At 66.6% G+C, this 57,671-nt stretch carries 47 protein-coding genes (2 of these 47 only partly in view); 30 read left to right on the top strand and 17 right to left on the bottom strand.

The genetic code is table 11. The annotated features are described in order from the left end of the window. Positions 1 to 2,182: the 3' portion of an FdhF/YdeP family oxidoreductase gene (locus tag AB4Z00_RS02865; RefSeq protein ID WP_134093949.1), read on the top strand. It extends 65 nt beyond the left edge of the window; 2,182 of the gene's 2,247 nt are visible here — the last part of the coding sequence; the start codon falls outside the window, past its left edge; it ends in the stop codon at positions 2,180 to 2,182. Between the two features lie 20 nt (positions 2,183 to 2,202). Here AB4Z00_RS02865 and AB4Z00_RS02860 read toward each other — a convergent pair whose 3' ends face one another. Both AB4Z00_RS02860 and AB4Z00_RS02855 read right to left on the bottom strand, forming a co-directional pair. After that, positions 2,203 to 3,192, bottom strand: a complete 990-nt coding sequence (locus AB4Z00_RS02860) for an autotransporter domain-containing protein (protein WP_442044894.1) — start codon at positions 3,190 to 3,192, stop codon at positions 2,203 to 2,205. Continuing rightward, complete coding sequence (locus AB4Z00_RS02855) at positions 3,192 to 5,348, bottom strand: ATP-binding protein (protein ID WP_442044893.1); 2,157 nt, start codon at positions 5,346 to 5,348, stop codon at positions 3,192 to 3,194. The genes AB4Z00_RS02860 and AB4Z00_RS02855 overlap by 1 nt, the downstream gene beginning before the upstream one ends. Before the next feature lie 731 nt (positions 5,349 to 6,079). Between AB4Z00_RS02855 and AB4Z00_RS02850 the strand changes: the two genes are divergently transcribed. The 3 genes from AB4Z00_RS02850 to AB4Z00_RS02840 all read left to right on the top strand — a co-directional run bounded on the left by AB4Z00_RS02850 (position 6,080) and on the right by AB4Z00_RS02840 (position 11,338). Beyond that, positions 6,080 to 6,874: a response regulator gene (locus tag AB4Z00_RS02850; protein ID WP_134094165.1), complete on the top strand. Its 795-nt coding sequence runs from the start codon at positions 6,080 to 6,082 to the stop codon at positions 6,872 to 6,874. Between the two features lie 154 nt (positions 6,875 to 7,028). Then, positions 7,029 to 8,003, top strand: coding sequence for an intradiol ring-cleavage dioxygenase (locus tag AB4Z00_RS02845; protein WP_314464096.1), 975 nt, complete (start codon positions 7,029 to 7,031; stop codon positions 8,001 to 8,003). 158 nt (positions 8,004 to 8,161) lie between these two features. Further along, positions 8,162 to 11,338, top strand: a complete 3,177-nt coding sequence (locus AB4Z00_RS02840) for an autotransporter domain-containing protein (protein ID WP_442044892.1) — start codon at positions 8,162 to 8,164, stop codon at positions 11,336 to 11,338. A 133-nt stretch (positions 11,339 to 11,471) separates the two neighbouring features. Here AB4Z00_RS02840 and galE read toward each other — a convergent pair whose 3' ends face one another. After that, positions 11,472 to 12,476 (bottom strand): UDP-glucose 4-epimerase GalE, encoded by a 1,005-nt coding sequence (galE, locus tag AB4Z00_RS02835; RefSeq protein WP_132268365.1) that lies wholly within the window; start codon positions 12,474 to 12,476, stop codon positions 11,472 to 11,474. 633 nt (positions 12,477 to 13,109) lie between these two features. Between galE and AB4Z00_RS02830 the strand changes: the two genes are divergently transcribed. The 9 genes from AB4Z00_RS02830 to AB4Z00_RS02790 all read left to right on the top strand — a co-directional run bounded on the left by AB4Z00_RS02830 (position 13,110) and on the right by AB4Z00_RS02790 (position 22,822). Then, positions 13,110 to 13,742 carry a polysaccharide biosynthesis/export family protein gene (locus AB4Z00_RS02830; protein WP_132268367.1) on the top strand — a complete coding sequence of 211 codons (633 nt, stop codon included), beginning with the start codon at positions 13,110 to 13,112 and terminating at the stop codon, positions 13,740 to 13,742. A 351-nt stretch (positions 13,743 to 14,093) separates the two neighbouring features. After that, on the top strand, positions 14,094 to 15,170 hold the full coding sequence (locus AB4Z00_RS02825; RefSeq protein ID WP_442044891.1) for a glycosyltransferase family 4 protein: 1,077 nt from the start codon (positions 14,094 to 14,096) through the stop codon (positions 15,168 to 15,170). After that, a complete protein-coding gene (locus AB4Z00_RS02820) occupies positions 15,167 to 16,582 on the top strand; it encodes a hypothetical protein (RefSeq protein WP_442044890.1) in 1,416 nt (471 codons plus the stop codon). The genes AB4Z00_RS02825 and AB4Z00_RS02820 overlap by 4 nt, the downstream gene beginning before the upstream one ends. A 47-nt stretch (positions 16,583 to 16,629) precedes the next feature. Next, the gene (locus tag AB4Z00_RS02815; protein ID WP_166675215.1) at positions 16,630 to 17,877 is read left to right on the top strand and encodes a glycosyltransferase family 4 protein; all 1,248 of its coding nucleotides are present in this window, start codon (positions 16,630 to 16,632) and stop codon (positions 17,875 to 17,877) included. 7 nt (positions 17,878 to 17,884) lie between these two features. Then, the gene (locus AB4Z00_RS02810) at positions 17,885 to 18,460 is read left to right on the top strand and encodes a serine O-acetyltransferase (RefSeq protein ID WP_442044889.1); all 576 of its coding nucleotides are present in this window, start codon (positions 17,885 to 17,887) and stop codon (positions 18,458 to 18,460) included. Then, complete coding sequence (locus AB4Z00_RS02805) at positions 18,457 to 18,927, top strand: serine O-acetyltransferase (RefSeq protein ID WP_442044888.1); 471 nt, start codon at positions 18,457 to 18,459, stop codon at positions 18,925 to 18,927. The genes AB4Z00_RS02810 and AB4Z00_RS02805 overlap by 4 nt, the downstream gene beginning before the upstream one ends. An 11-nt stretch (positions 18,928 to 18,938) precedes the next feature. After that, positions 18,939 to 20,378 (top strand): lipopolysaccharide biosynthesis protein, encoded by a 1,440-nt coding sequence (locus AB4Z00_RS02800; protein WP_442044887.1) that lies wholly within the window; start codon positions 18,939 to 18,941, stop codon positions 20,376 to 20,378. Then, positions 20,375 to 21,766 (top strand): O-antigen ligase family protein, encoded by a 1,392-nt coding sequence (locus AB4Z00_RS02795; RefSeq protein WP_442044886.1) that lies wholly within the window; start codon positions 20,375 to 20,377, stop codon positions 21,764 to 21,766. The genes AB4Z00_RS02800 and AB4Z00_RS02795 overlap by 4 nt, the downstream gene beginning before the upstream one ends. Positions 21,767 to 21,784: 18 nt before the next feature. Continuing rightward, entirely contained in the window at positions 21,785 to 22,822 is a 1,038-nt protein-coding gene (locus AB4Z00_RS02790; RefSeq protein ID WP_442044885.1) for an acyltransferase family protein, read from the top strand. A gap of 94 nt (positions 22,823 to 22,916) precedes the next feature. Here AB4Z00_RS02790 and AB4Z00_RS02785 read toward each other — a convergent pair whose 3' ends face one another. Beyond that, positions 22,917 to 23,960, bottom strand: coding sequence for an SDR family NAD(P)-dependent oxidoreductase (locus tag AB4Z00_RS02785; RefSeq protein ID WP_132268384.1), 1,044 nt, complete (start codon positions 23,958 to 23,960; stop codon positions 22,917 to 22,919). Positions 23,961 to 24,702: 742 nt separating this feature from the next. Between AB4Z00_RS02785 and AB4Z00_RS02780 the strand changes: the two genes are divergently transcribed. From AB4Z00_RS02780 to AB4Z00_RS02750, 7 genes are all read left to right on the top strand, one after another. Further along, a complete protein-coding gene (locus AB4Z00_RS02780; protein WP_442044884.1) occupies positions 24,703 to 25,869 on the top strand; it encodes a nucleotide sugar dehydrogenase in 1,167 nt (388 codons plus the stop codon). A gap of 60 nt (positions 25,870 to 25,929) precedes the next feature. Continuing rightward, positions 25,930 to 27,117, top strand: a complete 1,188-nt coding sequence (locus tag AB4Z00_RS02775) for a glycosyltransferase (RefSeq protein ID WP_314464086.1) — start codon at positions 25,930 to 25,932, stop codon at positions 27,115 to 27,117. Between the two features lie 713 nt (positions 27,118 to 27,830). Continuing rightward, positions 27,831 to 29,294 carry an O-antigen ligase family protein gene (locus AB4Z00_RS02770; protein WP_442044883.1) on the top strand — a complete coding sequence of 488 codons (1,464 nt, stop codon included), beginning with the start codon at positions 27,831 to 27,833 and terminating at the stop codon, positions 29,292 to 29,294. A 64-nt stretch (positions 29,295 to 29,358) separates the two neighbouring features. Next, positions 29,359 to 31,587, top strand: a complete 2,229-nt coding sequence (locus AB4Z00_RS02765; protein ID WP_166675218.1) for a GumC family protein — start codon at positions 29,359 to 29,361, stop codon at positions 31,585 to 31,587. A 6-nt stretch (positions 31,588 to 31,593) separates the two neighbouring features. Then, complete coding sequence (locus AB4Z00_RS02760) at positions 31,594 to 32,766, top strand: hypothetical protein (RefSeq protein WP_442044882.1); 1,173 nt, start codon at positions 31,594 to 31,596, stop codon at positions 32,764 to 32,766. 193 nt (positions 32,767 to 32,959) lie between these two features. After that, positions 32,960 to 34,330 (top strand): UDP-glucose dehydrogenase family protein, encoded by a 1,371-nt coding sequence (locus AB4Z00_RS02755; protein WP_442044881.1) that lies wholly within the window; start codon positions 32,960 to 32,962, stop codon positions 34,328 to 34,330. A 224-nt stretch (positions 34,331 to 34,554) separates the two neighbouring features. Further along, entirely contained in the window at positions 34,555 to 35,400 is an 846-nt protein-coding gene (locus AB4Z00_RS02750) for a hypothetical protein (RefSeq protein WP_442044880.1), read from the top strand. Between the two features lie 91 nt (positions 35,401 to 35,491). Here the strand turns inward: AB4Z00_RS02750 and AB4Z00_RS02745 are convergent, their stop codons facing one another. The 4 genes from AB4Z00_RS02745 to otsB all read right to left on the bottom strand — a co-directional run bounded on the left by AB4Z00_RS02745 (position 35,492) and on the right by otsB (position 40,189). Continuing rightward, positions 35,492 to 35,752, bottom strand: a complete 261-nt coding sequence (locus AB4Z00_RS02745) for a hypothetical protein (RefSeq protein WP_314464080.1) — start codon at positions 35,750 to 35,752, stop codon at positions 35,492 to 35,494. A gap of 209 nt (positions 35,753 to 35,961) precedes the next feature. Further along, positions 35,962 to 37,380 (bottom strand): alpha,alpha-trehalose-phosphate synthase (UDP-forming), encoded by a 1,419-nt coding sequence (gene otsA / locus AB4Z00_RS02740; protein WP_132268399.1) that lies wholly within the window; start codon positions 37,378 to 37,380, stop codon positions 35,962 to 35,964. A gap of 101 nt (positions 37,381 to 37,481) precedes the next feature. Next, positions 37,482 to 39,296 carry a glycoside hydrolase family 15 protein gene (locus AB4Z00_RS02735; RefSeq protein WP_442044879.1) on the bottom strand — a complete coding sequence of 605 codons (1,815 nt, stop codon included), beginning with the start codon at positions 39,294 to 39,296 and terminating at the stop codon, positions 37,482 to 37,484. Next, on the bottom strand, positions 39,293 to 40,189 hold the full coding sequence (gene otsB / locus AB4Z00_RS02730; protein WP_442044878.1) for a trehalose-phosphatase: 897 nt from the start codon (positions 40,187 to 40,189) through the stop codon (positions 39,293 to 39,295). Before otsB ends, AB4Z00_RS02735 begins: the two co-directional genes overlap by 4 nt. Positions 40,190 to 40,485: 296 nt before the next feature. Between otsB and AB4Z00_RS02725 the strand changes: the two genes are divergently transcribed. The 6 genes from AB4Z00_RS02725 to AB4Z00_RS02700 all read left to right on the top strand — a co-directional run bounded on the left by AB4Z00_RS02725 (position 40,486) and on the right by AB4Z00_RS02700 (position 44,242). Continuing rightward, positions 40,486 to 41,238: an HAD-IIB family hydrolase gene (locus AB4Z00_RS02725; RefSeq protein WP_132268405.1), complete on the top strand. Its 753-nt coding sequence runs from the start codon at positions 40,486 to 40,488 to the stop codon at positions 41,236 to 41,238. Between the two features lie 28 nt (positions 41,239 to 41,266). Beyond that, a complete protein-coding gene (locus tag AB4Z00_RS02720; protein ID WP_442044877.1) occupies positions 41,267 to 41,824 on the top strand; it encodes a hypothetical protein in 558 nt (185 codons plus the stop codon). 124 nt (positions 41,825 to 41,948) lie between these two features. Next, positions 41,949 to 42,407, top strand: coding sequence for a Dps family protein (locus tag AB4Z00_RS02715; RefSeq protein WP_132268409.1), 459 nt, complete (start codon positions 41,949 to 41,951; stop codon positions 42,405 to 42,407). A 197-nt stretch (positions 42,408 to 42,604) separates the two neighbouring features. Next, positions 42,605 to 43,225, top strand: a complete 621-nt coding sequence (locus AB4Z00_RS02710) for a 6-phosphogluconolactonase (protein ID WP_442044876.1) — start codon at positions 42,605 to 42,607, stop codon at positions 43,223 to 43,225. Between the two features lie 83 nt (positions 43,226 to 43,308). Then, positions 43,309 to 43,704 carry an NUDIX domain-containing protein gene (locus tag AB4Z00_RS02705; protein WP_442044875.1) on the top strand — a complete coding sequence of 132 codons (396 nt, stop codon included), beginning with the start codon at positions 43,309 to 43,311 and terminating at the stop codon, positions 43,702 to 43,704. Beyond that, the gene (locus AB4Z00_RS02700; protein WP_442044874.1) at positions 43,694 to 44,242 is read left to right on the top strand and encodes a GNAT family N-acetyltransferase; all 549 of its coding nucleotides are present in this window, start codon (positions 43,694 to 43,696) and stop codon (positions 44,240 to 44,242) included. The genes AB4Z00_RS02705 and AB4Z00_RS02700 overlap by 11 nt, the downstream gene beginning before the upstream one ends. A 57-nt stretch (positions 44,243 to 44,299) precedes the next feature. Here the strand turns inward: AB4Z00_RS02700 and dinB are convergent, their stop codons facing one another. Continuing rightward, a complete protein-coding gene (dinB, locus tag AB4Z00_RS02695) occupies positions 44,300 to 45,421 on the bottom strand; it encodes a DNA polymerase IV (protein ID WP_314464071.1) in 1,122 nt (373 codons plus the stop codon). Between the two features lie 136 nt (positions 45,422 to 45,557). Here dinB and AB4Z00_RS02690 point away from each other — a divergent pair, with 136 nt between their 5' ends. Continuing rightward, the gene (locus tag AB4Z00_RS02690) at positions 45,558 to 46,817 is read left to right on the top strand and encodes a multidrug effflux MFS transporter (RefSeq protein WP_132268415.1); all 1,260 of its coding nucleotides are present in this window, start codon (positions 45,558 to 45,560) and stop codon (positions 46,815 to 46,817) included. A gap of 126 nt (positions 46,818 to 46,943) precedes the next feature. Here the strand turns inward: AB4Z00_RS02690 and AB4Z00_RS02685 are convergent, their stop codons facing one another. The 6 genes from AB4Z00_RS02685 to crtY form a co-directional block, all read right to left on the bottom strand. Then, positions 46,944 to 47,093 carry a lmo0937 family membrane protein gene (locus AB4Z00_RS02685; protein ID WP_132268417.1) on the bottom strand — a complete coding sequence of 50 codons (150 nt, stop codon included), beginning with the start codon at positions 47,091 to 47,093 and terminating at the stop codon, positions 46,944 to 46,946. Positions 47,094 to 47,517: 424 nt separating this feature from the next. Then, entirely contained in the window at positions 47,518 to 48,501 is a 984-nt protein-coding gene (locus AB4Z00_RS02680; RefSeq protein ID WP_132268759.1) for a phytoene/squalene synthase family protein, read from the bottom strand. 51 nt (positions 48,502 to 48,552) lie between these two features. Next, positions 48,553 to 49,149, bottom strand: coding sequence for a TIGR00730 family Rossman fold protein (locus AB4Z00_RS02675; protein WP_132268419.1), 597 nt, complete (start codon positions 49,147 to 49,149; stop codon positions 48,553 to 48,555). 3 nt (positions 49,150 to 49,152) lie between these two features. Then, a complete protein-coding gene (locus tag AB4Z00_RS02670) occupies positions 49,153 to 49,602 on the bottom strand; it encodes a hypothetical protein (RefSeq protein ID WP_132268421.1) in 450 nt (149 codons plus the stop codon). Beyond that, the gene (locus AB4Z00_RS02665) at positions 49,599 to 51,077 is read right to left on the bottom strand and encodes a phytoene desaturase (protein WP_134093969.1); all 1,479 of its coding nucleotides are present in this window, start codon (positions 51,075 to 51,077) and stop codon (positions 49,599 to 49,601) included. The genes AB4Z00_RS02670 and AB4Z00_RS02665 overlap by 4 nt, the downstream gene beginning before the upstream one ends. Then, positions 51,074 to 52,279, bottom strand: coding sequence for a lycopene beta-cyclase CrtY (crtY, locus tag AB4Z00_RS02660; RefSeq protein WP_442044871.1), 1,206 nt, complete (start codon positions 52,277 to 52,279; stop codon positions 51,074 to 51,076). The genes AB4Z00_RS02665 and crtY overlap by 4 nt, the downstream gene beginning before the upstream one ends. Positions 52,280 to 52,353: 74 nt before the next feature. Between crtY and AB4Z00_RS02655 the strand changes: the two genes are divergently transcribed. Continuing rightward, positions 52,354 to 52,908, top strand: coding sequence for a GNAT family N-acetyltransferase (locus AB4Z00_RS02655; RefSeq protein ID WP_132268427.1), 555 nt, complete (start codon positions 52,354 to 52,356; stop codon positions 52,906 to 52,908). A 118-nt stretch (positions 52,909 to 53,026) separates the two neighbouring features. Continuing rightward, positions 53,027 to 53,881 (top strand): MipA/OmpV family protein, encoded by an 855-nt coding sequence (locus tag AB4Z00_RS02650; protein WP_431567950.1) that lies wholly within the window; start codon positions 53,027 to 53,029, stop codon positions 53,879 to 53,881. Positions 53,882 to 53,898: 17 nt separating this feature from the next. Here the strand turns inward: AB4Z00_RS02650 and AB4Z00_RS02645 are convergent, their stop codons facing one another. Next, on the bottom strand, positions 53,899 to 54,492 hold the full coding sequence (locus AB4Z00_RS02645) for a uracil-DNA glycosylase family protein (RefSeq protein ID WP_442044869.1): 594 nt from the start codon (positions 54,490 to 54,492) through the stop codon (positions 53,899 to 53,901). 186 nt (positions 54,493 to 54,678) lie between these two features. Between AB4Z00_RS02645 and AB4Z00_RS02640 the strand changes: the two genes are divergently transcribed. Next, complete coding sequence (locus tag AB4Z00_RS02640; protein ID WP_442044867.1) at positions 54,679 to 56,043, top strand: FAD/NAD(P)-binding protein; 1,365 nt, start codon at positions 54,679 to 54,681, stop codon at positions 56,041 to 56,043. A gap of 199 nt (positions 56,044 to 56,242) precedes the next feature. On the opposite strand, the gene AB4Z00_RS02635 is transcribed toward AB4Z00_RS02640, so the two are convergent. Next, positions 56,243 to 57,671 carry the 3' portion of a TonB-dependent receptor gene (locus tag AB4Z00_RS02635; protein ID WP_134093974.1) on the bottom strand. The gene runs 857 nt beyond the window's last position, so only the last 1,429 of its 2,286 coding nucleotides appear in the window; the start codon falls outside the window, past its right edge; the stop codon is at positions 56,243 to 56,245.

The raw sequence follows: 57,671 nt of genomic DNA, 5'->3' as shown, positions 1-57,671 counted from the left end.
CGGCTGGGGTGCGCTGGGTGCGGTGGCGCGGACGGTGCGCGAGCAGATGAAGGCGAGCCCGGACACGCGCGCGCTGCTGCAGATGAACCAGCCGGACGGTTTCGATTGCCCCGGCTGCGCCTGGCCCGACCCGAAGCATACCTCCTCCTTCGAATTCTGCGAGAACGGCGCCAAGGCGGTGACCTGGGAAGCGACCGTCAAGCGCGTCGATCCCGATTTCTTCGCGCAGCACAGCGTCAGCGAGCTGTGGACCTGGAGCGACCACCGGCTGGAGGACGCCGGGCGCCTTACCGAACCGCTGCGCTATGACCCCGACACCGATCATTTCGTGCCGATCAGCTGGGACGAGGCCTTCGCGCGTGCCGGCGCGGTGCTGCGCGAACTGGACGATCCTCATGCCTGCGAGTTCTATTGCTCGGGCCGCGCCTCGAACGAGGCGGCGTTCCTCTACCAGCTTTTCGCGCGCGAGTTCGGGACCAACAATTTCCCCGACTGCTCCAACATGTGCCATGAAGCGACGAGCGTGGGGCTGCCCAAGTCGATCGGCATCGGCAAGGGCACGGTGACGCTGGAAGACTTCGACCATGCCGATGCGATCTTCTGCATCGGTCACAATCCCGGCACCAACCACCCGCGCATGCTCTCGACCCTGGCCGCCGCTTCCAAGCGGGGCGTGCCGATCGTGGTCGCCAACCCCATGCGCGAACGCGGCCTGGAGCGCTTCAAGTCGCCCCAGCATCCCACCGAGATGCTCTCCACTCACGCCACGCCGCTGGCCTCGGCCTATCATCAGGTGCGGATCGGCGGCGACATGGCGATGCTCAAGGGCATGATGAAGCTGGTGATCGCGGCCGATGCGCTCGATCACGCCTTCATCGCCGAGCACACCGAAGGTATCGAGGCGCTCAAGGCCGACCTCGACGCGACCTCGTGGGACTGGATCGAGACCGAGTCCGGCCTGACCCGCGATGCCATCGAAACGATGGCCAAAGTCTATATCGATGCCGAGCGGGTGATCGTCTGCTACGGCATGGGCATCACTCAGCACCGCCACGGCACCCAGAACGTGCAGTCCATCGCCAACCTGCTGCTGCTGCGCGGCAACTTCGGCAAGGAAGGCGCGGGGATCTGCCCGCTGCGGGGCCACAGCAACGTGCAGGGCGACCGCACAGTCGGCATCACCGAGATCCCGACCGAGGACATGCTGGAACGGCTCGACGCCGCTTACGGCATCGCCTCTCCCCGCGCGCATGGGCACAATGCCGTGGAAGCGCTGGAGGCCATGCGCGAGGGCCGCTCCCGGGCGCTGATCGGGCTGGGCGGCAACCTGGCGGTGGCCATGCCGGACCCCGAAGCCTGCTTCGCCGCCGTGCGGGGGCTGGATCTTTCGGTCAACGTGCTCACCAAGTTCAACCGCACCTGCCTGCTCACGGCGGGCGAGACGCTGGTGCTCCCCTGCCTCGGCCGTACCGAGCTGGACGAGCAGGAAGCCGGCGCGCAGTTCGTCACGGTCGAGGACAGCATGTCCATGGTCCATGCCTCACGCGGGAAGCTGAAGGCGCCGGGGCCGCATGTCCGCTCCGAGCCGGCGATCGTCGCGGGCCTGGCCAAGGCCGCCATGCCGCACACGCGGGTGGACTGGGACGGTCTGGTCGCCGACTACGACCGCATTCGCGAAGGGATCGAGCAGGTCTATCCCGATTTCCACGCCTTCAACCGGCGCGTTCGCGAGCCGGGCGGTTTCCGCCTGACGATCCCGCCCAGCGACCGGATCTGGAAGACGCCCAGCGGCAAGGCGCAGTTCATCGCCCACCCCTCCGCGCGCGAAGACGGCGCAAGGTCGATGCTGCTCACCACCATCCGCAGCCACGACCAGTACAACACCACGATCTACAGCCTCGACGATCGCTATCGCGGCGTGACGGGGCGCCGTGACGTGATCTTCGCCAACGAAGTCGATCTGGACATGCTGGGGCTGGCCCATGGCGACATCGTCGATGTCACCACGCCGGCCGGACGCGCGCTCAAGGGCTTCACGGTGGTCAAGCACGCCATCGCGCGCGGCTCGCTGGCGGCCTATTACCCCGAGGCGAATTGCCTGGTGCCGCTGGACGACTACGATCCGGTAAGCGGCACGCCGGCCTACAAGTCGATCCCGGTGGAGATCGTCCGCGCCGCCTGAAAGCCGCTAACCGGGGCGGATCAGAAGGACTGGCGCAGCGAGATGCCGCCGGCGGTGGTGTTCCCCGCCAGCGCGTCGAAGCTGCGCGAGGCATAGAGGTCCAGGTGGAGGCGGTCGGTCAGCTTCATGTTGGCGCTGACGCCCACCTCCCACCACCCGTCCGCGGTGTGCTGCGAATCGAGCAGGCCGGAGCGGGGGACGTTCTCAAGCCCTTCGAACTGGCCGCGCGTCACTTCGGACACGGCATTGCTGGTCCAGTTCCGCGAGACGGAAGCGCCGATGTAATGGTCCGCGTTCTTGCCGAAGGCATGGTCGATGCGCACGGTGCTGCCGAGCGTCCAGGTCGGTTCGCGGGTTTCGAGATCGACGAGATCGGCGAATTCCGGCGCGGGGCGCAGCAGGCGGCCTTCGGCATAGGAGCCGACGACCGTGGGGGTCACGAACCAGCGCGGCGAGAGGGGGAAGATGCGCCCGAAATCGCCGCCCAGCGCGTAGTAGCCGCTGCTTTTCGCGCCGGTGCTCTCGCGGCTGCCGCGCTCGGTGGTGATCCGGCCGTAGTCCTGCCGGCCGTAGCTGGCCCAGCCATCGACCACCCAGTTGTCGAAGTTGCCGCCGGCGCCGAGAGTGGCAACGTAATAGTCAGAGGGCAGCGCCGTATAGGCCTGGATCAGCGTGCCGTGATAGCGCATCAGCCCGCCCCGCACATAGCCCCGGCCGACCTGCCGGGTCAGCGAAAGCGATTGCCAGGACCCGTCCGGGCCATCGTCGCGGTTGCTGACCCCGGCAGAGGCGGTGACCGTCCAGGGCGCGGGGCGGAGCGGGGTCTGATCGGCATTTGCCGGATCTTCGGCACTCGAGCTGGTAGCGGCCGGAGCAGCCTCGGTCGAAAGGGTTGCGCCTTCCGGCGTGGCGCTCGCTTCGGGTAGCGGCGCCGTATCTTGCGCCAGTGCCGGTGACGACAGGGCGGCCGCGCCTGCCAGCAGCAGGCAGGCCGGCAAGGAATGCAGCATCAGGCGGCCTTTCGCAGGGTCGGATCGAAGGCCGCGGCCGGCACGGTCACGCGGGCGGCGAAGCCGTCGCCGCCGTGCACGAAATGGACATCGCCGCCATGGGCGCGGGCGATCGAGCGGCACACCGCCAGGCCCAGGCCGGTGCCGTTCTGGCCCGACTTGCGGGCGGTTTCCGAGCGGTAGAACGGCTCGAAGGCGCGGTCGAACTCGTCCTCGGGGATACCCGGCCCGGCATCGACGATCTCCGCCACGGCCTCGCCGTCGAGGAGGCTGACGCGGACCTTGGCGCTGTCTCCGTACTTGATGGCGTTTTCCAGCAGGTTGCCGAGCAAGCGGCGAATGCCCACCGGGTCGACTTCGACGGGAATATGGAGATTGTGCTCGATCGTCACCTTGCCGCCCACCAATTGCGCATCGGCGACGCTGCCGGCGATGAGATCGGCAAAATCGACGCGCTTGCGCGGGCCGGGGGTGGAGGCATCGCGAATGAAGGCGATGACCTGGCTGATCATCGCTTCCATCTCGGTCACTTCCTTGAGCAGCCCCTCGCGCTGGTCGTCCGGCACGTCCTCGATGCGGAAGCGCAGGCGGGTGAGCGGGGTGCGCAAGTCGTGGCTGATGGCGCCGACCATCGCCGTGCGGTCGTCCACGAAGGCGCGCAGCCGATAGCGCATCTGGTTGAAGGCATTGGCCGCGCGGCCGATCTCGGCCGGGCCGGAGAGCGGCAGGATCGTGGCCGAAGGATCGCGGCCGAGTTGCTCGGCGGCCTGCGCGAAGTCCTTGAGCGGCACGACGATGCGGCGCGCGAACAGCCAGGCCAGCGGGCTGATGATCGCCAGGGACAGCGCGAACCACAGCATCACGCGCTTCTGCCAGGCATTCGGGAAGGGCTCGGCGCGGGGGGCGACGGCCAGCCACTGGCCGTCCGGCTGACGGGTGGCAGCTACGAAGTCACCCTCGATGAATGGGGGCGAAGTGAGGGCGAAGAAGCTGCCTTCCGCGTGGCGGAACGGGATCGGCTGCGGCGCCCCCGGCACTGCGGGCAGGGGCGTGGCAGTCTCGGCGGCGGACGTTGCCAGCGGCRTGGGCACGGCGGAGGCGCTGGCCGTGGGCGAAGCCAGCGTGACCGGCGGCAGCGGGATCGAGACCGCGACCGGGCGGCTGGCCAGCGTGGGACTGGCGATCGGATCGGGTGTGGCGATAGGCAGGGTGGCCCGCGGGATGTCGTTCATGCTCGGCATGACCGGGGCCGGAAGCCCCCCGCCGATCGCGCCATTGCCCATGGGGCCGGCCATGGGTCCGGTCATGCCGCCCGGCCGCGCGCCGGGGGAGACGAACTGGCCGGGATGACCGTCCTGGTTCGCTACGCCCCCCGAGGGATTTCCGGGCGCCGCGGTCTGGCCGCCCGTGCCGGCGCCGGGCGCGGCATTGCCGGGGGTCTGGCCGCCGGATGGTGCACCGGGCTGGCCTCCGCCCGGGCGCTGGCCGCCCGGCGCGGCGCTGGGAACCTTGCCACCGGGCATGGCGCCGCCCGGAACGTGGCCGCCCGGCCTCGCGCCGCCGCCCGGCATCGCGGGGCGGGGCATGGACGGAACGTGGGGCATCGATCCGCCCGGAGGCATGCCGCCGGGGAAGTGCCCGCCGGGCATGCCGCTGGGACCGGGAGCGCCGCCCGGCGGGGGGCCACCGGGGATCGACTGGGCATCGGCCGATCCCACCAGCAGCCCGGAAACCCTGGCGCCGGGGCTGATCGCCGCGCCCTTGCTTTCCACCATCGCCAGCGGGGACCGGGCATTGCTCGGCACCGCGACGCCGCCGACAGGAAGCTGGGTGTAGAAGGCCAGGACCACGTCCTTGCGGTGCCGCCCGAGTCGCTGGGCCAGGGCATCGCGCGAGGATTCCGACACCAGCCAGCCCTGTCCGCTCACGTCGGGCGGGCCGACCATGGGCTTGCGCTCCAGCCGATCGGACAGATCGCCGGTGGTCAGCGCGCTGGCGACTTCGTCGATGTTCCACCGGGCCGTCGGGCTGGGAGGCAGGATCACAGTGAGGCCGAGCGTCACCAGCTGCGCACCGATCAGCGCGCAGACGAGGATGACGATCATCTGCATCGCCAGGGGCAGTCCGAGTCGGTTGGTCAGGCGGGGCGGGGTCATGGCTGCGCCATTGCCACGAATCGCCCGCTATTTCGAGCCGTGGTATTGCGAGCGGCGGCGTCAGCGCCGAACCTGCGGATTGTCGCCAAGGCCGGGGCGAAGGATGGGCCGGAGGATGTGGGGCTTGCCGGCGGATATTGCGGCGCGGGCTCGGAAGAGAGGGACACCGCTCTTCCGAACCCGCTCCGCGCCCCCATCATGCAGCGGGACGCTGCCTGGCGGGGACGGTCACCTCGTGGCCTGTCCGGCGATCGTGCCGGAGGGCAATCTCTCTGTTGGCCAGCCCGCCTGGAGCCGCTGGCACGAAGCGCCGGGTACCACCGATTTGTGTCACTATCGGGTAGGGTTTCCGGCCATCCTCGGAGCGATATAATTCCGGGGCCGTCGCAGGACAGGGCGGGTGCGACTACGTGACCTGTCGCTGCGACGGACCCGGCGCCGTCCGGCGCCTTGGCGGTGGCTAACCGGACGGCGGTTCCGGCCGTTCCGGAGGAATGCAGCATCGCCGCGAAGGCAACGGGGGATGTCGCCGAAGACGCGCTGCAGTCCATCCAGGACGGAACCTGACGAACTCGAATGTTCATGTCGCTGGATTTTGCGGTTCGAGTTTGCCTGCGGATTTCACGCAGATTGCAATGGCGTTACCGGGCTGTCGCAAGCTGTATCGCCGCTGAAATCCGCGTGGAACACGGGGTTCCTATCGGCGCACAATGATCCTAGAACGTGCCCCGATGGACCTCGAAACCCGCATCCTCATCGTCGACGACGATGACGGCATCCGCTCGCTCATCAGCGAGTTCCTGGGAAAACACGGTTACGCCACCGAGACGGCCGCCGACCCCAGCGCCATGCGCGAGCATCTGGCGCGGGAGCACTTCGATCTCATCGTGCTGGACGTGATGATGCCGCGCGAGGACGGGCTGACGGCGCTGCGCGGGCTTGGCCCCGATGCGCCGCCGGTCATCATGCTTTCCGCCGTGGGCAGCGATGTCGACCGCATCGTCGGGCTGGAAATGGGTGCCGACGACTACCTGGCGAAGCCCTGCAATCCCCGCGAGCTGCTGGCCCGCATCCGCACCGTGCTGCGCCGGCGCGCCGGCGCTGGCGGCAGTGCCGCGGTGGACCGCGTCGTCTCGGCCGCGACTGCCCGTTCCGGCGCCCCGGAACCGCGACCGGTCAACGACATCCATTCGGGCGAATGTCTCTATTTCTCCGGCTGGCGCATGGACGTGGGCCTGCGCCTGCTGTTCGACCCGGCCAATCGCCTGATCTCGCTTTCGGATGGCGAATTCCGGTTGCTCCGCGCCTTTGCCGAGCATCCGCGCCGCGTGCTCACCCGCGACCAGCTTCTCGACTGGTCGCGCGGGGAGGATAGCGATCACTACGACCGCGCCATCGACGTTCAGCTTTCGCGCCTGCGCCGCAAGCTGGCGGAAGGCGAGGGCGGCGGCGACATCATCCGCACCGTGCGCAACGAGGGCTATCTTTTCGTGCCCTCCGTGTCCGGAGACATTTCACCTGCATGACAGCCCGGCCGCTGCGGCAGGGCGTTTCGCCATGGAGGTGAAATGCACCTGAAATCCGATCGCAAACGCCGGCTTTCAATCCTCGTCGTGACCTGATCCGCGACGCCGGTCTCCCGGCCCCGTCGCGCGACTTGCGACACGCGGGGAGATTGCAATGGAAGACTACCATCAAGACCACCATTCGGGCGGGGACCTGGACTGCGACCAGGGGCATCACGGCGGCCTGCTTCACGACCTGAAGACGATCGGTGAGAATATCATGGGTCGGCGCCGCGCGCTGGCCATCCTGGCCAGTGCGGGGGGCTTCACTGCCGTTACCGCCTGCGGGGGTGACGACGGTTCCACGTCGACCAGCAGCGGATCGACCGCCACGACGAGTTCCACCAGCACGTCGAGCACGAGTTCGACCAGCACATCGTCGACCAGCACCTCTTCCACCAGCTCCGGCGGCACCTCCTCCAGCAGCTGCATCGCCGATCCCACCGAGACCAACGGGCCTTACCCCGCGGACGGCACCAACAGCGCGAGCGGTTCGACCTCCAACGTGCTGACCGTCAGCGGCGTGGTGCGTTCGGACATCCGCTCCAGCTTCATCAATTCCACGACCACGGCAGACGGGGTCAAGCTGGAGCTGACCTTGCAACTGGTGGACGTGAACAACGGCTGCGCCGCCATCGAGGGCGCGGCGATCTACGTCTGGCACTGCGATGCTGCGGGCAAGTACTCGCTCTATTCGAGCGGGGTCACCACGGAGAGCTACTTGCGCGGCGTGCAGGTGACCGATGCCGAGGGCAAGGTGACTTTCACGACGATCTACCCGGCCTGCTATTCCGGGCGCTGGCCGCATATCCACTTCGAGATCTTCACGGGCGGCCTGACTTCGGCCAGCACGGGCCGCACGGCCAGCCTGATCTCGCAGCTGGCCATGCCGGCGGCCACCAACACCGCGGTCTTCACCGGCGACACGCGCTACACCGCCAGCATCGCCAACTACAACGCGATCTCGATCTCCTCGGACAATGTGTTCGGCGACAACAGTTCGGCACAGATCGCCCAGATGACCCCCACGCTGAGTGGCAGCGCCACGGCCGGATATACCGGCACCGCGCTCATCGGCATCGCCACCTGACCGGCGCTCCATCGTAATCGCCGCCCCGAAAGGGGCGGCTCATCGAGACTCCTCGCCGCCTGGCGAGCGACAACCTGCCTGAGGGCGATGGCGATGCGGCGCAGGATCGTTCCTGCGCCGCGCCGGCAGCCTTACGCTCACGAAGAGATCCGAACATCATGACCTCGCTGCACACGTCTTCCAGCATCGGCGCGCTCGTTCTCGCACTTTGCGCCGCGCCTTCGCTCGCCGCCACGACCGTTTCCACCTCCACCACCAAGGCACTCGTCACCTCCAGCGCGGGTGACGTGACCGTGACCGAGGACGGCACCATCACCCTGCCCAGCGGCAGCGCGATCACGGTGGACAGCAACAATGCCGTCGATCTCGAAGGCGCTCTGGTTATCGACGATGCCGACGGCGCCAGCGGCATCACCGTCAATGCCGGCACTACCGCGACGATCACCGTGGGCGAGGATGCCACCCTCACCGTCACCGAGGACTTCGTGCCGGCGGACACCGATTCGAACGGCATTGCCGACGGCTCGATCGCTTCGGCCAGCAACCGCTATGGCATCCACGTCCTGTCCGGCGTCACCACCAGCGGATCGATCCTCAACGAAGGCACGATCAAGGTGGAGGGCCTGAACTCCGGCGGCATCGTCGTCGATTCGGACTATGTCGGCAGCGTGACCAATACCGGCACCATCAACGTGATCGGCGACAACTCGGTCGGCATCTCCACCAGGAGCGTGGACGGGGACGTGACGGTGGAAGGCACTGTCTACGCCACCGGCGCGGGCGCCCAGGCCCTGGTGGTGGACGGCGACGTCAGCGGCACCGTGACCATCCAGGGCACCGTCTCGCAGCGCGCCTCCTACACGGACGACGACAGCGACACGATCGTGCTTTCGCGTGCCGCCCTCCGCTCGGGCGCGGCGGCGGTGGAGATCACCGGCAATGTCGCTGGCGGCATCTACGTGGCGGCGCCCCCGGTCGACAACGACAGTTCGAACGACGACGAGGACGGCGACGGTGTCGACGATGACGATGAAGGCACCGGAGCGGTCATCGCCTACGGCAACGGCCCGGCGATCCAGGTCGGCGGCACCAGCGACATCACCGTGGGCGGCGTGTCGAGCAATTCCGGCACGTACTCGATCGCCATCGACGGCTCGGTCAGCGCCAACGCCTATTACAGCAATACCGATGCCTATGGCCTGGTGATCGGCGGGCAGGGCGGCAATGTCACCCTGACCGACGGGATCGGGGTGACCGGCTCGCTGAACGCCACGACTTACGATTCGGCCGCGACGGCGCTGCTCATCAATGCCGGAAGCACAGTGACCAGCCTCTATAACAGCGGCTCGATCACGGCCTCCATCACTTCGCAGGGCGAGGGCTCCACAACGGCGATCCGGGATCTCTCGGGCACCCTGACCACGATCGACAACACCGGCTTCATCGCGGCCAGCGGATCGAGCACCGACACCCGCACCGCGATCGACCTCTCCGCCAACACCACCGGCGTCACGATCAACCAGTACCTCAACGCCGCCGATATCGAGACCAGCGCCGACTACCTGGACGACAACGATACGGACACCGATCCCACCATCTACACCGCGATCACCGGCAATATCCTGCTGGGATCGGGCGATGACACCATCAATGCCTCGTCGGGCACGATCACCGGCAACACCACTTTCGGCGATGGCGACGATACGCTGAACCTGTCCGGCAACACGGTCTACACCGGCGACGTCTATTTCGGCAGCGGCACCGGCACGGCCACCATGGCCGGAACCTCCAGCTTCGTCGGCACGATGGACTTCGACGGTGAGAGCGGCACCCTCACTTTGTCCGACAGCGCGGTCTATTCGGGCAACTTCAGCAATGCCGACAACCTGACGGTCACCGTGGGCAGCGGGGCAAAGCTGACCGCCAGCGATTCGGACACCATCGGCTTCGGCAGCCTGATCGTGAAATCGGGCGGCTCGCTTGGTGTCTATATCGACACTTCGGAAGGCAGCAGTTCGCTTTACACCGTGGCCAATGCCACGCTGGAGGACGGGGCCAAGATCACGGCGACAGTCACCGATCTTGGCGATGCGGAAGGGACCTACACGGTGCTCACCGCCAGCAGCCTCGACGTGCAGGGCACGCTCAATTCGACCGACACCGACCTGCCCTTCATCTACAACGGCGATGTCACGACCGACGCGAACAGCATCTATCTCACCATCGCGCGCAAGACGACCGACGAACTGGGCCTCACCCGCAGCGAGGCTTCGGCCTGGGATGCGATCTACGCCACTGCCCAGAACGACGACAGCCTGACCTCCAGCTTGCTCCAGGTCGAGGATTCGGCCACGCTCCAGAGCCAGGTCGCCGGGCTTCTGCCGGACCATTCGGGCGGTGTCTTCGATGCCGTGACTCACGGCGACCGCATGGCTTCGCGCCACCTTTCGGACGAAACCTCGCTCTTCACGATCTCCGACGTCGGCGGCTGGTTCGAACCCGTCTTCTGGCGCGCCGCCAAGGATGCCGGTTCGACAGCGGGTTACAAGGCGAGCGGCTGGGGCCTCTCCGCCGGTGCCGAGCGCCGGACGAACCTGGGCTACTTCGGCGTTTCCTATGCCTGGCTCCACGGCACGGTGAAGGATAATGGCGGCACGGGCGATCTCGGCGTGGGCCAGCACGACTTCGGCCTGTTCTGGCGCACCGGGAAGGGGCCGTTCATGGCCTGGGCACGCATCGGGGCCTCGAAGATCTCGGTCGATTCCACCCGCACCTTCACCGGCACCATCGACGATACCGACTTCACGTATTCCGCCGATAGCAAGTGGAACGGCTGGCTGATCTCAGGCCTGGCCGGTGCGTCCTATCGCTTCCAGATGTCGCGCCGCTTCAACCTCAAGCCCAAGCTGGAGCTGGAGCAGTTCTGGCTAAAGGAAAACGGCTACAGCGAAACGGCCGACAGCGATGCGGTGGCGCTGACCGTGGCAGACCGCACCAGCAAGATGACCACGGTGACGCCGACAGTGACGGCGTCCTATTCGCTCGGGACCATTTCGCCCGACTGGCGCCCGCTGACGTTCCAGTTCGAAGGCGGTCGCCGCGAAGTGGTGTCGGGCAAGCTCGGCAGCACCACGGCCTATTTCAACGGCGGAGACACATACGACGCCGGGGAGGCCTTCACCATCACGCCCGAAAGCCTGAAGGGTGCCTGGGTCAGTGAAGTCTCGATGCTGGCCGGTGGCTACGACTTCACCTGGAAGCTGTCCGCCCGCGCCGAACGGACCCAGGACGCCACCGATCTCTCCGCCCGCGCTTCATTGAGCGTAGCGTTCTAACGCGTAGCGACCCGCTAAAGGCCGGTGCGTAGCGTTCTAACGTGCAGCGACGCGCTTAAGGCCGGGGGTCGTGGATCCTCGGCCGCACGTCGCCCCGGACTTGCTCCGGGACGACGCCGTTCTGCCGGCGGCTCTACGCTCCGCGCAGCTCGGTCAGGCGGCGCTCCCAGGCGAGCGCATGTTCGACGATCGTGCCCAGGTCGGCATATTTCGGCTGCCAGGGCAGGGTGGCCTTGATCCGACGGTTGTCCGAGATCAGCGAATCGGGATCGCCCGCGCGCCGTCCCTGCATGCGGCGGTCTATCGTGCGGTTGGTGACGCGGTCGACCGCGTCGAGCACTTCCAGCACCGAGAAGCCCTGGCCGTAACCGCAGTTCATCGTCAGCGATTCTCCCGGCGCCGCGATCAGCTGTTCGAGCGCGAGGACGTGCGCATTGGCGAGGTCGGAGACGTGGATGTAGTCGCGCACGCCGGTGCCGTCCGGCGTGTCGAAATCCGTGCCGAACACGGCGACATGCTCGCGCTTGCCCAGGGCCGCTTCCACCGCAACCTTGATGAGATGGGTGGCACCCGCCGTCGACTGTCCGGTGCGGGCCTGCGGATCGGCACCGGCGACATTGAAATAGCGCAGCGCGCAGTAATTGAAGTCATGCGCGCGGGAGACGTCGGCCAGCATGGTCTCCGTCATCAGCTTCGACATGCCGTAAGGGTTGATCGGCAGCTTCGGGCTGTCCTCGGTGACCGGGGAGACTTCCGGGATGCCGTAAGTGGCGGCCGTGGAGCTGAAGATGAAGTGCGGCACGCCCGCTTTCACCGCCGCGTCGATCAGGGCGCGGCTCTTGGCGGTGTTGTTGTGGTAGTACTTCAGCGGGTTCTCGACCGATTCCGGCACGATGATCGAGCCGGCGAAATGCATCACCGCCTGGATGCCCTCTTCGCGGAAGATCCGGGCGAGCAGTGCGGCATCTTCGATATCGCCTTCGTAGAGCGGGACGCCTTCCGGCAGGGCGAAGCGAAAGCCCGTGGTGAGGTTGTCGATCACGACCACCGGCCAACCGGCGTCCTTGAGGGCGAGAACGGCGTGGCTGCCGATATAGCCGGCGCCGCCGGTGACAAGAACGGGGATCTTGGAGGTCATGGTCTCGCTCTGATGGACGGCAGGAAGTGGGATGGAGAAATCGATTGGAACGGGTTGCTACGGCGGCTTTGTTGAACGGCCCATTCGCGCTGCGCAAGTGGGCATGAAAGCAGCGCGCGCGAACCGGGTTCAAGGACGACCCCAGGATTATGCGCTGCGCTGCGGTGCGTCAAAGCCAACTGCGTCCAAAGCCGCACCATCCTTGCACCTCCGGTAACCAATCCGGAGCAGTCTGCAGGTCCCGGCGAATACTGTACCTGAACTGAACACGCCCTATAAAGTGCAGTTCAGGGCGATTCCGATATCTGTCATGCCGATTGCTATCCATTGCATAGTTATCCGGGATTCGCTGCCGGATCGGTTCGAACGCAGGTCTGCCGCCCGTTTGATTTCGCACTTGCGGAAGAGATTTGCGACGTGCCGTTTTAGGAGTGGGCTTTGCCGTTTTCGAGCGCCGTCCAGGCACTTGCACCCCAATGCGCTCCTGATTACCCGAATAGGCACCCGGTCACCCCATCGGGGGCATTGACTTAAGCCTTATGGAGAAAACCGTAAGTGCGCTGCACAAAGACGCTTCTTGTTGGGCTCGCTGTCCTATTTTCAGGTACCATCCTGACAGGATGTACCTCCACCATGACGTCGAACCCGGATGTTCCGGTCGGCGAAGCTGCCTATCAGACGATTCCCGCCACGGTTCCGGCGCCCACTGTCTATGCGATCTCGCCGAAGGACGTCCTTCAGGTGAGGGTCTTCGGAGAGCCCGATCTCTCCGTGGAGAAGGCGCGCGTGGACGAGGCGGGCTTCATCCAGCTTCCCCTGGCCGGGCAGATCAAGGCCGCCGGCCGCAGCGCGCCCGAAGTGTCGAGCGACGTGACGGCCGTGCTTGGGCGCAAGTATCTGAAAAACCCGCAAGTCGCCATCTCGGTGGATGAAGCCGCGCCGCGCTTCGTATCGGTGGAAGGCGAAGTGAAGGTTCCCGGCGTCTATGAACTGACCAGCAATACCACCCTCCTGGGCGCGCTGGCGCGGGCGCAGAGCCCGCTGGTCACCGCCAAGCTGGACCAGGTGGTGATCTTCCGCACGATCAATGGACAGCGCATGGCCGCGCGCTTCGACCTGAAGGACATTCGCGGCGGCGTCAGCCCCGATCCGATCGTCATGGACGGCGATGTGGTGGTGGTTGGTTTCTCGAAAATTAAGGGGCTTTGGCAGGACTTCCTGAGAACCGCGCCAATATTCAATGCCTTCGCAGTCTTCGCCCGCTGACCGTTCCGGCAGCGGGCCGTGGCGGCCAAGGACAGTGACTTCGAGCGCAGGGCCGGTCCAACGGCCCTCGCAGAGCCTTTCGAATGCGATTCTCCTGCCATCCTCGCAGCGACCATTGCGCCGGTGCGAGCCAGACAGGCCGGGCCGCGGCTGCGGCTGCGGCTTGTCGGGCTGGAAGGTCGCTCCGACCTGAATTCAGTGCCTCCGGTACTGCGAACACAACGCCCAGTGAAAAGATAAGCTATGTTGAATCCTGAAAGCGGCGGGACCGATCCTATGAACTATCGCGTGGCCTTCTTGTCCCCTGTCTCCTTTTTTAAAGGAGGAGCGGAGCGATCGCTGTTCGACCTGATGGCAAACCCGCATGTCGACCCGCTGCTGGTGGTGCCTGCCGAAGGGCCGGTGTCCGAGCAGGCGGCGAGCCGGGGCATCCCCGTGGAAGTCGTCGATTTCGGCCAGGTCGCCGCGATCCGCCGCCCGGTGCGCCCCTCCAGCGTGGGCGCGGCCTTCGGGGACTGGTTCGGCGCCGCGCGCAAGCTCATGGCCGTGACGAAGCGCCACGGTGCCGACATCGTCCATAGCAACGGACTGAAGGCCCACTGCATTGCCGGCCTGGCGCGCAAGCTGGGCGGAGAAGCCTGCGTGTTCCACGTTCGCGACATCGCCGTGCGCGGTTCGGAGCGCCTGATCTGGAAGGGCCTCGCCCGCAGTTCCGACCATACCGTGCTCGTCAGCCGCGCCTGCTGGCCGGGCGAGATGCTGCCGGGCAATGTCTCGGTGGTGTTCAACGGCGTGAAGCAGGACGGGGCAGCCCAACCGCTACAGGCCGTCCAGGCTCCGTCCGCCGCCGCGCTGCAGGCGCCGCGCGCCCATGCTCCGCTGGTCGTGGGCATCTGCGGGCGCATCCATCCCTTCAAGGGGCACCACGTCGCCATCGACTGGATGGGCGCCGCCCGCCGCCGCGGGATCGACATCACCCTGCTGGTGCGCGGTGAAGCGGAAGCGGAAGATCGTCCCTACCTCGAAAGCCTGAAGCGCCAGGCCGAAGCCCTGGGCCTCGCCGATTCGGTTCGCTTCGAAGGCCGCTTCGAGGGGCTGGCGGCGATCTACAACGGCCTCGATGCCGTGCTCGTGCCTTCCGAGACGCCCGATCCGCTGCCGCGTTCGGTGATGGAGGCGATGTCGATGGGGCTGCCCGTGGTCGGCTACCCGGCCGGCGGCATCGTCGAAATGATCGACCACCGCGAGAACGGCTGGCTGGCCGGCGATGCGGAAGCCTTCTGCGCGGCCATGGAGGAGATCTCCAGCCTCGGTCCCATGCTCGTCGAATTGCAGAAATCCGCCGCGCGCACGGTGGCGGAACGGTTCGGCATGGAGCGCATGCACCGGCAGGTGAACCAGGTCTATTCGACGGTGCTCGGCCGGTGATCCGCTGGGGCCAGGGCCCGAACCGGCCCGGAGAAGGGCTGGGGCGCGCGCTTGGTGCGGGACGCCGCCGTGCGCGGCGCGCCCGCCTGCGCACCGGTCTGTTCGGCGCCGCGCTCTTGCTCTGCCCGGGGGCGCTGCTGGCAGCGGCTTTGTTGCTGCAGCCCGGCACCGTCCGGTCCGACCGGCACGTCTCCGCGCCCGTGGCGCAAGTGGTGGGCATTGCCGGCAACGACCTGACCCCCGCCGATCTCGACCACGTTTCCGGGCTGGGGCTCCATTTCGTGCGCAGCGATTTCAGCTGGGCGCGTACCGAGCGCAAGCCGGGCGTCTACGACTTCGGCCCCTACCTGGAGTTTGCGCGCGAAGTTCATGCGCGCGGCATGCGCCCGCTGTTCATCCTGGACTACGGCAACCCGGTCCATACGCCGTTCACCAGGATCCAGTGGCGTGGCCGCGACGAGCGGCGCACCTCGCCGCCGGTCGCGCCGGACCAGATCGCGGCCTACAGCAAGTGGGCCGCCGCCGCCGCCAAGGCCTTCGCGGCCTACGACCCGATCTGGGAAGTCTGGAACGAGCCCGATCACCCGCGCTTCTGGCCGCCCAAGCCCGATGCCGCCGCTTATGGCCGCATGGCACTGGCGGCCTGCCAGGCCATCCATTCGGCGGGCCGGGCCGAAGTCTACGGTCCGGCCGCCTCCAAGTGGGTGGACGGTCCGTTCCTGACGGCGCTGGCAGGGTCCAGGGCCATCACCTGTTTCGACCGGATCAGCGTCCATCCCTATCAGATGACCGGCGATGCCGCGCGCGATGGCGCATTGTGGGACGGACTGTGGCACCGCATCGCGGCGGGGGGGCAGGTGAAGACGCCCCGGATCGCCAATTCCGAATGGGGCCGCCCCGTCGTGGGCCGCGTCGACGATCAGGCCCAGGCGCGCTACCTGGTCCGCACGCTGGTTTCGGCGCTGGCGGCGGGCGTTGCGCCCAACATCTGGTATTCCTGGAAGGACGCCGGCACCGATCCGGCCAACGACCAGCATCATTTCGGCCTGCTCCTGCCCGACGGTTCGCCCAAGCCGGCGTTCCTGGCGCTGCAGACCATGCTCCGGCAGGTCGGTGCCTTGCGCTATGCCTGCCCGGTCCAGCGTGCCGGCGTGGAAGGTGCGATCTTCGCGGCCGACCCGCAAGCCGGCGGCAGCAGCGTGAAGGCGCTGGTCTGGGCCAAGACCGGCGTGGCGCTGCTGGAGCCCGGCAAGATCGCGCCGACCGGCTGGAAGGTCTCCGGCCTGGCCGACATGACCGGAAAGCCCCTCGAAGGCGGCGAACAGAAGCTTGGCAATGCGCCCGTCTACTTGCGGCTCGTGCCGGAAAAGACCGGCGCGCAACCCACCCTGAACTGCCCCGAACGCACATGAGCGCGAGCGATATGAACATGACTGGCCGCAACGGAGACAGTACGTCCATGACGTCCCGACGAATTCTCTTCATCATCCGCTCCTACCGGCCCGACCAGGTCGGCGGCGGCGCCAAGTCCGTGCAGACCCTGGCCGAGGGCCTGGTCGAGCGGGGGCACGACGTGCACATCCTGCGCCTGGCCCCGCGCGGGGAGGAAGCCGCCACCTTGCGCGCCGGCATGGAGGCCGGAGTGACCGGGCCGGGCAAGCCGACGCTGCACGTCCTGCCGATCCGCAACATCTACTGGCCTTACGACAAGCGCCGCCGCTCCCCGGCGATGAAAGCGGTGTGGCACGCGCTGGACCTCTGGAACTTCCGCGCCGCGCGGGACGTGCGCCAGATGCTGGACATCATCCGCCCCGACGTGGTCAACACCAGCATCATCGACGGCTTCTCCACCGCGATCCTGCGCGAGGCCAAGCGCAGCGGTGCGCGGCTGATCCACACCATGCGCGACTACTATCTGATCTGCAGCCGCTCGGGCATGTACCGCGCGGGCGAGAACTGCACGTCGCTCTGTTCGGGCTGCAAGGTGGTGCGGGGGGTCAACCGCCGCCAGACCCGCAATGTCGACATGTTCCTGTCCAACAGCGCCTTCGTGGCGGATACCCACCGCCGCCACGGCGCGTTCGGGGAAGACAAGCCCTGTGCGGTGCAGTGGAACGTCAACGACCGCCCGCTGGTGCCCGAGGCGAAGCGGCTGGCCGACGGCGCGCCGATGGTCTTCGGCTATATCGGCCGGCTCGCTCCCACCAAGGGCGTGGAGAAGCTGATCGAGGCCGTGCGCCGCCTGCCGCAGGGCGGCCGGCCGTGGTCGCTGGTGATCGCCGGTGACGGGGAGCCCGAATATGTGGCCGGGCTGAAGGCCCAGGCTGCGGGCGATCCGCGCGTGCAGTTCCTCGGCTGGCAGGCCGCGGAAGACTTCTATGGCGCGGTCGACGTGGTGGTCTGCCCCTCGGTCTACAACGAGCCGCTGCCCCGCGTGATCTACGAGGCTTACGGCTTCGCGCTGCCGGTCGTCGCCTCGCGCGTGGGCGGCAATCCGGAAGTCGTCACTCCCGCCGAGACCGGCGAGCTTTACGACGGCGAGGATGCCGGCGAGCTGGCCGAGAAGATCCAGCATTTCCGCACGCTCTCCGCCGACAGCTATGCCCGCTACAGTGCCGGCGCGCTCGACATGGGCGCGGTGTTCACATCGGGTGCGGTGATCGATCGCTACGAGAGCCATCTGGACCGGCTGTTCGATGCGGCCTGAGCGCGAAATGGCTGTGACCGACGGCACTTTCGCCCCGGCCGACCTCCACGCCGCCCCTGGCACTCTGCCGGCGCGCGGCCTGCCGGTGGGATGGTTCAGCCCGAGCAGCGGCATCCTGCGCGCCTGGCAGCGCATGAGCGGGCTCTGGGCCTCGGGACCGGCGGGGCGGGTGCTTGCGCGGGTGATCCGGGGGCACATCCGCCGCGCCTATGGCTGCTACATCGCGCCGACCACTCATGTCGGCGAGGCCGTCTACCTGCCGCATCCGGTGGGCGTGGTGATCGGTGACAATGCCGTGATCGGAGACGGGGTGACGATCTACCAGCACGTCACCATCGGCCAGGACGGCGCCGCCGGGCGCTGCCCGCGCATCGGCGCCGGGGCCACGATCTTCGCGGGCGCGACGGTGATCGGCGGCATCGAGATCGGCGCGGGCGCAGTGATCGGCGCCAATGCCGTGGTCAAGACATCGGTTCCTGCGGGGCACATCGCCGTCGGCGTACCGGCGCGGATCCTGCCGCCGCGTCCGTTTGGCCATGAAGCCCTGCAAACGGAGGCTTTGCGCACGGAGGCCCGGCGATGAGCGGGGCACGGGCCATGGAAGGCGCGGGCCTCGTCTCGCTCTGGCGGCGCATGTGCCGGCTCTACCCGCGCGGACGCATAGGGCGCGCCATGGCGACGGTGATCCGGCGCTACATCCACTGGCGCTATGCCTGCCACATCTCCCCGCTTTCGCGCCCGGCGGGGTGGATCAACCTGCCGCATCCGGTGGGCATCGTGGTGGGCCACGATGTCGAGATCGGCGAGAACGCCACGATCTACCAGCACGTCACCATCGGTCAGTCGGGCCGGGAGGAAGGCTATCCGGTCGTGGGACCGGGTGCGGTGATCTATGCCGGCGCGGTCGTCGTCGGCCCGGTCCGCATCGGCCGCGAGGCGCGGATCGGCGCGAATTCCGTGGTCCTCCAGGACGTGCCGGACGGCGCCACTTCGGTCGGTGCCCCGGCCCGGATCGTCACTCAGAAGCGCAAGGACCTCCTGGCCGTATGAAGCTCGGGCGCATGAAACTCTCCAAGGGCGCGATCACCACCGCGGCGCTGGGCATATCGAGCGGGCTCAACTTCCTCTCGCTGATCGTCTGGACTCACCTGCTCAGCCCGGCCGAGTTCGGCACTTATGCGCTCGTCTCGGCGACGGTGCTGTTCCTCAACGCCACGATCTTCGAGTGGCTGCGCCTTACCGCCTCGCGCCTGCTTTACGACCCCGCGGCCGAGCATCAGCTCAACCCGGACATCGCCAATGCGCTCGCCACCGTCGGGCTGGGCCTGATCCTGCTGCTGCTTCCGGTGGCGCTGTCGCTGCGCGGCTTCCAGGTCCACTTCATGGGTGTCGCGCCCGACTGGTGGCCGGCGATGTGGCTCTGGCTCTTTTCCGAGATGCTCTTTGCGATCAGCACCGTCGGCGCGCGCCTTCGCCTGCTGAGCTGGCGCTTCTTCGCGATGATGACGCTGCGCTCCTCGCTCTCCCTGGCGGTGGGTGCGGTGCTGGTCTGGTTCTTCGACATGGGCGCGCTGGGCGTGGCCATCGGCATTCTCGGCGCCCAGATCGGCTGCGCGGTGCTTGCCAACGTCACTGACGCGGCCTGGCGCAATTTGCGGCCGCTGCAGGCGCGGGCGGCGGACCTGAAGGAAATCCTGCGCTACGGCGCGCCGCTGATCGTCAGTTCGGGACTTGGCTATGCCAGTGCCGTGGCGGATCGCTACATCGTCTCCTCCACGCTGGGGAAGGCGGCGGTCGGCCAGTATTCGGTCTCCGTGGACCTCATGCAGAAGACCGTGATCTTCCTGATGCTGGCGGTCAATCTCTCGGCCTATCCGGCCATCGTCCGCGCGTTCGAGAACGAGGGACGCGAGGCGGGCGAGAAGATCCTGGCGGAGAACTTCATCGTCTACCTCATGATCGGCGCCCCGGCTGCGGCCGTGCTGGCGGCGCTTTCGCCGGGGGTGGCGCATCTTTTCGTCGGTCCCTCGTTCCGCGACACCGTGGCCATGTTGCTGCCTTATGTGGCGATCGCCGCCATCCTCAAGGCGCTGACCACGTTCCACCTCTCGGTGGCACTGCAACTGGTGAAGAAGACGCGGCTGCTGATCATCTCGCCGGCGGTCAACCTGGCATTGCTGGTTCCCAGCGGCATCATAGGGGTGAAGCTGGCGGGCCTCACCGGCATGGCGATCGGCATAGCGGTCTCGCAGATCGGCAGTTTCGCGCTGTTCTACGCGGTGGTGAGCCGCCATGTTCGCACACCGCTGCTGACGCGCGCCTCCGCCTTCGTGGTCGTGCTCTCGCTGGCGCTCGGCGCTGTACTGGTGCCGCTGCGCGGCTTCAGCGAGCCGGTCGCCTGCCTGGCCCTGCTCGGCGCGGCGGGTGCCTTCTATTGCCTGGTGGTCTGGCGCGGGCACGGCTGGATCATGCGCAACAGCCTGGGCTGGAGCGCGGCATGAGTGCCGGCGCGCTCCCTTACGGCCCGCGCCCCGCAAGGAAGCGGAGCCAGAACTTCGCCGCCCTGCTGACCACGCTGACCGGCGCGGCGGTGCTGCTCATCATGGCGCGCGAAGTCTTCGGCGGCGCGGCGCGCTATTATTTCGACCGCTTCGGCCTGGGGCCGCTCTGGTTCATTCCCGACCTTGCCGTGATCGCGGTGGTGCTGGCACGCCTGCTGCTGGCCGCCGTGACGCTGCGGCTGCCGACGCCGCTGATCTGCCTTTTCGCGGCGACGGCGGTGCAGATGGCGGTCGGCATCGTGGTCTACCAGAATGCCGTGGCCGTGTTCTCCGGCTTCAAACTGCTCTGCCCGCTGATCGCGGTGCTCATGCTGCCCCCCACGTATCTCAACGCCAAAGTCTGGCGATGGGCCTGCCTGGCGCTGTTGGTGGTGGGGATTGCCGGCGTGGCGATAGACACCCGCGCGACGATGCCCTGGACCGGCTACTCGGTCTCGCAATTCGGTGTCGAGCGCGAGGCCGGGCGCGAATGGTGGATCCACGGGCAGGAGCGCATCGCTGGCTTGGGTGCGGCGAGCAGTGCCTCGGCCAGCATCCTGCTGCTGCTGGCGCTGATCGTGCTGCGGCAGGCCCGCACCTGGCATGTGCGCCTGCTGATCTACGTGGCGACGCTCTGGGCGCTCAACGTCACGACCTCGCGCACCAACCTGATCGCGCTGGCCGTGGCCATGGTGATCGACTTCTGGCCCTGGCGCTGGTTCCAGGGGCTTGGACCGGGCCGCATGGCGCTGGGCGCCCTGCTTTCGGTGTGCTTCTTCCTGCCGGCTCTGGCCGGGCTCTGGTTCCTGGCCATCGACGGCGTGGGAGAGATCTCGGTGGGCATGAGCAGCATGGTCGTGCGCGTTCACGTCACCTGGCCGGGGATCTGGGACATGATCGTCGATGGCGGCCCGGCGACGGCCCTGCTGGGGCACGGTTTCGGATCGGTGGGGCCATCGGCGTTCTACACGGGCGTCTATGTCTCGCCGTTCAGCGCGGTGGACAACCTGTTCCTCTACATCTTCTACCAGTTCGGCCTGTTCGGCGTGCTGATGGGCGTGGAACTGATCCGCCGCCTGGTACGGGTGCCGCGGCCGGACCGGCACATCGGCTTCGTGATCGCCATACTCTCCGCCACGATCAACTGCCAGGGTGCGGCGCCGCTCGTGCTGATCGGCCTTGCCGCTTCGCTCGGCGCCTATCCGGCGCTGGCGAGCGGCGCGCGCGGGCGGATGCAGAAAGCGATCCGTGCGCTGCCCCGCCCCGCTCCCAATCCTTACCGCAACCCCCGACGAGACCCCGAAAACCGCCACTGGGCGCGGGGCCCCTGGACGCCGGGAACGTCATGACCATGCACCGAGGACCCCATGCGCATTAAGGGCCTGGACGCCGCACGCGGCGTCGCCATCCTCTTCGTCGTGTTCGGCCATGTCTGGCGCGGACTGGACGGGCAGGGCCTGGTCGATCCACACGTGTTCCAGACCATCGACCGCGCCGTCTACTTGTTCCACATGCCGGTGTTCTTCCTGATTTCCGGCATGCTGTTCAAGGCGCCGGAGAAGCTGGGCGGCGGCGCGCTGCGGAACGGGCTGTCGCGGATCTCGATCAACCTGCTCTGGCCGATGTGCCTCTGGGCCTGGGTGGAAGGCTGCGTCCATCTCGTCACCGGAGCGGGCAACAAGGGGCGCATCTCGCCCTTCGAAGTGCTGACTTATCCGTTCCCGCCCAAGAGCGTGTTCTGGTTCCTGCTCGCGCTGTTCCTGTTCCAGGCGGTGGCCATGGTGCTGCGGGGAAGGGCCGCGGCGGCCGCGATCGCGGCGGCCTGCCTGGCCGCCGTCGTGGTGCTGCAGCCGCAGGGCCTGACCGGGCAGATCCTCCAGCACGCCCCCTTCTTCTTCGTGGGCCTGCTGGCGGGCACGCGCTGGCTGGAGAGGGGCCTGCCGCTCGTCCCCTGCCTCGCAGCCTTCCTCGCGGCCGAGGCGGCGGCCTTCATGCTCGCCGTCTCGCCCTTCGACACGGTGCCCGCCTATCTGTGCGGCGGCGCGGCCTGCGTCGCTTTCCTCGGCCTCTGCCTGAACGGCGGGGCGCTGCTGGACAAGCTGGGCGCCCGGAAGCTCGGCGAGCGCACCATGCCGATCTACCTCACGCACATCATCTTCGCTGCCGGCATGCGCGTGGTGCTGACGCGGCTGGGGCTCGGCAATGTCGCCGTGGTCGTGCTGGTATCGACGGCGGCGGGCGTGCTGCTGCCGCTGGTCCTGTTCGACCTGTCGCGCCGCTGCGGCCTTGCCGGCGTGCTGGGCTTCGAGCCGCTGCGAAAACGCCGGGGCCGGGAAGAACCTTTCGTCCAAGCGTCTGCCCGGCCCGAGTTCGCCGATGGCCCTTCCGTTGGAAGCGGGGCCTGACAGCGGACGAGCAGGTCCGCTCCGGCAAAGGCGGCCATGAAAAAAGGGGCCGCGTCAGTGACGCAGCCCCCCGTTTCCTGCAAGGATCGGCCGCTCAGACCTGGTAATAGTCCCGGTACCAATCCACGAACTTCGCCACGCCTTCGGTAACCGAAGTGGTGGGGCGGTAGCCCGTCAGTTCCTGCAGCAGCGAGGCGTCGGCCCAGGTTGCGGGCACGTCGCCCGGCTGCATCGGCATCATGTTGATCTCGGCCTTCACGCCCGTCGCCGTTTCGATGGCGCGCACGAAGTCCATGAGCTGCACCGAATCCGAATTGCCGATGTTCACGGCACGCCAGGGCGCGACCGGCGAAAGACTGTCGTGCCCGGCGATGTCCTCGGCGCTTTCCGGGCGTACCGGCGCGCTGTCGATCAGGAGGCGGATGCCCTGGACGAGATCTTCGACATACGTGAAGTCCCGCTTCATATCGCCATGGTTGTAGACGTCGATCGGCTTGCCGGCGAGGATGTTTTTGGTGAACTTGAACAGCGCCATGTCCGGGCGGCCCCACGGCCCGTAGACCGTGAAGAAGCGGAACATCGTGATCGGCAGATCGTAGAGATGCGCATAGGAATGCGCCATCGCTTCATTGGCCTTCTTCGTCGCCGCGTAGAACGACATCTGCGTATCGACCTTGTGAGTCTCCGCATAAGGCATCTCGGTATTGGCGCCGTAGACCGAGGAGGTCGATGCCATCAGCATGTGCTGCGGCGGATAGGCCCGCGCGGCTTCCAGCATCTCGAACACGCCGATCAGGTTCGCCTCCACATAGGCGCGCGGATTGTCGATCGAATAGCGCACGCCCGCCTGGGCCGCGAGATTGACCACGATCTCGGGCCGTTCATCGGCGAAGATCTGCATCAGCCGCTCGGGGTCTTCGAGCTTGCCCTTGATGAAGTGGAAATGCTCGGACTGGCTGAGCATCGCCACCCGCCGCTCCTTCAGCGCGACTTCGTAATAATCGTTCAGGCTGTCCAGGCCGATAACCCGGAAACCGTCATCCAGCAGTCTGCGGCAAAGGTAGTACCCAATAAAACCCGCGGCACCCGTAATCAAAGCCGTACGGGGGGCAGCCTTGCCGACGACGTCATCAGTCATGCTAAAGTCCAGATTTTGTGGAGATGTCCGTACTTTCTGAAGGCCCGAGACGCACTTGGCAAGTCGCCCGAAAGGGCAGGCGTCCGACTGAGGGAACGGGTGGCCGACAGTTTTACGAGCGGTTGTTCTTAGTCGAGCGGATTTGGGCAACGAGGCGCGTTCAGCGATGCCATCCTACAAATTCGATTGCAGGAGGTGGGCGCGGAACGACAATCGATTTTGCAGCGCGGCAAAGCGCGCATTCGGTGCGTCATTCAGAAGCCGAGGTTACCCTGCGCGGGGGCCTCAATGTCCCGCGCTGGTGCCGGAAATTGGTAAATCGTGCTGAAACTATTATTCTTATTCAACAAGATGACTGCAAGATGAACAAGGCCGGTGACAAGGCAAAGGCGTCGTCATCGCCGCGAATCGATTCGCTTGTCGAGACGCAGAACAGTGTCTGGCGGTTCGTGCGACATGCCTCGTCGGGCTTCTTTTAGGTGCGCCGCAGCATGGCGGTTCGATGTCTCTCATCGTCAATTTGCGGACAAGAATGGATTCCGTCGCGTTACTGCACCCGATTATCCCATATTCTGCGCAGGCGCTTGAACGGGCTGGCGATCCTCGGCAGAGCACTCGTGCCCATCGGTAGCAGTTTCACCTACCGGGAGTTTCCGATATTCCCCGCATCGGAAGCCCCGGTTCAAGCGGCCGGGGCGCACTTGCCGAACCTGCCCCGTCCGGGGCGGTCAGAGGAGCAGAAATGAAGATCGCTGTTGCAGGCGTTGGCTATGTCGGTCTGTCGAATGCGCTGTTGCTGGCGCAGAACCACGAAGTCGTGGCCAAGGATGTCGTGGCCGCCAAGGTGGACATGATCAATGCCGGTCGCTCGCCGATCGTCGATGCCGAGTGCGAGGCTTTCCTCCGCCGCGATGACCTGAATCTGCGCGCCACGCTGGATGCCGCGGAAGCCTATCGCGGCGCCGACTACGTGATCATCGCCGCGCCCACCAATTATGACGAAGTGACCAACCGCTTCGACACCAGCCTGGTCGAAGCCGTCATCAGCGAGGTCATGGACCATGCGCCCGATGCGGTCATGGTGATCAAGTCCACCATCCCCGTGGGCTTCACCGCCGCGACTTCCGAAGCGATGGGCACGCGCAACCTGATCTTCAGCCCCGAGTTCCTGCGCGAGGGCAGGGCGCTTCACGACAATCTCCATCCCAGTCGAATCGTGGTGGGTGAGCAGTCGGAGCGGGCAAAGGTCTTTGCGGAACTGCTGCTGGAAGGCGCGATCAAGAAGGATGTACCGGTCCTGTTCACGGACCCGTCCGAAGCCGAAGCCATCAAGCTATTTGCGAATACCTACCTCGCGATGCGTGTGGCCTATTTCAACGAGCTGGACAGCTATGCGCTTTCGCGCGGGCTGGAGGCGCGCCAGATCATCGAAGGCATCGGCCTCGATCCGCGCATCGGCTCGCACTACAACAACCCTTCGTTCGGTTACGGCGGATACTGCCTGCCGAAGGACACGAAGCAGTTGCTGGCCAATTACCACGATGTCCCGCAGACCATCATCGGCGCCATCGTGGAGGCGAACCGGACGCGCAAGGACTTCATTTCCGACATGGTCCTGTCGCGCAGGCCCAGGGTGGTGGGTTTCTACCGCCTGGTCATGAAAGCCGGTTCCGACAATTTCCGCCAAAGCTCGATCCAGGGGATCATGAAGCGCATCAAGGCGAAGGGCATCGAGACGGTGCTCTACGAGCCGAGCTATCCCGATGACAGCTTCTTCAACACCCCGGTCGAAGCCGATCTGGAGACGTTCAAGCGGCGCGCCGACGTGATCGTCACCAACCGGATACTGCCCGAACTCGACGACGTGAGGGACAAGGTCTTCTCGCGCGATCTCTTCGGGTCCGACTAGCGCAAGGCCGGGCTTCGCCCGGCGGCGTCCCGCCCCATCCTCGAAGGACCACTTACGCCCATGAAACATAGTGTTCCTGTCGCCGAAGCACCCCTGACAGGGAGCCCGGCGCTGATCCGCGGCGAGCGCATCGCGCTCGTCCATGACTGGATTCCCCTGATTGCCGGGGCGGAGCGCGTGCTTCAGCAAATGGCGCACTGCACGCCGGGCAGCGACATCTTCACGCTGTTCAACTTCCTTCCCGAGGAAGTCACGCGGGAGTTCTTCGGCGCCGATCACAGGATACAGACGTCCGGTCTCAACGATCTGCCGCTGGTGGAGCAGTATTACCGCTTCCTTCTGCTGCAATCGACCCGCGCGATCGAGGCGTTCGACCTGACCGAGCACGATGTCGTGCTCAGTTCCTCTGCGGCCCTGGCCAAGGGCGTGATAACCGGCCCGGGTCAGTTGCACGTCAGTTACGTCCACAGTCCTGCCCGTTATGCCTGGGATCTTACTCATGAGTATATCGCCACGGTCGGCGGCACGCTCGGCGGGCTGAAGCGGGCGGTTGCGCGCGAGATGATGCATCGGTTCCGGCTCTGGGACATGCGCACCGCGCAGAGCGTTGACCATTACCTGGCCAATTCGCAGTTCATTGCCCGGCGCATCTGGAAGATCTACCGCCGCGAGGCGCAAGTGATCTATCCGCCCGTCAATACCGGCAACTTCGTGCCGGGTACGGCATCGCGCGGCGATCATTTCGTCACCGCTTCGCGCCTGGTGCCCTACAAGCGCGTCGAGATGATCGTGGAGGCCTTCAATCGCCGCCCGGACCTGCGCCTGAGAGTGATCGGCGACGGGCCGGACATGAAGAAGATCCGCCAGATTGCCGGCTCCAATATCGAGATCCTGGGGCACGTCCCATTCGAGCAGTTGATCGCCGAATTCCAGACGGCGCGGGCGCTGGTCTTTGCGGCGCTGGAGGATTTCGGCATCGTTCCGGTCGAGGCACAGGCCTGCGGAACCCCGGTCGTGTGCCTGGGCAAAGGGGGGACGGCCGAGACCGTGCGGCCCCTGGGCAGCAGCGGGGCGACGGGCGTGTGGTTCGAGGATCAGACGGTCGAGAGCCTGGTCGCCGCAATCGACATGTTCGTCGAGGGCGAGGGCGATATCCGCGCCGAAGATTGTATCGCCAACGCCGCCAGCTTCGGTGAGGAACGGTTCCGCCAGCAGTATTCGGACTGCGTCAATAGTCTCATTAGCTGATCGACTTTACGGGATCTGTCTTCGCTACCAGTCGACAGATCCCGGACGCGCGCAAATTTGAACCGGGAGCGGCCTTCGTGGCGGCTCCCGGTTTTTCGCATCTGCGCAGGCGGTCGGCGTTAAGGCGCTGAAAAGCGTCGGCGAGAGGTTGGATAGCGCATTGCGAATCCACCGGATCGACAGGGAGCGAGGGGCTGCAATCGGTTTTACTGTCGACGCGATCCGGCGTCTTTCCGGCTACTGCGATGGAAAGGCTTGAAAGTGCGACGAGAGGGGCCGGATCGAGGGCAAATTCCCGGTTCGCAATTTGCCCTCCATTGTGCAGCGCGGTATGGTCGAAGAAGACGATTGACCTGTATAGCGCAGTTCCAGGAGGACTCATGACGCAGAGAGACGTGCAGCCCTTCGCCATCGCCAGCCGATTGCTGGCCGCTACTTCGCCTGGGAGCTGCAGTTAAGGAACGGGCTCTTTCAGGACTGCATGTGATGCGGTTCTTCTGAAATATCTCAGTATAAGTTCTGTCATTGTAATTCTTACCAGTCGAGTTGTTGATAGTAACGTCAGCCGGGTCGCAGACCGATGCCGACGGAATGCTCCATGGAAGCCCTTTCGATTGGGCGAGACTTGCGAAAGCAGACATTTTCGCATCCCGATCTGCAATCATAAGGAAGAAGCTCTGTCTGGGTCGTTAGCTGAGAAACGCACGGTCTTCGTGCCGAAAGCCCGTCCGGGAAGCCGCACGGTGCAGGCCGGAATCCTCGTTCTGGTCGGACTGCTGTTCGGCGGCGGCGGGTCCGGCGCGGGTCTGGCCAACCTGGTCGTCCAGCTTGCAGGCCTGGCGATCCTAACCATTAACGGTCCGGCCGTGGCCGCTTTCTTCCGCACTGCTCCGCGCGGGCTCGTCGTGCTGGTGGCGCTGACGCTGCTTCTGCCGCTGCTCCAGCTGGTGCCGCTGCCGCCCGCGATCTGGCAGGCGCTGCCGGGCAGGGAATTCGTGGGGCAATCGCTCGACCTCACCGGCGGCAGCGATGTTTGGATGCCGTTCTCGCTCGACCCCAATCGCACGGCCATCGCCTTCTTCGCGCTCTTGCCAGCGCTCGCGATTCTCGTCCTCGCCTGGCAACTGGGGCGCGAAGACAAGCGCCAGTTGCTCATGCTGGTGGTCGCTTGCGGGCTGATCGTCGTGCTGCTCGGCGCCCAGCAACTGGCCACCGGCAATCGCCACCTCGTCTTCTACGCCGAGACTATCGGCTCGCCCGATCTCCAGGGCACTTTCGCCAACCGCAACACCGGCGGGCTCATGCTCGACATCGCATTGGTGGCGCTGGTGGCGGTGTTCCCGCTGCGGCAGATCCGCGCGATCTGGACGCTGGGCGGCATGGCGACCGCGGTGCTGCTGATCGTGGGCGTCGTGCTCACCCGCTCGCGCACGAGCATGCTGCTTCTGCTGGTGCCCGCCGCGCTGGCCGCCTGGCGCTGGGTGCGCTGGCGCCGGCCGACCCTGACCCGCCGAACCGCGATCGCGGTGGGCGCCGTGGTGCTGGTCCTGGCAGGCGCAGCCAGCCTGCTGGCGAACAACCAGCGCGTGCAGAGCGCGTTCGGACGCTTCGACGCGGTGGAGGACGAGCAGCGCCCGCTGATCTGGAAGGACACCGTGGCTGCATCGCGTCGGTACTGGCCGGTCGGCAGCGGGATCGGCTCCTTCGACGATGTGTTCCAGGCCGACGAGGCCCTGGAAAACCTCAGCTATGGCCGCGCCCAGCGTGCGCATGACGACTTCCTGGAGGCCACGCTGGAATCCGGCCTGGTGGGCATTGCGCTGGTGCTGGGCTGGGCCTTCGTGCTCGGACGGCTTGGCGTGGCGGCGCTGCGCCGCGGCGGCATCGGACTGGCAGGCGTGGGCACGTTCGCGCTGGTCGCGCTTCAGTCGATCACCGACTACCCGCTGCGCAGCCAGACCCTGCTCTGCCTTTTCGCGCTGATGGCCGCGGTGCTGATCGGCGCGGAGCGGGACGAGGCCGAAAGTCGCCGCGGCGCGCCTGAACAGGGGGGTAAGAAGGGCGCCAGAAGCCGGCCGGCCGGCAGGTCTGGAAGCAGGGGCACAGGCGGGCGTGGGGGCCGGTCCGGGCAGGAGGACGGCTTGACTGCCTTCGCCCCTTCAGAACGGGTTTCCTGAACCTATGAACGAACTTCGGGTCAATAACCGCTCGCGTGGAAACAATAGGATGGCGGGACATATCTTGAACGATGCTTTTCTCGATCGGGTCGGTCTCGAAGGCCCCTCTCACGGATTTCCCCAAGGGGCTTCCCATGGCGAGCTTTACGGCGAGGAATCCGGGCCGGACCTGACCGCGCTGCTCAAGACCATCATGGGGATGGTCCGCCGCAACATCGCGCTGATCGCGGCCATCGTGGCGGCAACGCTGGTGCTGGGCGTGATCGTCACGCTGCTGATCGCGCCGCGCTACAGCGCAGGCGTGCGCGTGCTGATCGAGGACCAGGCCGACCAGATCATCGAGGGCAGCGAGCTTCAGAAGGTCACCAACGTCCAGGACGCCGAGCGCTTCCTGCAGACCCAGCTCGGCATCATCCAGAGCCGCTCGCTGGCCGAAAGCGTGGTCGAAAGCGGCCGGCTCGATCGTGATCCCGCCTTCTACGAAGCGATGGGCACCGACATGCCGACGCAGGAAGACGTGCTGAAATCGGGCGGGACCAAGAAGCTGGACCAGCTTCGCAAGGAAAGCGCCATCGATTCGCTGCTCGGCAGCCTGACCGTGACGCTGCCGCCCGACAGCCGGATCGTCAGCATCAGCGTCAGCAGCCGCAGCCCCGGTTATTCCGCCAAGCTGGCGCAGCTCTATGGCGAGCGCTACATGGAGCGGAATCTCAACCAGAAGTACGACAGTTCCTCCTACGCCCGGCGTTTCCTGGCCGACCAGCTGGACGAGGCGCGCGCCAAGGTCACTCAGTCCGAGCGCGATCTCAACCAGTATGCCAGCGCCGCGGGCCTGATCCGCGTGACCAGCCAGGGGCAGGACGGCAACCAGGAATCGGTGCTTTCCGTCACCAACAACACGCTGGTCCAGCTCAACGATGCGGCGGCCAAGGCCACGGCGGACCGCATCGCCGCGCAGGATCGCTGGCTGACGCTGGCCAAGGCCGCGCCGCTGGCCATTCCCGAAGTCAACGCCAACCCGGCCGTCTCCACGCTCCTGGCCGAGAAGGCCAAGGTCGAGGCGGACCTTGCCGAGGAACGCACCCGCCACCTCGACGATTTCACCACGGTGAAGTCGAAGCAGGCGGAAATCGCCGAATACGAGAGCCGCATCGGCGCCATCTCGGATTCCATCAAGAAGTCGGCCTATCTCGAATACAAGTCGTCGCAGGAGCGCGAGAAGTCGTTCTCGGGCCAGGTCGAATCGCTGCGCGGCGAAGCGCTCAAGGAGCAGGACCGCGGCGTTCAGCTGGCCGTGCTGAAGCGCATCGCCGATACCAACAAGACGCTCTACGACACCCTGCTCTCGCGCTACAATCAGCTCAACGCCACGGCCGGGGCCTCGTCCAACAACCTGACGCTGGTCGACGGCGCGGAAGTGCCCGCCAAGCCCTACTCGCCGCGTCTGCTGGTCAATATCGTCGCCTCGCTGGTGCTTGGCCTGGTGCTGGCCGCCGGTGCGGTGCTGCTGCGCGAGATCTTCGACGATGCGATCCGCTCGCCCGAAGATGTCGAGCGCAAGCTGGGCATGCCGCTGCTGGGCCTGATCCCGCTGGAGAAGGGGGGCGATGTCGCCAGCCACTTCGACGACCGCCGCTCGCGGGTGAGCGAGGCCTATCGCTCGCTGGTCACCAACTTGCGCTATTCCACCGCGACCGGCCTGCCGGAAGTGCTCATGGTCACCAGTTCGCGCGAATCCGAGGGCAAGTCCACGACCGCCCGCGCGGTGGCGCACGACATTGCCGTGCTCGGCAAGCGGGTGCTGCTGGTGGACGCCGACTTGCGGCGCCCAACGCTGCACAACTTCATGAGCGACCGGAAGGCCACGGGCCTGACCGACGTGCTGACCGGCGAAAAGACCTTCGATGCGGCCCTGCAGCCCACCGAGGTCGCCAGCCTCAGCTACATGTCGGCACTGCCCGCGCCGCCGGATCCCGCGCTGATCCTCTCGGGCGAGGGGCTGCCGCACTTCATGGAGGAAGCGCGCCGCAAGTTCGACGTGGTGGTGATCGACTCCCCGCCGCTGCTGGGCCTTTCCGATGCGGCGCTGCTGGCCAACCATGCGGACGGCGTGTTGTTCATGGTCGATGCCTCCAGTTTCCATCGCGGAGCGGTGAAATCCGCGCTGCGCCGCCTGGCCCTGATCAAGGCCAACATGCTGGGCGTGGTGCTCAACCGCTTCGACCCCAAGGTGGGCGGAGAGGACTACAACTACTATGCCGCGAGCTATTACAGCTACGGCGAAAAGGACTGACGCGGGATGACCTCGCTGATCGGTCGCACGGCGTGGATCGCCATCCTGGCCCTGGCCGCCATCGTGGCGGTGGGCGTGGAGATGGACCGGGAAGGGCGGCGCAATTTCGCCGTGGCCCAGCTTGTAGCCCGCTTCGTGCCGGCCTCGCTCCAGTCTTCCTCGCTGGAATCGCTGGCTCACGAGGCTTACGACAGCGGCGATGCGGCAAGGGGTGTGGCACTGTCGCAAGCCTTCGTGCGCCGCCGTCCGGTTCCTTCGGAAGGGCTGGCGCTGCTCGCTTACGGGCAGCTTCAAAAGGGTGAGCAGGACGCCGCGCTGCGTTCGGTGGTCCTGGCGGGCGATCGGGGCTGGCGCGACCGCTTCACGCAGGAGACGCTGGTCATGCTGGCGCTCCAGGCCGAGGAATGGAGCATCGCCGCCCAGCGCACCGTGGCGCTCTGGCGGATCGGGCTCAACGACGATCGCCTCAAGGACATGACCGCCGACCTGCTTTCGCGCCCTCAGGGGGTGGATGCCTTCGCCGCGCAAGTGGGCCAGGAGAAGTACTGGGCCAACGCCTTCCTGCCCTGGGCCGGTACCGCGATCAGGCCCGAGGCGCTGAAAACGGTGGCCTCCACCATGGCCCGCAAGGGCGCCAGGGTGGACTGCGCCGCGCTTTCCCCGCGCACGCTGATGCTGGTCCGCTCCGGCCGCGCCGAAGCGGCGTCGATCCTGTGGCAGAACCTCTGCGCGAATGGACACTTCACACGGGCCGCCGATTTCGCCTTCCGCGAAGACCTGGGAGACGGCGCGCCGATCGGACCGTTCGACTGGCAATATCCCGAGGAATCCGGGCTGGATCGCAGCTTCACCGGCAGCAAGGCGGGCACTGTCCTGCATTACCGCAACCGCGAGCCGCTGCGCAGCGTGATCGCCAAGCGCAATGCGCTGCTGGCACCGGGCAACTACCGCGCCCGGATGGACGGGGCTGCTCATGCGGAAGCGGGCTTCCGGCCCATCGTCCTCCAGATCGTCTGCTATGCCGAGGATGGCACGGCGCGGCGTCTCGGCGATGCGGAAATGACCTCAGGCTCTACCGTTTTCTTCATTCCGGACACGTTCTGCGCGAGCCAGGAACTCGTGATCCTCTCCGGCCGGGGCGAAGGCGAGATCGGCAGGCTGGAGATCGACCCGGCCTAGAGCGCCTTTTCGATGTGATGGTCCCGGCCCGGCGTCTTGCCAGGTTTTCCGCTTCGGAAAGGAACGACCCTGATGGGGCGAAACCGCCAAGTCGAGAGAGAATTCGGTTAAGTACCTGCCCGAATGGCTGACTTGCCGACCGGGCGGGGGACAAGGATAACTTCCCCAAAGTTCATAAGGAAATGGAAGCGCCATGAAGATTGCGATGGTAGGTTCGGGCTACGTCGGCCTTGTCTCGGGTGCCTGTTTTGCCGATTTCGGCCATGAAGTGGTCTGCATCGACAAGGACGAGACCAAGATCCAGCGGCTGCTCCACGGCATGATGCCGATCTACGAGCCGGGCCTTGCCGAACTGGTGGAATCCAATGTGGCCGCCAAGCGCCTTTCGTTCACCACCGACCTGGCCGAAGGCATTGCCGGCGCGCAGGCGATCTTCATTGCCGTGGGCACGCCTTCGCGGCGCGGTGACGGCCATGCCGACCTCTCCTACGTCTACGCCGTGGCGCAGGAAGTGGGCGAGCACCTTTCCGGCGATGCCGTGATCGTCACCAAGTCGACCGTGCCGGTGGGCACTGGCGACGAAGTGGAACGCATCATCCGCGAATGCAATCCGCCGCACCGCGTTGCCGTGGTCTCCAACCCGGAATTCCTGCGCGAAGGCGCTGCCATCGGCGACTTCAAGCGGCCCGACCGCATCGTCATCGGCGCCGAGGACGATTTCGGCCGCGATGTCATGCGCGAGGTCTACCGCCCGCTGTTCCTCAACGAATCGCCGATCCTCTTCGTCAGCCGCCGCTCGTCGGAACTGACCAAATATGCCGCCAACGCCTTCCTGGCCGTGAAGATCACCTTCATCAACGAGATGGCCGATCTTTGCGAGAAAGTGGGCGGCAACGTGCAGGACGTGGCGCGGGGCATCGGCCTCGACAACCGCATCGGTGGCAAGTTCCTCCATGCCGGACCCGGCTATGGCGGCTCCTGCTTCCCCAAGGATACCCTGGCCCTGCTCAAGACGGCGGAGGACTACGACAGCCCGGTCCGCATCGTCGAGGCGGTGGTCAAGGTCAACGATGCCCGCAAGCGCGCCATGGGCCGCAAGGTGGTGGATGCCCTGGGCGGCGTGGACGAAGCGCGCGGCAAGCGCGTGGCCATGCTCGGCCTGACCTTCAAGCCCAATACCGACGACATGCGCGATTCGCCGTCGATCGCCATTGCCCAGACGCTGGCCGATGCCGGGGTGACCGTGGCCGCCTACGATCCCGAAGGCATGGAGCAGGCCCGCCCGCTGATGCCCGAAGTGGAGATGAAGGAAGATCCCTACGCCGCGATCGAAGGCGCCGACGCCGTCGTCCTGGTGACCGAATGGGACGCTTTCCGCGCGCTCGACCTTGTCCGCATCAAGGCCATCGCCAAGGCGCCGGTGCTGGTCGACTTGCGCAATGTCTACAAGCCCGAGCATGTCCAGGAAGCGGGCTTCACCTACCTCTCGGTAGGACGCGGCACGCGTCCCAAGGAAAAGATCCGGAACGACGGGGAACAGGCACCCAGCCCCGTGCCGGCCTGATGCGTTTCGCCTGAGTTGCCACCGGCCGAACCCGGATCCGAGCCAGTCTCGGGTCCGGGCCAGGTTCGGGCCCGATGTCTGTCATCCGGGCCGGCATTCTTTCGGCAGAGCACATCCCTTGCCATTGGACAGCCTCCGGCGCGGGCCATGGACCATGTTCTTCAAGGCGTCGTGATGCCTTGCACCATGCGGAATCTGTCGTCGTTCGAAGGGGAACCAGTCCGATGTCGCTCGTCAGGATATCCATGCCCATGCTGGCGCTGGTTCTTGCCCTTTCGGCACAAGCGGCCGGGGCGCAAGCGCCGCAAGGCCTGGCCGATCTCGTCGGTGCCCGCGCCGCGGGCGGCGAAACAGAGCTGCGCGCCCGCGGCTACGAAATCGTCAAGGCCGAGAAAAGCGACGACCGCAGCTACACTTACTGGTGGAGCGCTTCCCGGTCGCAGTGCCTTTCGGTCGCGACGAAGGAGGGGCGTTACGATTCGATCGTTGCCACCCCGGCGCCGGACTGCGGACGCAGCGCCCGCAGCGGGAATGACCGCGACCGCTCGGCCTATCACCCCGATATCGGCTACAACGCCGCCGCCCCCTCATCGCAGCGCCAATCGCCCAGCTACGTCCAGGACCGCGACCGCTATCAGGTGGAGGGCCAGAACGTGGACCTCGGGCTGGTCTGCTTCGGGGACGGCACCCGCCCCGGCATGGCCACGAGCTACGGCTGGACGTGGAACAGCCGCACCGAGCGATACGACTACGGCAATCGCACGGAGATGACGGGGCAGCAGTTCGACGCATCGCTGATGGTGCAGCTCTGGTCCGGCGGTGGGCGCATCCGCCTGCCGAAAAAGCTGGTCCCGCCGATCAACAGCCGGGGGCAGGACGGCTGGTGGGACCTTTACGATGTGGAGCAGGGGCCGGACATGATCCGTGCCAGGTATCGGCTCAACGGGCTGAACAAGCCGCAGGTCACCATCGACCGCCGCAGCGGCCGGATCAGCGTGCAGGGCACCGCGCCTTATGCTTTCAGCGGTATCTGCGATCTGGTGGATGGCAGCGATCACCGCCGCTTCTGAAGCCCTGCGGTAATTCCGGGAGGGTTTGGCGCGGCGATGAACCGCGCCGATCCTGGCGTCTCTCAGTCTTGCGGGCGTCTCGTCCGCCCCATCAGATCAGGGCGAAGTGCTGCACGATCTGCCGGTCCAGCGGCTCGGCGAAGCGGACGGAAAGGCTGCGCGAATCGCGCCGCGTGGCCGTGGCCGCGAACGGGCCTATGGCGCCGATCCAGAGCGTGAGATCGCCCTCGATGCTGGCGGCCGGGGCATCGGTCTCCACGGCGCAGCCAAGGCTGGCGAGATCGGAAATGCGCACCGCGGTGGAACCGCCAGCGCTGACGCACTCGCCATAGAGAGTCGTATTCATCGTCATTCTAGTGCCTGTTCTTCTTGGGTCCGGTTTCCCGGATCCCTTTCTGGTCATCCTGCAGCCCGCGGCTTTGCCGCGTGACCTTGCGGAGTCGCCTCCGCATTTCCCTTTCTAGCGAGTTTAGAGGTCAGATTGGTGGCAGGCGAGTTACGTTTCGCAAATGACAGGCGATTTCATGATGGACGACCGTTCTTCCGGGTCGAACTGAAACGTCAGGCCACTTCGTCCTGCCTGGTCGTGCTGGTCCGCTGCGGGGGCTTGCCTTCCAGCGCTTTCACGAAATCCTCGCGCCAGCGCTGGACGTCATTGTCGCGCACGGAGGCGAGCAGCTTGGCGTGGCGTTTGCGGCGTTCGGCCAGCGGCATGTCGAGCGCCTTGCGAATTGTTTCCGCAACGTGCTCGATCGAGTGGGGATTGACCTGGAGTGCGTCCTTCAGCTGATGCGCGGCGCCCGCGAACTGCGAAAGGATGAGCACGCCGGGGTTCTCGGGATCCTGCGCCGCGATATATTCCTTGGCGACGAGGTTCATCCCGTCGCGCAGAGGCGTGACGAGGCCGATGTCCGCCGCGCGGTAGAACCCGGCGAGCTGGTCGCGCGGATAGCCGCGGTTGACGTAGCGGATCGGCACGAAGGCGACATCGGCATAAGCGCCGTTGATGTGCCCGGTCTTGCGCTCCAGGTCCTCGCGGATCTGCTGATAGCTGGCGACGTCCCCGCGCGAGGGGGGCGCGATCTGGAGCAGCACGGCCTTGCCCGCATCGTCCGGGTTGTCGGCCAGGAAACGACCGAAAGCCTCGAAGCGCTCGCCAAGGCCCTTCGAATAGTCGAGTCGGTCGACGCCGATCAGGATCTTGCGGCCGCGCACGCTGGACTTCAGCCGGTCATGCGCTTCCTTGGCCCCCGGGCCGGCGGCGGATTCGGTGAATTCCGCGAAGTCGATGCCGATCGGGAAGGCGCGGGCGATGATCTTGCGGCCCTGGTACTCGACGGAATTGTCGAGATTGACCTTCAGGCCCATTTCCTTCTGCACATAGTGCAGGAAGCTTTCCAGCCATTCGGTGTTCTGGAAACCGATCACGTCGTATTCCAGCATCGAGGCCACGAGGCGTTCGTGGAACGGCAGCGAGACCAGCAGGCGCGTGGGCGGCCAGGGCGTGTGGAGGAACAGGCCCATGCGGTTCTTCACGCCCTTTTCGCGCAGCTGCGAGCCGAGCGGGAGGAGGTGATAGTCGTGGACCCAGACCAGATCCTCGTTCTCGATCAGCGGCAGCACCGAATCGGCGAAGCGGGCATTCACCCGTTCATAGCCTTCGCCGAAATTGCGGTCGTATTCGGTCAGGTCGATGCGGTAGTGGAACAAGGGCCAGAGCGTGCGATTGGCATAACCGTTGTAGTATTCCTCGATATCCTGCGGTTCGAGGTCGATCGTGGCGGTGGTGATGCCGTCGTTGCGCTGCATGTCGAGGTGGCCGGTGAAGTCCTCGGTCTCCTGCCCGGACCAGCCGAACCATATGCCGCCATGTTCGCGAAGTGCGGAGTTGAGCGCCACCGCGAGCCCTCCCTGCGCCCCGGCGGCCCCAGCCGCCTTGGGAACCGAGACCCGGTTCGAGATGACGATCAGTCTACCCATTTACATTCCCCTGTGACGCGTCCGCGAGCACGGAGCGGACGCGTTTTGCGGGACCGGCGAGCATTCCGCGAAATTCGCCTGAAGCAAATTTCGAAACGGACTCAGCGCCAGTCCCGCCAAGACCGGGACAGTTGCCCGGCACAATTGATGATACCTACTAGCGAATAGGTCTGCGGAAAGTTCCCCCACAGCTCGCCGGTCTCGAAATCCATGTCCTCGGAAAGCAGGCCGGAGCGGGTGCGGTGGTTGAGCATGGCCTCGAACAGGCGGCGTGCCTCTTCGTCCTGGCCGCTGCGGTGGAGCGCCTCGATCAGCCAGAAGGTGCAGATGTTGAAGGCGGTTTCGGGCAGGCCGAAATCGTCCTCGCTATCGTAGCGCAGCATGTGTTCGCCGCGGCGCAGGGCCTTCTGCACCGCCTGGAGCGTGGCCTGGAACCGCGGATCGTCGGCATCGACGTAGCGCAGCTCGACCATCTGCAGCAGGCTGGCGTCGAGCTGGGATCCGCCGAAGCTGGCGGCATAGTGGCCCCCGGCACCGCCATCGTCGAAGTCGGCGCCCTCGACCGCGTGCCAGGCATGTTCGTCGATGTTCTTGCGCACGGTGGCCGCACGCTCACGCCAGATTGCGGCGCGGTCCTGCAGTTCCAGGAACTCGGCGGCATTGGCCAGGCGGTCGCAGGCGGCCCAGCTCATGACGCTGCTATAAGTATGCACGGCCGTGCGGGTGCGCAGTTCCCAAAGTCCGGCGTCGGGCTGGTCGTGAGTCTTCCAGGCCATTTCGCCCACTTGTTCCAGGCTGGCGAAATCCTCGTGCGTGGCGATGCGCAGCAGGCGCTGGTCGGAAAACGCCTGAATCGCGGGCAGGACGATCTGCCCGTAGCAGTCGTTCTGGACCTGGTAATAAGCCGCATTGCCGATGCGCACCGGACCCATGCCGCGGTAGCCTGCCAGGTCCGGCGCTTCCCATTCGATGATCTCGCGTCCGCCGCTCACCGCATAGAGCGGCTGGATCGCGCCGCCCTCGGCATCGTCGATGATGTTGCGCAAGTAGGAGAGGTATTTCTCGAGCACGTCCAGCGCGCCCAGGTGGTTGAGGGCCTGGACCGTGTAATAGGCGTCGCGGATCCAGCAATAGCGGTAGTCCCAATTGCGCTGGCTGCCCGGCGCTTCGGGAATCGAGGTGGTGAGCGCGGCGACGATCGCGCCGGTTTCCTCGTGCTGGCAGAGCTTGAGCGTGATCGCGGCGCGGATCACCGCGTCCTGCCAGTCCAGCGGGGTGGCCAGCCCGCGCACCCAGAGCCGCCAGTAGTCGCCGGTGTGGCGCAGCATCGATTCCAGCTCGTGCTCGATATCGCCGGTGAAGGGCTCGTCCGGGCCGAGGAAGAAGTGCTGGGTGGTTTCGAGCCGGTAGTAGCGCTCGTCCAAGACGTAGCCCACCGGGGCATTGGTGGTGAGCCGCAGGGTGTTGCGCTCCACCAGGTAGCGGATGTGGTTGGAGCCGCGCGTGACGGGCGCGAGCTGCGCGCCGTAGCCGCTCATCGGCGTCAGCACCGTGCGGATGCGGGGCGATCCGCTGACCGGGCGAACGATGCGCGCATAGGCGACAGGGCGATAGGTCCGGCTCGAGCGTTCGAACCGAGGGCAGAAGTCGATGACTTCCACCACCCCGCCGCCCGCGTCTTCCAGCCGGGTGATCAGGATCGGTGTGTTGCGCGAATAGCGCTGGGTGACCGAGACCTGGTTTTCCAGTTCGAAGCGCCAGGTGCCGGCGTCCTGCCCTTCCGCGCCGCGGAGCAAGGCGCAGAACGTGGGGTCTCCATCGACCCGGGGAACGCAGCCCCAGACGAGGGCGCCGCTGGTGTCGATCAGGCCGGAGACCTGGCAATTGCCGATGGGCCAGAGTTCGAGCGAGCTCATGCCGGGCTGTTCTCCCTATTCGAATGTGAAGCGTGGTCGGGCGTGGCGCCCGCGAGCCAGTCGTGCACGGCGGGTACACCGTCCAGCCGCCAGCGGGCGAGAGTCCGGCGCATCGGCCCGACAAGAATTCCTGCGCCGCCGAGCCGGGTCACGGCCGCGAAAGCGTCCTCGTCGGTCACGTCATCGCCTGCGAAGAGCGGCCTGGCACCGGCGAACGGCGCCATTTGCATGAAACGATCGACCGCGCTGCCCTTGTCGGAACCGGGCATCGACAGTTCGATCACCTGCTTGCCGTGCTTCAGTTTCAGGCCGAACGCCTCGCCGGTCTCGGCCGCGCAGGCGAGCAGGGCGGGCATGGCTTCGGGCCGGCGGCGGTAATGGACGGCGATGCTGAACGGCTTCGGCTCCACCAGCAGGTCGCCATGGGCCCGGGCAAAGTCCGAAAGGCGCTGCGCGACCACGGGGGGCAGGGGCTGGGCGAGCGGGACGACATCGCGGGTGCCCGCGGCCCGAAACTCGCCGCCATGCGATCCGGCGACCGCCACGTCGAGCGGCCCGAGCATGGCTTCCAGCGCATCGAGCGAACGCCCGGTCACGATCGCGAAGCGTCCGTCCAGGCGCTGCGACAGGCGCGCGATCCTTTTCGGCAGGTCGGGGGGGACGATCACCCCGTCGGGATGGTCGGCAATCTCGACGAGCGTGCCGTCGAAGTCGAGGAACAGCGCAATCGGTTCATCCGCGTCCAGGAGAGCGGGGACGACCTTGGCTTCCGTGTCGAAGGCTTCCGTGTCGAATTCCGGGCGAAATCCGGGCGTCAGAGGAGGAGGAGGCGGCAGATCGCGCGGAATTGCGCCATGTTCCGCCAGCGATGGACTTTCGCGTGGATCGGTCATTACGTTCAGTCTTGCACCTTCGAAAGAGGATGGCCACCCCTCTTGCGGCGAAACTTGCGCCGGATCGGCCGAATGTCGCAGTGCAACGAACGGTCGTCTCCAGGGTTCCAAACCGGCCCGAGAGCGCGTTCCGAAGACGGGCGAAAACAGGTGCATTTTGGCGCCAAGAGGCTGCGGTTCATGGAATTTTCCGCACAAGTCGCAGAAATTGTCATCGTATTGGCGCAGGAACACGATTTCCTTCTCCCGCCGTTGATGGCAGGGCGCTCTCACACGCAAATGCGAAAAGGCATGGAATGAAGCAGATCATCGCATTCGATCTCGACGGAACCCTGGCGCTGAGCAAGCAGCCGCTGACCGAAGAGATGGCGCAGCTCATGGCCGGACTGCTGGAAGTGGCGCAAGTCGCCGTGATTTCCGGTGGCGACTGGCCCCAGTTCGACAAGCAGGTGGCCAGCCGCCTGCCCGCCCATGCCGACCGTTCGCGGCTCTGGCTGATGCCGACCAGCGGCGCCAAGCTTTACGTCCACAAGGATGAGGCCTGGACCCCGGTCTACGCCGAACTGTTCACCGACGAACAGAAGCGCGAGATTCTGGAGGCTTTCGACGCCTCGCTCGCCGCCACCGGCTTCACCCCGGAAGAAACCTGGGGCGAACGGATCGAGGATCGCGGCAGCCAGATCACCTTCTCGGCGCTCGGCCAGCAGGCCCCGCTCGAAGCCAAGGAAGTCTGGGATCCCGACTTCGCCAAGCGCAAGGTGATCCAGGCCGACCTGGTGAAGCGCTTGCCCGGCGTTTCGGTGAATCTTGGCGGCGCCACTTCGGTGGACGTCACCCAGCCCGGTGTCGACAAGGCCTGGGGCCTCAAGCGCCTGGCCGAGCACAGCGGCGTGGCCGAGGCCGACATGCTGTTCATCGGTGATGCCATCTTCCCGGGCGGCAACGACTATCCGGCGAAGGCCATGGGCCTCGACACGATCTGCGTGCGCGATGCCGGTGATACCGCCAATGTGATCGCGGCGATCATCGCCTGCCAGAAGGCGGGCTGACGGCAACGCCTCCCGCGCGAACCGGCGGGTGCCTGCCTTCTACCTGACGCTGATCGCGGTCCTGCTCGCCGGTTTCGGCGCGCGGGACCAGGTCACGATCGCCGGTCTTGCCGCGCGGCAGGGGCGGCGGCCGGGTGTCCTGCTGGTCGCCCTGCTGAGCGCGGTGCTCACCGCCGCCTTCGCTGCCTGGCTGGCGGGGCTGATGCTGGCGGAACTGCCGCCACCGGCGCGGGCCATATTCGCCGGCATGGCGCTCGGGCTGGCGGGACTGGAATCGCTGGTCCTCGTGCCGCGCCGCCGCCCGGCCGAGCCGACCAATTCGCTGGGCGCGCTGCTGCTGGTGCTGCTCGCCAACCAGGCGACCGACGCGGCCCGCGTCCTGATATTCGGCATGGGCGTGGRCATGGCGGCGCCGCTGGCTTCCGGTGCGGCCGGTGCCGTGGGCGGGGCCGTGCTGGCCGCAGCGGCCTGGGCTGGCCCTCATCTTCTCGATCTTGCCGCCTTGCGCTGGGTCCGGCGGATCGTCGGGCTTGGCCTGCTTGCGGCGGCGCTGGTTCTGTTCCTGCGGGAATTTTCGATACTCTGATCGGAAATTGATCGTGAACCGGGGGTTCAATTCCGCGTTCACAAATCTACATAAGACATCGAGGGCCAGGGCCAGATCGCCAAGGCCGGCATGCAACGTCACACAGCAATTGGGGAACCACGGCATGACATCCAAGGACAATTCCAGGGCCGCTCTGATCGACAGCCTGAACGGGCTGCTGGCCGACACCTTCGCGCTCTACATCAAGACGAAGAACTTCCACTGGCACGTCCGCGGCCCGCAGTTCCATGACCTGCACTTGCTGTTCGACACCCAGGCCGGCGAGATCTTCGGCCTGACCGACCTCATTGCCGAGCGCGTTCGCAAGCTGGGCGGCACCACCATGACCTCGATCGGCTCGATCGCCGCGAAGACCTCGGTCGCGAACCAGGACGATACCGGCCTGGATGCGATGGGCATGGTCAAGGAACTGTTCGAAGACAACAGCGCCTATGTCGCCGCGCTCAAGTCCACCAAGGAACTGGCCGGCGAAGCGGGCGACAACGCCACGGACGGCATTATCGACGACTGGACCGACCAGGCCGAGCAGCGCGCCTGGTTCCTGCGCGAAATTCTCGCCTGACAGGAATGAGGGGCCACCCGCCTGCGGGCTGGCCCTTTCCGGCGCGGAAACGCCGTCCCTTTGCGGGTCCGTTCCGGAAGCAGGATGGCGTCGCTCCCCACCGGGGGCGGCGCCGTTCGCGTTTAAAGGGTCCGCCGCCGGGAGCTGGACGCAAGCTCCCTCTCGCGCAATCGGCAAAACCGGCTTAAGCAACGCGGATGCCGAAACTCGAACTCATCGAAGGCGCCGACGATGGCGCCATCGCCGCCTGGTTTGCCGAGCGCCTCAGGGCCGCGCTGGCGACCAGCCCGGACGACATCGCGATCACCGTCCCCGGCGGCTCCACCCCGTTCCCGATCTTCGACCGGCTGGCGGCGATGGACCTGCCCTGGCACCGCATCGCGGTCTGGCCGGGAGACGACCGCATCGTCGACGAGGATCATGCCGCCAGCAATGTCGGCAAGATCCGCGCCCGCCTGGAGCCGGTCGGCGCACGGATCGTGCCGCTGACCGAAGAGGCCCAGCCGCCGCACTTTGCCATCGCCTGGCTGGGCATGGGCGGGGACGGGCACATCGCTTCGCTCTTTCCCAACACGGACCCGCAGGTCGACGATCCCCACGCGGTCCGCCGGATCACCCCCGACCCACTGCCGCCCGAAGCGCCGTTCGACCGCCTGAGCCTGACGATCCCGGCGCTGACCGACAGCGACGAGATCGTCTTCGTGATCCGCGGTGCCGACAAGCGCGCCGTGTTCGACGCCGCGATCCAGGGCGAGCATGACCTGCCCGTCGCCCGGCTGCTGCGCGCGGCCCGGCACAAGGTGACCTGCTTCTGCTGAACGGCCTGCTGAACCTGCTCCCGGCGTCGCTGCACCGGACGCTCTACCGCCTGGCCCACTGGGGCCGCAGGCAGGTGTGGCGGGTGCGGCGCCCGCGTCTCGACGGCGTGCGGGTGCTCGCGCTCGATGCCGGGGGACGGGTGCTGCTGGTGCGACATTCCTACGGCTCGGGCAAATGGATGCCGCCGGGCGGCGGTCTCAACCGGGGCGAGGAGGCGGTCACGGCGGCGCGGCGCGAATTGCTGGAGGAAACCGGCTGCACGCTGGCCGATGCGCGGCTGCTCATGGTCGCCACCGAGGACCTCGTGGGCGCGAGCAATCACGTCCACATCGTCGCGGGCTGGACGCAGGACAGCCCGCATGTCGATGGCCGCGAGATCGTCGAGGCCCGTTTCTTCGCCCTCGATGCCTTGCCGTCACGGATGGCGGCGCGGCTTCCGGGCGAGTTGCAGCTGTGGGTGTCCGAATATGCGCGATGACCGGGTGGAGGGCGCCGAGGCTGCGCCGATCGGCCTCGAAACGGAGCGGCTCCTGCTGAGACGCCCGATCCGCTCCGATTTCGAGCCGATGCGCCAGATGTTCTGCGATCCGCAGGTCGTTACCCATATCGGCGGATCTCCGCTTTGTCGTGCCGAGGCCTGGGCGCGGTTCCAGCGCGATGTCGGGCACTGGACGCTCGAAGGCTTCGGCCAGTTCACGGTGCTGGAGAAGGCGTCGGGCCGTTATGTCGGCAAGCTCGGCCATGCCCGCTTCATGCGCGACTTGGGCGCGCGGGCGGAAACCGAGGTGGAAATGACATGGACCCTGGCCTCCGGCTTCCACGGGCAGGGCTATGCCGCCGAGGCCGGCCGCGCGGCGCTTGAATGGTTCGATGCGCACGGGGCGCGGCGCACGGCCTGCATCGTCGCGGAAGCGAATCTGGCGTCGCTGAAGCTGGCGGAAAAACTGGGCTACCGCGAGATCGACCGGCTGCCGGGCGCCAGTGGCGCGCGGGTCGTGCTGGTGCGCGAAGAGTGACGGGGGGCGGGGGTGACGGGGGGCCGGGACGACCGTCCGGCCAGATCGCGTCTTCTGCTAGAGTAGCGGCAATTGCCCATCCTTGGGCGGCCGGCTGTCTTCCTCGCCGCGTTCCAGCGCCGAAAGCGTCAGGCCCATCAGCCGGATCGGCTGGGGCAGGGGCAGCAGCTCCTCCAGCAGCGCATGGCCGAGGGCGGAGAATTCCGCCTTGTCCGCCACGAAATGGTGCAGCGAACGCGCGCGGGTGAGCGTCTGGAAATCGGCGTAGCGCAGCTTCAGCGTGACCGTGCGGCCGCGGGCCTCGGCGCGCTGCACCCGCTCCCAGACGATGTCGACGATATTGCCGAGCGTCTCGCGCAGGGCCTCGGTGCCCTGGATGTTGTCGAAGAACGTGCGCTCGCCCCCTACCGACTTGCGCGGGCGATTGGCGCGCACTTGCCGCAGGTCCACCCCGCGCGCGGCCTGGTAGAGGTATTCCGCGAAGCTGCCGAACTGTGCGCGCAGGAAGCCGATGTCCCGGGCGCGCAGGTCCGCGCCGGTCTCTATGCCGAGCCGTGCCATCTTCTCGGCCCCGCGCGGGCCCACGCCGTGGAAACGGCGCACCGGCAGGACGGCCACGAACTGGGCGCCCTGGCCGGGGCGGATCACGCAGAGCCCGTCGGGCTTGTTCTGGTCGCTGGCGAGCTTGGCCAGGAACTTGTTGTAGGAAACCCCGGCGCTGGCGGTCAGGCCGGTTTCCGCCTTGATGCGCCGGCGGATCTCCTCGGCGATGCGGGTGGCGGAGCCGATGCCCTTGAGATCGGCGGTGACGTCGAGATAGGCTTCGTCCAGCGAGAGCGGTTCGACATGCGGGGTATAGTCGTGGAAGATCGCGCGGATCTGCTGGCTCACCTCGCGGTAGACCTCGAAGCGGGGCTTGCGGAAGATCAGGTCCGGGCAGAGCCGCGCCGCCCGGGCCGAGGGCATGGCCGAACGGACGCCGAAAGTGCGCGCCTCGTAGCTGGCCGCGGCCACCACCCCGCGCAGCGAGGAGCCGCCCACCGCCACCGGCTTGCCGCGCAGGGCGGGATCGTCGCGCTGTTCCACGCTGGCGTAGAAGGCGTCCATGTCGACATGGATGACCTTGCGCAGGCCGTCCGCTTCGTCCCCGGCGGCCGATTCGGTTTCGTGCGCTGCCATCATGGTCCTATAGGCCGCGGCGATATAGGCCGTATACGTCCAAGAGCAGGGACCGGCAAAAGCACGGGCCGGTAAAAGCATGAGCCAAGGCGCGAAAAAGCTGGCCAGTCCGGTCCAAGTGCTGCATGCGCCGGGGATGACCTCCGACACAGCGAATCCCGCGCCGTTTCCGATGCGGGGGGTCGAGTTCGTCGTCCTCATGGCCGCGCTGCAGGCTCTCCAGGCGCTCTCGATCGATATCATGTTGCCCGCTCTGGGCGAGATCAGCCGCGACCTTTCGGTCGTCGATCCCAATCAGCGACAGCTGATCGTAGGGGTGTTCCTGATCTGCACGGGCCTCGGCTCGCTGTTTCCCGGCGCTATCGCCGACCGTTACGGACGCCGGCCGGTGCTGCTCTTCGCAATTGCCGCCTATGTCCTGAGCGCGCTGGCCTGCGCGGTGGTGACCACGTTCCCGATGATGCTGGCCGCTCGCGCCGTGGCGGGGCTGTGCACTTCGGCGCTGATGGTCATGCCGATGACGGTCATTCGCGATCGCTTCGAGGGCGACCGGATGGCGAGCATGCAATCGCTGGTGTCGATGACGTTCATGGTCGTGCCGATGATCGCGCCGATGGTGGGGCAGGGCGTGATGCTGGTGGCGGGATGGCGCTGGATATTCGGCCTGATCAGCGTGCTGGGCACGTGCGTCTGCATCTGGACGGCGCTGCGCCTGCCCGAGACGCTGCACCCCGACTACCGGCAGGAAATCCGGCCCAGGGTGATAGCCACCAACATGGCGCTCACCCTGCGCACGCGTGAGGCCGTGGGCTATCTCTTCGGCGTGGGCTTCGTGCAGGGCGCGATGTTCGGCTATATCAACAGCGCGCAGCAGCTGGTGGCCGAGCACTTCGGCGCCGGCTTCTTCTTCCCCGCGGTGTTCGGCGGCATGGCGCTGGTCATGGCCTCCACCAACTTCGTCAATTCGCGGATCGTGCAGCGCTACGGCGCGCGGCGCGTCTCGCAGACGGCGCTGTTCGGCTATATCGCCAGCTCCGTGCTGCACTTCTTCCTCGCTCTCGAGGGCGAGACGCTGTGGGTCTTCATTCCGCTGATGACCTTCTCGATGTGCATGATGAGCTTCATCGGCTCGAACTTCCAGTCGATCGCGATCCAGCCTTTCGCGCGCACGGCGGGGGCGGCGGCCTCGATCATGTCGTTCGTGCGGATGGTGATGGGCGCCGTGCTGGGCGCGCTGATCGGGCAGGCCTATGACGGCACGCCCCGGCCGATCCTGGCATCGATGGTGGCAGCAGGGCTGACGGCGCTGATCTTCGTGCTCTATTCCGAGCGCGGCAGGCTGTTCCGCCGCCTCAACTATCCTCCCGGCTATTACGCGCCCGGCAAGCGTCCCTGAGACGCGGCCGTCCCGCGCTTAGTCGGCGCCGGACATGAAAAAGCGATCCGGGGCGCCTGGCCCCGGATCGCTTTTTCGTGCCGTCCGCCTCACTTGTGGCAAGGCGGAGCGATCACCGTGTCGGTACTAGACCGCTCGGCCGCCGCGGAAGAGCTGGACGAGGCCGACGACGATCGCGATGACCAGCAGGACGTGGATCAGCGCGCTCGATACGTGGAATACCACGAAGCCGAGGAGCCAGAGGACCAGCAGAATGGCGGCAATGGTGAAGAGCATGGCGGTTCTCCCTAATTGTTACAAATTGTGAAACGCACCGGGGGGCGGGAGGCTCCCACCGGTTCGCCGTAGTTTTCATATGTTTCATGGCGCTTGGCGCGAATCCGGGCAGGATCGGGCCAGGCAACGGTTCGTCTCAGGCGCGGCGCGGGCGGCAGATTGGCAGGGGTGCTCCGGTTGTCCGCCGGGGCAAGTCGCGGCATGGTCTCCCTGCGACCGCGAATCGCCCTTGGGCGCATCTCGCCGCGAGTTCCTCGGGTCCACCGCATATCGTTCCGCAGAGCCGCAAGGTCGGCCGCGACGTCCAGCAAGCCGGAGCCTTCGGGCTTTCGTTTTCCCGGATCGGCTGTGGCCCTGTCACGCGCAAGGCAGGTATGGCCCCGGCTTTCTCGGTGGATGGCCGTGCGGCCCATCCCCCCGTTCATCAAGTCTTGGCCAGGGCTCTCAATTGCCGCCGCGAGAGAGCGGGGCGGGGCGCGTCCCCTGCCGCGTCGGACAGCCTGCGCGCTTCTTCGAGCGCCGACCAGACATGAGTCAGCTTCTCGCCGCGCGAGGTGCTGACGCGGTGATCCCAGGCATGGGCGCCGAGACGTTCGACTTCGCGGGCGATGCCGCCGTAGATATTGGCTGCCGAGAGCACGGCCCAGCGCTGGCGGAAAGCCAGGCGCGTCGCGCCCACTCTGGCGGAGCTTTCGTAGTCCCGCGCGAGGGCGCAGGCGCGGGCCACCATCGGCACCAGTACCGCCCGGTAGTGCGGCTTGGTCACTTCGCCGGGCGGAATGTCCGCCTCCACCAGCCATTCGATCGGCAGGTAGCAGCGCCCCTGTGCGTCGTCTTCCCAGAGATCGCGGACGATATTGGCGATCTGGAAGGCGATGCCGAGGTCGCAGGCGCGGTCCAGCGTATCGTCGTCATCGGGGGCGACGCCCATGACCGCGGCCATCATCACGCCCACCGCGCCGGCGACGTGATAGCAATAGCGCAGCATGTCCGCCTGTGTCCGCGGGCGCCAGTCGGCCGCGTCGAGTGCGAAACCGGCCAGGACGTCCTCGACCATGGCGTCCGTCAGCGGCACTTCGCGCGCCAGTTGGCCGAGTGCGTCGAAGGCAGGCGTTCCGGTGGTTTCGCCTGCCATCGCCAGTTCGGTTAGGGTGCGGATCGTCGCCAGCCGGTCCTCGGGCGAGAGCCGGGTGCCGAGCCGCACCGGCCCGGTGGCGCGGCCATGATCCTGCTCGTCGGCAATGTCGTCGCAGGCGCGGCACCAGGCGTAGAGCAGCCAGACGCGCTCGCGCGTCTCGCGGTCGAACAGGCGGCTGGCGGCGGAGAAACTCTTTGATCCCTTGCGGATGGAGCGGTGGGCCTCCTTGACGAGGCGGGCACGATCGAGCGCCACCCCGCCCTGGAGCATGCCGTTCCGGGCCGCGGTTTCGAGGAGGTTGTCAGTCGCCACCCGCAACCCTCACAGCGTGTCCGGGTCCATCCTGACGATCGGGACGATCGGCTCGTGGGCCTCCATGCGTTCGAGCAGGAGGTCGAGTTCGGTCTCGGCCAGGATGATGCCCTGGTGGGCCGGGCGCACGAAGCCGACTTCGGCCATGTGGCGGTTGAAAGCCAGCAGCCCGTCGTAGAAGCCGAAGGAATTGAGCACGCCCACTGGCTTGTCGTGATAGCCGAGCTGGGCCCAGCTTACCGCTTCCCACAGCTCGTCCATGGTGCCCACGCCGCCGGGCAGCACCAGGAATGCGTCGGACAGGCGCGTGAACTCGGCCTTGCGCTCGTGCATGGTCTTGACGACGTGAAGCTCGGTGCAGTCGTGATTGGCCACTTCGCCGCCCTTGCCGCCGGCGCCGGTGAGGGCCTCGGGGATCACGCCGATCACTTCGCCGCCCTGTTCGAGCGCGCCGGCAGCCACGGCGCCCATCAGGCCCAGGCGGCCGCCGCCGTAGACGACGCCGATGCCGCGTGCGGCAAGGGCCGAGCCTACGTCGCGGGCAAGCTGGACGTAGCGGGGATCGGCGGGGGTGGCGGAGCCGCAGTAGACGGCGATGCGTTTCATGACTCAGGTAGCCTTCAGTTGTACCCGCGCGCCGTCCGGCAGATCGCGGGTCTGCCGGGCGAGGTCGCCGGTCAGGTAGATCAGGTCGACGAGGTCGATCCGGACCAGGTTTTCATGCCCATAGTCGCCGGACAGGATCGCGGAAAGCGTCCGGCTATAGACTTCCCCCAGGACCGTCAGGCCAAGCCGCTGCGTGGCCGCATCGACCAGCGCATCGGCGCGCCAGATGGCCTTGGTTTCGGGTAGCGCCATGTGGCGCCGCGCCGCGGATTCGTCTCCCAGAGGAGTCACGGCCAGGATATCGGGATCGACGTAGTGGAACGTTCCCTTGCGGTCGATCGCCAGCAGGTGCCCCATCAGGCTCTGGCCGGCGATCTCGGCGAAGTCCACGCCGGTCCAGCCCCAGGCCAGGTTCAGGGCGTGGAGCGCCCTGGCCGGCTCGGCTACCGTCATTTCAACCCTTCCAGCATCAGCTTCGCAGTCGCCTTGGCCGAACCGACGACGCCGGGAATGCCCGCGCCGGGATGGCAGCCGGCACCCACCAAGTAGAAGTTCTTCAGCTTGTCGTCGCGGTTGTGGCCGCGGAAATAGGCGCTCTGGGTCAGCAGCGGTTCGAGGCTGAAGCCGTTGCCGTTATAGGCGCCAAGGTCGCTTTCGAAGTCCGGCGGGGCGTAGTGGAAGCTGGTGACGATGCGGTCGTCGATGTCCGGGATCAGCCTGCGGCCGACTTCGGCCAGGATCCGCTTTTCCAGGATCGGGCCCACTTCCGCCCAGTCGATCGGCAGCTTGCCCATGTTGGCCACGGGGACCAGCGCGTAGAACGTGCTCTTGCCCGCCGGGGCCATCGACGGGTCGGTGACGGTCGGGTGATGGAGGTAGATCGAGAAGTCGCGCGGCAGCACGCCATGCTCGAAGATGTCGTCGAGCAGGCCCTTGTAGCGCGGGCCGAACAGGATCGTATGGTGCGGGATGCCGGGCCAGGTGCCTTCCAGGCCGAAATGGACCACGAAGAGGCTGGGGGAGAAGCGCTTCTTCTTCAGCTTGTGCGCCATGTCCTGCCCGCGCTGGTTGCCCGAGAGCAGCTCGCGGTAGGTATGCATGATGTCGCCATTGCTGGCGATCGCGTCGAAGCGCTGCTTCCAGCCGCTTTCGGTCTCGACCTCGGTGACCTGATCGCCCAGCGTGTGGATCTGCACCACCTTTTCGCCGAGGCGCAGCGTTCCGCCCAGCCGCTCGAACAGGCGGGCCATGCCTTGCGCCAGCTTGTTGGTGCCGCCCCGCGCCCACCAGACCCCGCCGTCCTTTTCCAGCTTGTGGATCAGGGCGTAGATCGCGCTGGTGGTCATCGGGTTGCCGCCCACCAGCAGGGTGTGGAACGAGAGCGCCTGGCGCAGGTGCTCGTCTTTCACATAGTGGCTGACCATCGAATAGACCGAGCGCCACGCCTGGTAGCGGGCCAGCGCCGGGGCGGCCTTCACCATGCTGGAGAAATCGAGGAATGCCTCGTGCCCCAGCTTGACGTAGCCTTCCTGGTAGACCCCGGCGGCGTAGCGCACGAATTCGTCGTAGCCCGCCGCATCGCGCGGGGCGACGCGGGCGATCTCGCGGCGCAGGGCCACTTCGTCGTTCGAATAGTCGAAGGTGACGCCGTCGGTCCAGTTGAGCCGGTAGAACGGCATGACCGGCATCAGGTCGACGTCGTCCGCCATGTCCTGCGAGGAGAGCGTCCACAGTTCGCGCAGGGCATCGGGATCGGTGATGACGGTGGGGCCGGCGTCGAAGGTGAAGCCCTCGCGCTCCCAGACGTAGGCGCGGCCGCCCACTTTGTCGCGCGCTTCCACCAGCGTGGTCTCGATGCCGGAGGTTTGCAGCCGGATGGCAAGGGAGAGACCGCCGAAGCCGGCGCCGATGACACAGGCCTTCTTCATCGGTTACGGCTTTCGGTTGCGGGCGCAAGGTCCGCCAGCGGATAGCCGCGTCCAGCAAGGCTGGCCATCGCCGCGCCCAGTGGCACCGGCGGCTTGCCCGCCAGCACACGCGCCATGTCGGCCAGGGCGGGACGGCCCGCGTAGAAGCGCTCGATCAGCGTTTCGGGAAGGGTGTAGAACCGCGCGAGCACGGCCCGGCGTTCCTCCGGGCGCGCGGCCCCGAACAGCATGCGCGTCAACATCCGGTAAAAGCGCCCCCCGCGCCAGTGATTTGCGGCCCATGCATGACTCGTCCTTCCTAGGCTGTCGCCGGAGAGGTTGTCGAGAGTGGTCAGGTGCATGGCAAATCTTACAGCATCGGGAAAGGAATAGGATGTCATCGGGTTAAGCAGAGCGGCGCGCGTTCCGGCCCGGGCAACGGATGGATCCGGAGCGCAGTTCCAGAACTTCTCGAAATCGCCGCCCGCGATGACCGGCAGCACGCCCGTCTCCTCATAGGTGACGGAATCGACATGCCAACCCATGCCCAGGGCGTAATCCCCCACGCGCTGGCGCAAGGCGGCGGTATCGAGCCGGTGGTCGCTGGAATAATAGGTGTCCTCGACGAAGACCTCGCGCGCGCCGAAAGGCAGGCAATAGACGAAACGGTAGCCGTCGAGCTGGTCGACGCGGGCATCCATCACCACCGGCCGTTCCAGGCCGTGCGGCACCGAAAGATGCAGCATCTGGCCAAGGAACTTCTGCCAGCCCCCCGCCATATGGGGCAAGCCGTGCGTGCCGCGCGCGTCGATCACCGCCCGGGCATTCAGGCGCCGGCCATCGGCCAGCACGACGTGCTGCGGGCCGGCTTCGGCCACGGTCACGCCGGTGAGCAGGGCCTCGGCGGGCAGGGCGGCGCGGACCATCATGTCCAGCCGCTGGCTGGTCACGCTGGCATAAGGCGTGGCCAGCATCCGCGAGTAGCCGGGAAAGTGGACGTCGTAGCCGCTCCAGCGCCGGGCGATCAGCGGCTCTACCAGGTCGCGGTGCGCGGGCGCCACGTCGGTCTCGAAGAAGGACCAGACATGGTCCCCGCCCAGCCGGTCTTCCCGCTCCACGAGGAGGACGCGCAAGTCCGGCCTGTGCCGCGCCATGGCGAGCGCGATCAGCGATCCGGCGAGGCCGCCGCCCAAAATTGCCAGATCGGAGGAAAAAGTGGCCATCGGAGTACCGTTTAAGGACAGGTTATGCCTGCCGCAACTTGGCAGGGCACGGGCTTTGCGGCATTGTGATGACAATGACCGAGGAATTGACCGTCTGCAGCGCTTCTATCGAGGATGCCGCAGCCATTACCGAGATCTATGCACACTATGTGCTCGAAAGTACCGCAACTTTCGAGACGGAGCCGCCTGACCTTGCGGAAAGCGAGCGCCGGATCCGCGATATCGTCGATGCCGGCTATCCATTCCTCGTCGTGCGCGAAGGCGGCGCGGCAGGCGAGCAGGGCCGCGTGATCGGCTTCGGCTTCGCCCATCGCTACGGCCCGCGTGCCGGTTATCGCTACAGTGTGGAGACGACGATCTACGTCGCACCGGCCTGCATCGGGCGGGGCATCGGCGGACGCCTGCTCGCCACTTTGCTCGAAGAGTGCGAAACGCGCGGTTTCCGGCAAGCCTTCGCGGTTATTGCCGAGAGCGAACCGGCCTCTGTCGTGCTTCATGCCCGCGCGGGTTTCCGCCCGGTTGCGACGCTGGACGGGGCGGGGTGGAAGCACGGCAAGTGGCTCGACGTCTTCCTCATGCAGCGCCAGCTGGGCGAGGGCGACCAGAGCCTTCCGCAACAGGCCGCATGATCCGGGTCGGATAAAGTTCCCGAATATTTTGCCATTTTTTCAATCCATTCCGGAGGTACTCCGGGGCAACCCTTAGGGGTGTGCAGGCGTTGCGCGGGGAAACCTGACAAGGATTCCCATGCGCATACCCCTGATCGCCGCTCTCGTTTCCGGCGCCTGCATCTCCGCTTTTTCGGCAACGGCTGCCTTGGCGCAGGACGCCGACGCTTCCGACAACGTCTATGAGCGCGATCACCTGACGATCGGCGTCGGTGCCCTCTACGGCCCGAGCTACGAAGGTTCGGACGATGAGACCTTCTCGCCCATCCCGGTGGTGCAGGGGCGTTACAAGGGCATCGAGGTCAATCCCCGTACCCGCGGCCTTGCCTTCAACCTCATTCCTTCGACCCGCGGCTCCAAGATCGACTTCTCGGCCGGTCCGGTGTTCGGCGTGTCGTTCAACCGCAACCGCCGCATCAAGGACGATGTCGTGCGCGCCGCCGGCAAGCTCGATGCCGCCATCGAGGTGGGCGGAACGGCGGGCGTGACGGTCAATCGCCTGCTCAATCCCTACGACTCCCTCACCGTTTCCGCGGATGTGAAGTGGGACGTCAACGGCGCTTACGGCGGCATGGTCTGGCAGCCGCAGGTGACCTACATGACCCCGGTCAGCAAGGCGATGGTCGTGGCGGTGAACGCCCGCGCCCACCATGCCGACGGCGACTACGCCCGCTATTACTACTCGGTGACGCCCGAGCAGTCCGCCGCGTCCGGCCTGCCGGTCTACGAAGCGAAAAGCGGCTGGGACACGGTGGGTCTGGGCGCCCTGGTCGGCTACGACCTCTCGGGCGACTTGCGCGACGGCGGTTTCGCACTGTTCGGAGCGCTCAATTACTCGGCCATGCTGAAGGACGGCAAGAACACGCCCTATACGTCGCTTCGCGGCAGTTCCGACCAGTGGACCGTCGGCGCGGGCATCGCCTACACCTTCTGAGGCGGTCCGGCCGCCCTTCAGCCGCGCAGTGCGTGCCGGACGCGTTCGCGCAAGTCCGGCAGCACTTCGCCCTCGAACCAGGGGTTGCGCGCCATCCATATGCGGCTGCGCCAGGCAGGATGCGGCAGGGGGAACAGTCCCTCCGGCGCATCCCGCCATCGGTGCACGGCCTCTGTCAGGTTCGGCGCGAAACCACGCGGCAGGTAGCGCTTCTGGGCGTATTGGCCCACAAGCAGCGTGAGCCGAAGTCCCGGCAACGCTGCGAGCAGGCGGCCGTGCCAGAGCGGCGCGCAGGCCGGCTGCGGCGGCAGGTCGCCGCCTTTACCTTTGCCCGGATAGCAGAATCCCGTCGGCATATGGGCGACGAGCGCGGGATCGTAGAATGTCGCGCTGTCGATCCCGGTCCAGTCGCGCAGACGGTCGCCGCTGTCGTCATCGAAGGCGTGACCGCTGGCGTGGACCTTGCTGCCCGGCGCCTGCCCGATGATGACCAGCCGCGCGCCGGGCGCGGCCTGCACCACCGGCCGCGGAGCGTGGGGAAGACGGTCCTCGCAGAGGCGGCAGGCACGAATGGCCGTCAGCAGGTCGGGAAGATCGGTGGCAAGCGACATTGTCCTCGTTCAGATGGCGCGCCCCTGGCCTCTCCGCAAGCTGGACCGGAATGAAAGGGCGAAATGCGAGGACCGGACGGCTCGTCGATCCTCAGGGCCGGGATGTCACATTCTCAACCAATTAAGTTGATAATACCCGCCACCTGTCGCTAGACAGGCGCATTACATACCCAACGGAGCTTGCCCTTGAATACTCAGAACGGAACCGGCGCGCTTCCTGTCGCGATCGTGGGTGCGGGGTTCAGTGGAACCCTGCTGGCGATCAATCTCCTGCGCAACGGCGTCCGCGTCGTCCTGATCGAGCGCAAGGACGCCCAGCTTGCCAAGGGCCTGGCCTTCGGCACCCGCTGGCCCGAGCATCTGCTCAATGTCCGCGCCGCCAACATGAGCGCTTTCCCCGACGACCAGGCCAATTTCCTGCGCTGGATCGGCCATGCCGGAGACGAGCAGGCCAACCGCTTCGTCCCGCGCCTCTCCTACGGGCTCTACTTGCGCGAATTGCTGATCCGGGCGCTGGCCGATGCCGGGCAGGACGCCCTGATCGTCAACGGGGAAGCCTGTTCGACCCGGTTCGAGGACGGCCGCGTCGTCGTCGAGATGGCGGATGGGGATTCCATCGAGGCCCGGGCGCTCGTGCTGGCGCTGGGAAATTTCCCGCCTTCGCCGCACCCCGTCCTCTCCCCCATCCCCGAGGATCGCCGCTTCACCGACCCCTGGCAGCCCGGCACGCTGGAGAAGATCGACGAGATCGACCACGTCCTGCTGATCGGCACCGGGCTGACCGCGGCGGACATGGTGCTCTCGCTTGACAAGGCGGGCTTCAGGGGCCGGATCACCGCACTTTCGCGCCGCGGGCTCAAGCCGCAGGCCCATTCGGAAAGGGGGCCCTCGGTCGATTACGTGCCAGCGCCCGAAGAACGCGGATCGCACCTGATCGCCCGCGTTCGCAGGCGCGCGGGGGACATCGGCTGGCGCGCCGCCGTGGACGAGCTGCGTCCGCATACCCAGAATCTCTGGCGCCGCCACGATGAGGCCGGGCAGCGCCGTTTCCTGCGCCACTTGCGCCCTTACTGGGATGTCCACCGCCACCGCCTTGCCCCGGACGTCGCGCGGCGCATTGCCGAGATCGAGGCCGAAGGGCGGCTGGAATTCGTCGCGGGCAAGCTGGTCGGCGCGGAGCCTACGGAAAGCGGGGTCGCCGTGACGTACCGCCCGCGCGGGGAGGACCGGCTGGTGCGGCTGGAGGTATCGCGCACGATCAATTGCACCGGCCCCGAGGGCGATCTCATGCGCAGCGGCGCGCCGCTGGTGAAGGACCTGCTCGCCCAGGGCAAAGTGCGCTCGGACGCGCACCGGCTGGGGCTGGACGTCGATCATCTCGGCCGGGTTCGGGATGGCGGCGGCGAGCCGCAGGACACGCTCTTTGCGGTCGGTCCGGTCACCAAGGGAGAGGCCTGGGAGATCGTCGCGGTGCCCGATATCCGGCGGCAGGTGTGGAACCTCGCGCGCTATCTGGCGGATGCGCATTGGGTTGGGGGTGAGGGGCTTTAAGGCAGGGAGAAGACCCGGGGGATGATCCCCCGGACCCTCGGAATGTCACCGTTGCGCGCACCCTGTCCGTCGTGCGCTCCCTGCGGCGCAGCCATTATGTCTCCCGACGCCGCCATGGGCGCACCACGCTATTGGTCCGCGTGACCTTGACAGTGTTGGGGGAGCAGGGGGGCTATGCTCCCCTGCTTCTCCCTTTTCCTCAGAACTCCTTGCGCAGCATGATCCCGCCGTAGCGCTTGTCGTCACGCGGGACGTAGCGGACGATCCCGGCCAGCGTGCCGTTGGCGAGGAAGTTGGAGTAGCTCTGGTTGGTGATGTTCTTCACGAACCCGCGCAGCTGCCAGCCGTCGTTCGCGCCGATCAGCGCCACGCTGCCGTTCCAGATGTAATAGCCCGGCTGGATCGTGCCCGGCGTCTCGGTCAACTGGTACTGCGTGCGGCTCTTGAGCGTGATGTCGGTCTGCACTTCGAGGTCGATCGCGTCCGACAGGGCGAAGCGGTAGGCGGCGTTGCTGTAGAGCTTCCACTTCGGCGCGAAGGGCAGGACTTCGCCGTTGATGTTGCAGCTGGACGGCGCGCCTTCGGGGCAGATGAAGTTCAGCACCTTGGCGTCGGTATAGGCCACCGAGGTGTCCAGCGAGAGACCCGGGATCGGGCGCAGGCCGAAGTCGAGTTCCACGCCCTTGGTCTGCACGGTTCCGGCGTTGATCAGGCGGGTGACTTGCGCGCCGCCGACCACGTCGTTGTAGTTGGCCTGGTAGTTGTGGAACTTGGTCGAGTAGACTGCCAGCGCATACGTGATCTGGTGGCCCAGCGCCGAGCCCTTGATGCCGCCCTCGAACGAGTCCGAAGTTTCCGGCTTCAGCGCGATCTCGTCCAGCGGCGTGGTCGCGTTGAGCGAGCGCATGTTGAAATAGGCGTTGTAGGCCGGGCCCTTGTAGCCGCGCGAATAAGTGAAATAGGCCTGGTTGTTCGGTAGGAAGTCCGCCTGGAGGCCGCCGCGATAGGAATCGCCGCGGGTCGAGGTGGAGCCGGCCGAATTGTGGTAGGCACGGATGCCCGCCACGTCGAGCGCGGTCGATCCCGAATTGGTCGGGTCGTTGCTCGACGTGCGGACGTGATAGTAGCTGAGGTCGTCCCAGGTCGAACGATAGCCGGCGATGGCACGCAGCCAGGGGGTGAAGTTGAAATTGGCCTCACCGAACAGGGCGTAGTTGTCGCTGGTCACCCCATAGTTCGCCACGCCCGACACCACGTTCTCGGCACCGGAAATCAGGCGGGTGAGCGTGCGTGAATAGACTTCGTCGGTCTTGGCGTGGAGGTAGTAGGCGCCCACGACGTAGTCGATGAACTTGCCCTTGGGCGAGGTCAGCCGCAGTTCCTGCGAGAACTGCTTGTTGTCCACGATGCCGCGGTCGTCGCCTTCGGGGAAAGTGGCCGAAAGCTCCGAAAGGGCGTCGTAGTCCTGGTGCTGGCGGTTCTTCCATTCGCGGTAGGCCGTGATCGAGGTGACGGTGTAGTCGCCCAGGCCCCACTCCGCGGTCAGCGAGCCGCCGTAGTTCTTGTCGCGCACGTCGGTGTCGAAGTTGGTGCTGACTTCGCGGTTCTCGGCGCCGGGGGTGATGCCC

It is taken from the genome of Novosphingobium sp. YAF33, assembly GCF_052113265.1.
In the GTDB taxonomy this organism is placed as follows: Bacteria; Pseudomonadota; Alphaproteobacteria; order Sphingomonadales; family Sphingomonadaceae; genus Novosphingobium.
The sequence above is the reverse complement of the archived record's forward strand: the minus strand, read 5'-3'. Positions and strand labels throughout refer to the sequence as shown.

Bases quoted from the DNA above. Each gene is read 5' to 3' on its own strand.
- otsA (WP_132268399.1), bottom strand. From the start codon at position 37,380: ATGGGTAGACTGATCGTCATCTCGAACCGGGTCTCGGTTCCCAAGGCG.
- AB4Z00_RS02780 (WP_442044884.1), top strand. From the start codon at position 24,703: ATGAAGATCGCTGTTGCAGGCGTTGGCTATGTCGGTCTGTCGAATGCG.
- AB4Z00_RS02735 (WP_442044879.1), bottom strand. From the start codon at position 39,296: ATGAGCTCGCTCGAACTCTGGCCCATCGGCAATTGCCAGGTCTCCGGC.
- AB4Z00_RS02715 (WP_132268409.1), top strand. From the start codon at position 41,949: ATGACATCCAAGGACAATTCCAGGGCCGCTCTGATCGACAGCCTGAAC.
- dinB (WP_314464071.1), bottom strand. From the start codon at position 45,421: ATGGCAGCGCACGAAACCGAATCGGCCGCCGGGGACGAAGCGGACGGC.
- AB4Z00_RS02670 (WP_132268421.1), bottom strand. From the start codon at position 49,602: ATGACGGTAGCCGAGCCGGCCAGGGCGCTCCACGCCCTGAACCTGGCC.
- AB4Z00_RS02860 (WP_442044894.1), bottom strand. From the start codon at position 3,192: ATGCTGCATTCCTTGCCGGCCTGCCTGCTGCTGGCAGGCGCGGCCGCC.
- galE (WP_132268365.1), bottom strand. From the start codon at position 12,476: ATGACCTCCAAGATCCCCGTTCTTGTCACCGGCGGCGCCGGCTATATC.
- AB4Z00_RS02790 (WP_442044885.1), top strand. From the start codon at position 21,785: ATGCGCATTAAGGGCCTGGACGCCGCACGCGGCGTCGCCATCCTCTTC.
- AB4Z00_RS02795 (WP_442044886.1), top strand. From the start codon at position 20,375: ATGAGTGCCGGCGCGCTCCCTTACGGCCCGCGCCCCGCAAGGAAGCGG.
- AB4Z00_RS02725 (WP_132268405.1), top strand. From the start codon at position 40,486: ATGAAGCAGATCATCGCATTCGATCTCGACGGAACCCTGGCGCTGAGC.
- AB4Z00_RS02840 (WP_442044892.1), top strand. From the start codon at position 8,162: ATGACCTCGCTGCACACGTCTTCCAGCATCGGCGCGCTCGTTCTCGCA.
- AB4Z00_RS02690 (WP_132268415.1), top strand. From the start codon at position 45,558: ATGACCTCCGACACAGCGAATCCCGCGCCGTTTCCGATGCGGGGGGTC.
- AB4Z00_RS02655 (WP_132268427.1), top strand. From the start codon at position 52,354: ATGACCGAGGAATTGACCGTCTGCAGCGCTTCTATCGAGGATGCCGCA.
- AB4Z00_RS02785 (WP_132268384.1), bottom strand. From the start codon at position 23,960: ATGACTGATGACGTCGTCGGCAAGGCTGCCCCCCGTACGGCTTTGATT.
- AB4Z00_RS02775 (WP_314464086.1), top strand. From the start codon at position 25,930: ATGAAACATAGTGTTCCTGTCGCCGAAGCACCCCTGACAGGGAGCCCG.
- AB4Z00_RS02800 (WP_442044887.1), top strand. From the start codon at position 18,939: ATGAAACTCTCCAAGGGCGCGATCACCACCGCGGCGCTGGGCATATCG.
- AB4Z00_RS02850 (WP_134094165.1), top strand. From the start codon at position 6,080: ATGGACCTCGAAACCCGCATCCTCATCGTCGACGACGATGACGGCATC.
- AB4Z00_RS02675 (WP_132268419.1), bottom strand. From the start codon at position 49,149: ATGAAACGCATCGCCGTCTACTGCGGCTCCGCCACCCCCGCCGATCCC.
- AB4Z00_RS02650 (WP_431567950.1), top strand. From the start codon at position 53,027: ATGCGCATACCCCTGATCGCCGCTCTCGTTTCCGGCGCCTGCATCTCC.
- AB4Z00_RS02755 (WP_442044881.1), top strand. From the start codon at position 32,960: ATGAAGATTGCGATGGTAGGTTCGGGCTACGTCGGCCTTGTCTCGGGT.
- AB4Z00_RS02680 (WP_132268759.1), bottom strand. From the start codon at position 48,501: ATGCTCCAGGGCGGGGTGGCGCTCGATCGTGCCCGCCTCGTCAAGGAG.
- AB4Z00_RS02760 (WP_442044882.1), top strand. From the start codon at position 31,594: ATGACCTCGCTGATCGGTCGCACGGCGTGGATCGCCATCCTGGCCCTG.
- AB4Z00_RS02750 (WP_442044880.1), top strand. From the start codon at position 34,555: ATGTCGCTCGTCAGGATATCCATGCCCATGCTGGCGCTGGTTCTTGCC.
- crtY (WP_442044871.1), bottom strand. From the start codon at position 52,279: ATGGCCACTTTTTCCTCCGATCTGGCAATTTTGGGCGGCGGCCTCGCC.
- AB4Z00_RS02845 (WP_314464096.1), top strand. From the start codon at position 7,029: ATGGAAGACTACCATCAAGACCACCATTCGGGCGGGGACCTGGACTGC.
- AB4Z00_RS02665 (WP_134093969.1), bottom strand. From the start codon at position 51,077: ATGAAGAAGGCCTGTGTCATCGGCGCCGGCTTCGGCGGTCTCTCCCTT.
- AB4Z00_RS02745 (WP_314464080.1), bottom strand. From the start codon at position 35,752: ATGACGATGAATACGACTCTCTATGGCGAGTGCGTCAGCGCTGGCGGT.
- AB4Z00_RS02700 (WP_442044874.1), top strand. From the start codon at position 43,694: ATGCGCGATGACCGGGTGGAGGGCGCCGAGGCTGCGCCGATCGGCCTC.
- AB4Z00_RS02815 (WP_166675215.1), top strand. From the start codon at position 16,630: ATGACGTCCCGACGAATTCTCTTCATCATCCGCTCCTACCGGCCCGAC.
- AB4Z00_RS02685 (WP_132268417.1), bottom strand. From the start codon at position 47,093: ATGCTCTTCACCATTGCCGCCATTCTGCTGGTCCTCTGGCTCCTCGGC.
- otsB (WP_442044878.1), bottom strand. From the start codon at position 40,189: ATGACCGATCCACGCGAAAGTCCATCGCTGGCGGAACATGGCGCAATT.
- AB4Z00_RS02825 (WP_442044891.1), top strand. From the start codon at position 14,094: ATGGCAAACCCGCATGTCGACCCGCTGCTGGTGGTGCCTGCCGAAGGG.
- AB4Z00_RS02710 (WP_442044876.1), top strand. From the start codon at position 42,605: ATGCCGAAACTCGAACTCATCGAAGGCGCCGACGATGGCGCCATCGCC.
- AB4Z00_RS02830 (WP_132268367.1), top strand. From the start codon at position 13,110: ATGACGTCGAACCCGGATGTTCCGGTCGGCGAAGCTGCCTATCAGACG.
- AB4Z00_RS02810 (WP_442044889.1), top strand. From the start codon at position 17,885: ATGGCTGTGACCGACGGCACTTTCGCCCCGGCCGACCTCCACGCCGCC.
- AB4Z00_RS02645 (WP_442044869.1), bottom strand. From the start codon at position 54,492: ATGTCGCTTGCCACCGATCTTCCCGACCTGCTGACGGCCATTCGTGCC.
- AB4Z00_RS02805 (WP_442044888.1), top strand. From the start codon at position 18,457: ATGAGCGGGGCACGGGCCATGGAAGGCGCGGGCCTCGTCTCGCTCTGG.